The sequence below is a fragment of the Proteus sp. G3927 genome (assembly GCF_963894685.1).
GTDB classification, from domain to species: Bacteria; Pseudomonadota; Gammaproteobacteria; order Enterobacterales; family Enterobacteriaceae; genus Proteus; species Proteus mirabilis.
Genome location: NZ_CAWQGX010000012.1, coordinates 1 through 48,695, shown reverse-complemented (window position 1 = coordinate 48,695; position 48,695 = coordinate 1). Strand labels below are relative to the sequence as shown.

The following is a 48,695-nucleotide window of genomic DNA, read 5'->3' as shown; positions in this document are numbered from 1 at the left end:
AAGCCAGTCGAAGATACCAGCTGGCTGCAACTGTTTATTAAAAACACAGCACTGTGCAAACACGAAAGTGGACGTATACGGTGTGACGCCTGCCCGGTGCTGGAAGGTTAATTGATGGGGTTAGCGCAAGCGAAGCTCCTGATCGAAGCCCCAGTAAACGGCGGCCGTAACTATAACGGTCCTAAGGTAGCGAAATTCCTTGTCGGGTAAGTTCCGACCTGCACGAATGGCGTAATGATGGCCAGGCTGTCTCCACCCGAGACTCAGTGAAATTGAACTCGCTGTGAAGATGCAGTGTACCCGCGGCAAGACGGAAAGACCCCGTGAACCTTTACTATAGCTTGACACTGAACATTGAGCCTTGATGTGTAGGATAGGTGGGAGGCTTTGAAGTGTGGACGCCAGTCTGCATGGAGCCAACCTTGAAATACCACCCTTTAACGTTTGATGTTCTAACCTAGGCCCATAAACTGGGTCGGGGACCGTGTCTGGTGGGTAGTTTGACTGGGGCGGTCTCCTCCTAAAGAGTAACGGAGGAGCACGAAGGTTGGCTAAGCATGGTCGGACATCATGCGGTTAGTGCAAAGGCATAAGCCAGCTTGACTGCGAGAGTGACGGCTCGAGCAGGTACGAAAGTAGGTCTTAGTGATCCGGTGGTTCTGAATGGAAGGGCCATCGCTCAACGGATAAAAGGTACTCCGGGGATAACAGGCTGATACCGCCCAAGAGTTCATATCGACGGCGGTGTTTGGCACCTCGATGTCGGCTCATCACATCCTGGGGCTGAAGTAGGTCCCAAGGGTATGGCTGTTCGCCATTTAAAGTGGTACGCGAGCTGGGTTTAGAACGTCGTGAGACAGTTCGGTCCCTATCTGCCGTGGGCGTTGGAAGATTGAGAGGGGTTGCTCCTAGTACGAGAGGACCGGAGTGAACGCACCACTGGTGTTCGGGTTGTCATGCCAATGGCATTGCCCGGTAGCTAAGTGCGGAAGAGATAACCGCTGAAAGCATCTAAGCGGGAAACTTGCCTCGAGATGAGTCTTCCCTGTCGCTTTAAGCGACCTAAAGGAACGTTTAAGACTAAGACGTTGATAGGCTGGGTGTGTAAGCGTAGCGATACGTTGAGCTAACCAGTACTAATGAACCGTGAGGCTTAACCTGACAACACCGAAAGTGTTTTGTCAGAGAGACGAAACGATAAAGTCAGCTTGTTTAAGATTGAATTACTGGTTATAGACTGTGATAACAGAAGATAACGGGTAATTAAAACCGAATTTGCTTGGCGGCCATAGCGCGGTGGTCCCACCTGATCCCATGCCGAACTCAGAAGTGAAACGCCGTAGCGCCGATGGTAGTGTGGGGTCTCCCCATGTGAGAGTAGGGAACTGCCAAGCATTAAATAAGACGAGAAAGCCAACCCACTGGGTTGGCTTTTTTGCGTTTGAAAACTAATCCTGTAAATTTAAGCATGCTCTAGATGAGGGCAATTTTACTATCTATTTTTCGTTGATATTAACAGATGTTGTGGCGAGAAAAAGCGGCTAATACGGTTCGCTCGGATATTTCTAAATAACTTTCCATTTCGATTGCCGCTTCTTGCGCTTTCCCATTCATTAATAGCGTTAAAATATGCTCATTCTTCTCAATATAAGGAGCATGTAATAACTGGGGATCATTGAGTAAACCAAAGGCTAATCGTAATTCTGCTAAAATAAGTTGATATTGTTTAAATAACCTAGGGCTATCAGAAAGCTCGACGATAGCGGTATGGAAATGCATATTACAGGTTCCAACGCTATTCCAATCTTTTTGTTGTTGAAACATTTTTGCTTGATTAACGTTATCTTGCATGCGGGATATGGCTGGGTGCATTGGATAGGCATGTCGTAAAGCATCACATTCAATCAGCCTTCTTACGCGATAAATATCCATAATTGATGCCATATCTGGTACAGAAACAAACACACCACGATTAGGTTTATAGGTTAATAGGCCTTCTTGGGTTAATATACGAAATACTTCTCTTAATGTATTACGAGATATTTCAAGCTGCTCGCTTAAAGTAGCTTCTGAAAGCCTCTCTCCTGGAGGTAATTCGCCGATAGTAATTTTTTGGCGAATAATATCAGCGATTTTTTGGCAAAGGATCTGTGGCGATGTTTTTTTCTGCATTATCTTCTGCTATAAACGTAATAGAAGCCTCTATTCTAACAGTCAGCTATATAATATATAACCTCTAATATACAACTGTGCTAGTTTCCTCACTCTCTTTATCCTTGTTTTTATTAAAAATAGTTAACAAAATCTTTAATAAATTTTTATATTATCAACTGTATTTGATGCCAAAATGTATGCACCAATTTTGCGCATAACTCTTTTTTATGCGCTATTTTGGGGCATATCTATTTTTTATTCCTCCACTCAAATGTCAACAAAATGTTAAAAATGAGATCTTGTTGGCACTTTTATCATCGTATATTTAAATCTATTTGCTTATTTATTCATCTATTATTATTAATTGTTCAACAATCTAATATCTATTGATTAACAATTATTACTCCGTGCTCAACAATGGCATGCTAATTGCCTTACTACTTACCTAAGCAATAATAATTAAAATAATTATGATAAAAGGGGGCCAGTTATGGCTACACAAGATCCTGTGAATACAACATCACCATCATTTATAAAAAATAGGCGTTCATCATTAATTGCAGCGATTTTTTTAATGGCTACATCTGCAATTGGTCCAGGTTTTATTACGCAAACAGCTACCTTTACAGCGACGATGGGAGCAGCCTTTGCATTTGGGATATTAGCTTCTATCGTTATTGACTTTGTTGTGCAACAAAGTATTTGGCGAGTCATTACCGTGACTAACATGCGCGCTTCTGATATTGCGAATAAGGCAATTCCCGGTAGTGGATACTTATTAGCTGTATTGGTTATTTTTGGTGGTTTGGTATTCAATGTCGGTAATATTGCTGGGGCTGGTTTAGGGCTTAATGCCATGGTAGGACTGGATCCTAAATGGGGTGGGGTTTTAAGTGCTTTACTGGCGATTTATATCTTCTCTTCACGCAAAGCGAGTCATTTTATTGATCGCATGATCATTGTTCTTGGCATCGTGATGATTTTATTAACACTTTTTGTAATGTTTGCGTCTAATCCTCCTATAGGTGAAGCATTAAAACAAACAGTACTGCCTAATACGATTAATTTTGCCACTATAACAACCATCGTCGGAGGTACGGTTGGTGGTTATATTTGTTATGCAGGAGCACATCGTCTGCTCGATAAAGGTACAACAGGTATTGAAAATATCGATGCGGTATCTAGCGCGGCAACTAAAGGGATATTAGTGGTTGGATTAATGCGTTATATCCTATTTTTAGCAATTTTAGGTGTTGTCGCAAGTGGAGTGACACTAGATATTTCCAGCCATGCGGCTAATCCTGCTTCTCAAGCATTCCAACATGCAGCGGGCTTAACTGGACTACGAATTTTTGGTCTTATTTTATGGGCAGCTGCGTTGACTAGTGTGATTGGTGCTGCTTATACGTCTATGTCGTTTATAACCGTGTTTAAAAAGGGTATTACAGAGCGTCAACGCAATATTGCTACCATTATTTTTATCGCTATTTCATTGGCAATTTATATGGTTATGGGAACAGCTCCTGCTGCCTTATTAGTCTTTGCTGGTGGCTTCAACGGATTGATTTTACCTATTGGTATGACGTTATTTATTTTTGTTGCATGGCGTCGTCAAGATCTTATGAATGGCTATAAATATCCAATGTGGTTGCAATGGTCGGCAATTTTAGTCTGCGCTTTGACTTGGTATATGGGGATCATGTCTGTTGGCGCTATTTTCAATTACCTCAATATTGCTTAAGAGAATAATAACGATGATAAAAGCGGTAGATTTAAATAGTGATTTAGGTGAAAGCTTTGGTCAATGGCGTATGGGCAATGATGCTGCAGTGCTTGAAATTGTCAGCAGTGCCAATATTGCTTGTGGTTTTCATGCCGGTTCACCAGAAGGCATTTTAAAAACATTAAAAGCAGCGAAACAGCATCAAGTCGCGATAGGTGCTCATGTTGCTTATCCTGACTTAGTGGGTTTTGGGCGACGCAATATGGATATTGCCAGTGATGAATTAACCGCTGATGTCATTTATCAAATTGGCGCTTTGCAAGGTTTAGCAAAAGCTGTCGGTATGAAGGTGACTTATGTTAAACCTCATGGTGCGCTTTATAACACCATTGCTCATGATAAACGCCAAGCATTAGCGGTTATTGAAGCTATTTTAGCTATTGATCCACAACTTATATTAGTGGCTTTAGCGGGATCGCCACTGATCACACTTGCGAAAGAGAAAGGATTACATGTTGTTGCCGAAGCTTTTGCTGATAGAGCTTATCATGCTGATGGCACACTTGTTTCGCGCAAACAAGAGGGGGCTGTATTACACGATCCTCAATTGGTGGCTCAGCGTATGTTAAAGCTAGTACAAAAAGGGGGTGTTGAATCGATAGAGGGTACTTTTACTGCTATACAGGCGGATTCTATTTGTGTTCATGGTGATAGTCCTGATGCGGTTAATCTCGCAAAAAGTGTCAAAGAGATCTTAATAACACACGGTATTGCGATAAAACCTTTCACATCTGCAATAGGAATAAAGGAGGCGTAATGACTTATTTTATGCAAGCAACGCCTGATGCTATTACAGCAGCCGCCCGATCCGTTATTGGCAATAAAAGGGAGGCGTATTTTGCGCTTTTTACCTGTTAATTTATCTCACATATTAGTTGAGTTGACTTCATTAAAAGAGACATTGGCGTTTTATGAAGCAATTAAGCAAGCCAATATTGCTGAGATAGAAGATATTGTTCCAGCGGCAAAAACACTATTGATCCAATATGTACCTTGGTTAATTACGGCGAAAGAGTTAGTGGCAATATTGCGCAATATCGAGATAAAAGCGATCGCGATGCGTCAAAGTCACTTATTAACAATCCCCGTTCATTATCAAGGAGAAGATTTGCATGAGGTGGCTGAATTATTGGGGATCACTGCGACAGAGGTGATCCGCAGACACACAGAACAAACTTATCAAGTTGCTTTTACGGGGTTTGCACCGGGATTTGCTTATTTAATTGCTGATAAAACTGAGCTTTATGTTCCTCGACGTAAAACACCACGTACACGTATCCCCGCAGGCTCTGTAGGATTAGCGGGAGAATTTAGCGGTGTTTACCCACAGCAAAGCCCTGGTGGCTGGCAATTAATTGGTACTACAGAGATAAAAATGTGGGATCTCTCACGTGAACAGCCGGCATTTTTATTACCTGGTGATACTGTACAGTTTGTTGATGTACAAAAAGCGCCAGTGACGGTTTCATTACCTGAGAAAAAACAATCTATTAATGCTTTATCCTTTAACAAGGATAAAGGGCTATATGTTATTTCCGCAGGTCTACAAACCTTATTTCAAGATGAAGGGCGTTTAGGTGCTGCATCAATGGGGGTTAGTGCATCAGGAGCACTTGATAAATGTGCGTTACATGCAGCGAATCGCTTAGTGGGAAACCCGCCTTCATTAGCAGCATTAGAAATAACACAAGGTGGATTAATACTAAAAGCGCAACAAGACTGTGTCATAGCGCTGTCAGGTGCAGATTGTACGATTAGCTTAAAACAAACGACCGGAGATATAGCCTTTTTTTCTACCTATCAAACTATTGATATACGTAGTGGAGATGAAATCACAGTAGGAATACCTACAGCGGGGGTTCGTAGTTATCTGGCAGTGAGAGGGGGTTTTGAATTAAGCCCAGTGTTAGGTAGTTATGCGTTTGATACTTTAGCTCAGATTGGCCCTCGAGCCTTACAAAATGGCGATATTCTTCATCTAAACGATGATAACGCATCAACGGGCATTATTAGCCAAGAGCAACCGAGTTTCAGTTTACCAAAGCAAGAGGATATCGTTACCCTTGATATTGTGTTAGGGCCTCGTACGGATTGGTTTACAGAAGATGCGATAAAAACATTAACCTCACAATTATGGCAAGTGACACCACAATCTAACCGTATCGGATTACGTCTATTGGGGGATAAATCGCTTGAACGTCAGCAACAACAAGAGTTATCGAGTGAAGGAACTTGCATTGGCGCCATACAAGTACCGATTAATGGTCAACCGGTATTATTTCTTCATGATCATCCTCTCACTGGAGGATACCCCGTAATTGGGGCAGTTGCCGAATACCATCTGTCATTGGCGGGGCAAATCCCTATTAACGCTAAAATTCGTTTTAACCCAATTACTTTATTTCAAGAATATTGATAGGAGTATGCCACTCATGATAACAACTAACCAAAAGCAACGAGTGAAGCATCGAGTGTTGATTGCTAACAGAGGTGAAATCGCAGTTCGTATTATTCGTGCTTGTCAGGATTATGGTGCAACGTCCATTGCTATTTATGCAGATGATGATATAGATGCATTACATGTGCGTCTTGCAGATGAAGCCTATGGTTTAAAGGGTAACTCACCGAAAGAAAGTTATTTAGCGATAGATAAAATCATTGAAATTGCCCATAAAAGCAAAGCCACCATGATCCACCCTGGTTATGGCTTCCTTTCTGAGCGAGCTGATTTCGCTAAAGCGGTACAGCAAGCGGGACTCCTTTGGATTGGCCCAGATCCACAGACTATCGAAGTATTAGGGGATAAAGTTCAAGCGCGTAAAATTGCACAATCCGTAGGTGCACCATTGGTGAATGGTACTGCTGATCCGGTTAGTGATGCTAAAGAGGTTCTGGATTTTGCGAAACAGTATGGCTTGCCTATCGCCATTAAAGCGGCATTTGGTGGTGGTGGACGAGGCCTAAAAATTGCCCATCATATGGCAGAAATTGAAGAGCTTTACCATTCAGCGGTAAGAGAAGCAGTAACCGCATTTGGTCGTGGTGAATGCTATGTTGAGCAATTTCTTGATAAGCCTCGCCATATTGAGGCACAAATTATTGCTGATAAATTAGGCCATGTCGTGGTAGTTGGTACACGAGATTGTTCATTACAGCGCCGTAATCAAAAACTTATTGAAGAGGCCCCTGCCCCTTATTTAACTGATGAACAACGGCAACGTATTCATCAATCAGCAAAAGACATTTGTGCTAAAGCAGGTTATATCGGTGCGGGGACGGTAGAATTCTTATTGAGTGCGAACGGGACAATCTCTTTCCTTGAAGTGAATACACGTCTACAAGTAGAGCATCCGGTGACTGAAGAAACAGCCGGTATTGATTTAGTGATTGAACAATTGCGTATTGCTGAGGGATTACCGTTAAGTATTAATGAAACCCCTGAGCCTCGTGGTCATAGTTTTGAGTTTAGGATCAATGCAGAAGATCCGGCAAAAGGTTTTTTACCCACCCCCGGTTTAATTAGCCAATTTAGTCAACCGGCTGGGCCGGGCGTTCGTGTTGATAGTGGTGTGGCGGAAAATGACCAAGTATCACGTCAATTTGATTCAATGATGGCAAAACTTATTGTAACAGGGGCAAGTCGTGAACAAGCCATTGCGAGAGCGCGACGAGCTTTAGCTGAATTTAACATCGCAGGCGTAGCCAGTGTATTACCTTTTCATCGCGAAATGATGGAACATCCTGATTTTATTGATAACTTCAGTGTTCATACTCGTTGGATTGAAAGCGATTTTCAAGCAAAAAACAGTCATTTTCCTCGTAGTATACCAGCAGAAAATGGACCATTAGTACGTACCTTTATTGAAATAGATGGTCGTCGTCATCAATTAGCGCTACCCGCACAATTACTTTCACTCTCGGCCGTTATACCCACGGCTATTAGCGAGCACAAAGAGTGTCAGGTGCGGGAAAATGCGGTCACTGCACCGATTTCAGGGATATTACATAGTTGGTTATTATCCGATGGTGATAAAGTCAATCAAGGGGATGTTATCGCCATTATGGAGGCGATGAAAATGGAAGTACAGGTGGTTGCTACCTGTCATGGTGTATTGCAGCAAAAGGCGAAAGCCGGTGACTATTTTTCAGCAGACAGTCTATTAGCTGAGATTAACTAGCTGAGTTATCAAACAATTATCGAGTAAGCCTCTTAGCAATAAGAGGCTTTTTTATAATAACTGTCTTTATATTCTTATTTGTTATATCTAATTCCTTTTGGTTATAAGTTATTTTGCTTATAATCGAAACTGAATATGTTTTCTACAAAAGGAAATTAGATGCTGCTGGTCACTCAACTCCTTATTGGTTCTGCTATAGGTTTAGTTATCACCACAACGGGAGTTGGGGGTGGTGTTATCTTATTACCTGTGCTTATCTATTTATTTGGAATGAATGCATTAGCAGCAGTGGCGACCGCTAATTTATTATCGATGTTAATGAAAATTTCCTCTTCTTATATTCATTTTCGTTTAGGAAATATTCCATTAAAACCAGCATTATTGATTTTAGGGATCATGTTTCCGGCCACATTTTTAGCCAGCTATGGGGTAACCTGGTTGGGATCACAACCTCAATATTATCAGCAAGTTGAATTAGGCATTAATATCCTGATGATTGTGGCGATTATCTTTTCAATGTTCCTTTTTTTACAACGAATATTCAAAAAATCTACATCATCACATCCGTTATCATCATTGGCACCTAGCTCATCAATTCCTCTGAGTTCTCTTTTTGTTCCCGGTATGAGTGCCGGATTTGTCTTAGGGGCGACGGGGGTTGGTGGGGGATTGGTTGTCTTACCTGTGCTTATGCGTTTTGCACAAATGAATATTAAGGAAGCGATCGGTAGTTCTATATTTATTACTACAATCTTGTCAGGTGGCTCTGCTATTGCTTATAGTGCTGGTGGCTATACCGATGTGCATACGGCCATCATTCTTTGTTTAGGATCACTTATTTCGATTCCTTTAGCGCGCTATTTACTGGTGTATTTATCTGAGCGCTTTTTTCAATATTTAACTCTGTTATTTATTCTGATCAGCATCATTATGATGAGTTGGAAACTAATAAATTAATTTAATGTAATATCGAATAAGTCAATTTTTAATGGATAATGATTAGTTAGACTAATTTTCATCATTGAATTTAGCAGGATAATGAAAAATAAGGGTATATATGAACATTAAAGTCGGCGATGAGTTTTTGGTTTATATGGCATTGGGTGAAGAGAGCTATATGAAGGAATATTATCGTGTGTTGGAGTTAGATAGCGCATTATCACAAGTGACCGGTAAATTGCTAAGAAGGACGACGGCAGATGATAAAAATATTGGGTTAGGGCGTTGTGAATTAGAAGGTGGGATTGAACAATTTGCGTTAGAAGATATTTATCCAATAGAGAAGTGATCGAAATAACGATCACTTCTACATCACTTTATTAAGCAACAGGTACATCTTCGGGTAATGCTGATTTTGGTAAGCCAAAAATTTTGTCAAATACCCAGTTATAGACAAATGTATAGCAAGGGATGATGATAATAAGTGCAAAATCCATCACCAGTGCTTGCCATAATGAAACCCCTAGCCACCAAGCTATCAGCGGAATAAGGTAAACCACCAACGTAAGCTGAAAACCTACCGCATGAGCAAGACGGCGTCTAAAGGTGCGAATTCTCGACTTTTGTCGACTCTCCCAAAATTCAAATAAACAGTTATAAATAAAATTCCAACTTACCGCGATAGTGGTAATAATGAGTGCGAGTGGCCCCGTAACAGCGGTTGAACTATCGGCTAAAAGCGCCAGTCCTACCGATGAGATAACCCAACCAAATACTTCATAAGCGGTAACATAGACAATTTTTCGCTTAATACCTTGCATGATACTCTCTTTTTTTGTGGATCAGTGTGGTTAAGCATCGTAAGATAAATCAGTAATAGTGACAGAAAAAGTTAGCTAATATCAATTTAACTGAAACATCAGGAGTGAACATGCAGTTCTCAAGTGAACATATCGCGATATTTTTAGCCGTTATGGATAAAGGCTCTTTTTCTGCGGCTGCGCGTTCATTAAAACGTGTTCCTTCTGCGGTCAGTATGGCGATTGCTAATATGGAGGCTGAATTAGGTTATGCGCTGTTTGAGCGTTCATCAAGAGAGCCACGGCCAACAGAAAAAGCTAAAGCACTTGAACCTCACGCCAGAATGATTGCTGAGCAATTAAAGCTATTACAGGTTCATGCACAAGAGCTTTCAATGGATCTGGAAAGTATATTAAATATTGGCGTCGCGGCAGATATTAATCCCGATTATTTATTACCGGCATTATCTGAGTTAACACAGCGTTACCCCTTACTAAAAGTGAATGTAGTAACCGCGGCACAAGATGACATTATTGAGATGCTGCACGCACGTAAAATCCAATTATGTCTCGTGTATGGTGGGTTATACGTCAATGGCGATGAACAATTTCAATATTTGGGCTCTGAGTCATTAGTTGCCACAATTTCGGCAAGTCATATTGCACTTGCTCACCCTGCAGGGGTATTTATTGAAGATTTAGTGAATGTAAGACAGATAATGATAGCCAGCCATACTCAAGAGATAAGAGATGTACGCTCTTTAGTGGCGACTAATTACTGGCAAACAGATAACTTTCAAATGGCATTAGGTATGGTTGAAGCGGGGATGGGCTGGGGGAATTTACCTTATTCGCTGATTTATACGCAGTTACAAAAGGGAAAACTAAAACAACTGCAATTTAAAAATACTAAAAATGAATTGCGCTTACCGGTACATGCAATGTGGTTAAAAGGCGAGTCACTACAAAAAGGGGCAAAGGAATTGGTGGAGTTAATGAATATTCACCAACCCATTGTGCCCAATTTTGATTAATCCACACGTTGTTGATGAACCCAAACCGCGACTTCAACACGAGATTTTAATTTCATCTTTTTGAGTAGATGTTTGACATGTACTTTAACCGTACTTTCAGTAATATCGAGTTTACGTGCGATCATCTTATTGGATAGCCCTTGTGCTATCAGCTTTAAAATATCACGCTCTCGTGGGGTGAGTTGGTCGATATCCCGCTCACCTTCAGAACGATCTTCTCGCAGTGACTGCGCTAAAATGGGGGTTAATGTTGGGCTAACCACCATTTTCCCTGCGGCTGCTTGCTTTAAAGCGGCTAATAGCTCTTCTGGCTCCATGTCTTTTAAGAGATAGCCATCCGCTCCTCGTTTTAAGGCGGTGATCAGATCATCACTGTAGTTTGATACACTAAACACAACGATCCGCCCAGAGAGCGATCGTAATCGCAATTGATCGAGTGTTTCAAAACCATTCATACCCGGCATATTGAGATCGAGTAGGATTAAATCAGGATCTAATTCTTCAGCTAATTTTACCCCTTGAATACCATCGCCAGCTTCACCAACGACGGTTAATGTTGTATCAAGACTTAAAAGTTGTTTCACACCATTGCGTAACATCGGGTGATCATCAATTAATAAAATAGTCGCTTTGTCTGCGACTGCTCCCATATTATTCATTATGATTTGCTCCCTTTTCGATAGGATCTTTATGGGTAGTGATTAACGGAAATGTGACAAATACTTGCGTTCCACCTTCTTTGCGAACCCTTATACTATAAGAGCCATTCAGACTATTCGCGCGTTCACGCATAATAATCAGTCCGTAGTGATTTATCTTTTCGGGATTAGGCGTAATACCTTCACCATTATCATTAATTTGCAGTTCAACGATGCCATTATTAAGTGTTAATGCGACTTCAGCCCAGTTTGCATTCGCATGTTGCAGAATATTATTTAATGCTTCACGGACAATTTGCACCACATGAATACTTTGATGTGAATTAACACATTTTGCAGGTAACTGATAATCAAAATGGATAGCAAACCCTAAACGTTGATTAAATTCATTTATTGTATTTTCTAATGCGGCTAATAAGCCAGGTTCTGTCAATTTCAAGCGAAATGTGGTCAGTAATTCTCTTAACTGACGATAAGCCACATTTAGCTCTTCTCGCATCTCTTTTAGTAGTTTTTGACAGTTATCTGGCAAGGTTTCCGATTGCATTTGTAGATAACTGACCTGCATTTTTAAACATGATAGCGATTGAGCAATCGAATCATGTAATTCACGTGCAATCGCTGAACGCTCATCCATTAATAATAGCTGTTGTTGCTGTTCATTTTGTTGCTCCATGGCAAGCATTGCGGAAATTTGCTTAGTCAATAAGAGCATTAAATTATTCTGTTCGTCAGTAAGTACACTATTTTCCGGTAACTGCATTACGAATAAACCGTAGCGGTGGATCTGATCGGTCAATTCCCAATGTAATAAGCGATTATTTAACGGTGTAGTGATGCTGGCATCTTCATTGCAACGCTCACAGTCTGGCGTTGGACAATATTCAGGGCGTGAGGAAGGGGCTAAGCTTATCTCATTAAATAATGTATGTTGATTATCTTCATATAGACGGATCTGCAAATAGCTATCAGGAATAATATGCTGTAGCTCTGCAAGGATCTGCCTTAAGCGAGCGCAAAGTGGCGCTTGGGAATGCAGTTGTTGACTTGAGTGATAAAGATAAGAGAGAACCTTATTTTTCTGTTGTAAATCATGGGTCTTTTCAATGACTCGTTGTTCTAATTCACTGTAGAGCGTCGATAGCTCTTCTGACATGGTGTTAAGTGCAATTCCTAGTGTGGCAATTTCATCATGGTGAGGACGAGGCCGAAAACGAGTTGAAAAATCACCATGTCCAATAGAATTAGCCATGGACATCAATTGTTGCCAAGGCAGTAATAAACGACGACGAAAATGCCAAACAGAACCAAACAGCAGTAATAAGGTAAGAGCGGTAAAGATAAGTTGAGTATAAGCGACTAGGCGGATTTTTTGTTCAGTAAGTTGGTCAATACTTGATACTAATGTATCGAGTTGAGAAACAAAAAAGATAACTTCTTGTTTCGCATCATTAGGCTGTTTGGCTGCTGACAAAGTTGGTTTTAATGTCTCTTTCCAGTAATGAGTCAGTTGTACATATTGTGATTGCAGTGATGAGGTGCTTAATACTTGACGTAACTCTTTACTATCTAAATCATTTTCTAATTCTTGTAGATAGTCACGGTGCTTATCATCAAGGGGTAAGGCTGAGAGTAAACGATAGCTTTGCATGCGCAGTGAGCCGGATTTATTAATGGCGTGGGCGTTGCCTTGTACGCTTAAAATAATGTGATTAGAAATAGCCATACCTACCACACCAAATAGTGTGAAAAGCAACATTAAAATAGCGATTTGATTAATAATTGAAAAGCGATAATGCCATTGAATGTTGTGCATTTTCATGATGTATTCCCAGTTTGATCTGGTCTATCTTGCCTTAAAAAACCGCTAAATAACATATACTCCAAAGGGAGTACCTCTAAATATCTAAGTATTGTAATGTGTTTAATAAAGAGTAAGTGATTTTACCTAATTTATTGATTTACATTTAAAATAGTCACGTAACCCTATTAATACTTAGGTATAAAACATAGATTTAGATGAAAAATCAAACAAAATCTTGCTTGATGCAGATCATGACTCGTAAACCCATCTCACCGTAAAAAGAAGCCAATTTAACCGTTAACCGAGGTTGTTATGGCACTTTCTCAACATCCAGAAAAAATGAGAAAAGGGGTGATCGAAAATTGGCATCCTGAAGATAAAGCTTTTTGGGAAAAAACTGGTCAAAAAATCGCATCGCGTAATTTATGGATTTCTGTTCCTTGTCTACTGCTATCCTTCTGCGTCTGGATGCTATTTAGTGCAGTCGCTGTCAATTTAAATAAGGTTGGCTTTAATTTTACCACTGATCAGCTCTTTATGCTGACTGCTCTACCCTCTGTTTCAGGTGCGCTACTACGTGTCCCTTACTCTTTTGTTATTCCTATTTTTGGTGGTCGTCGTTGGACGGCTATTAGTACGGTATTTCTGATTATTCCTTGTCTCTGGCTAGGGTTTGCCGTGCAAGATCTCACAACATCTTATTCCACTTTTATCGTTATCTCTCTGCTGTGTGGTTTTGCTGGTGCAAACTTCGCATCGAGTATGGCAAATATCAGCTTCTTTTTTCCTAAAGCACACCAAGGCGGTGCATTAGGATTAAATGGCGGACTGGGTAACTTAGGTGTCAGCGTGATGCAATTAATCGCGCCTTTGGTTGTCAGTGTGGGCGTTTTTGCTATGTTTAGTGGCCCCGGTGTCGTTCAACCTGATGGCTCACGTTTATGGCTAGAGAATGCGGCGTGGATTTGGGTACCTTTCTTGCTTATCTTTACCTTTGCGGCTTGGTTTGGCATGAATGATCTGGCTGCTAATAAAGCTTCTTTAAGTCAACAGCTACCTGTTTTAAGACGTGGTCATCTTTGGTTACTCAGTATCCTCTATCTGTGCTCTTTTGGTTCTTTTATCGGCTTTTCTGCCGGGTTTGCAATGTTATCGAAAACCCAGTTCCCCGATATTGTCATTTTACATTATGCCTTCTTTGGTCCTTTACTTGGAGCATTAGCTCGCCCTGTGGGAGGTGCGCTATCTGATAAATTTGGTGGCATTAAAGTGACGCTTATCAACTTTATCATTATGGCTATTTTCTCAGTGCTCCTGTTCTTAACCCTACCGGAAAATGGTGCTGGTGGATCGTTTATTGCTTTCTATGGCGTGTTTATGGTGCTGTTTTTAACTGCAGGGCTAGGCAGTGGTTCAACATTCCAAATGATTGCCGTGGTATTTAGAAAAATCACCATTGATCGCATGAAGGCACAAGGGGCTTCAGATGAAGCTGCGCAAAAAGAAGCCGTAACAGAAAGTGCAGCTGCATTGGGTTTTATCTCTGCAATCGGTGCGATTGGTGGCTTCTTTATTCCTAAAGCCTTTGGTACATCCCTTGCTATGACGGGTTCACCTGCTGGGGCAATGAAAATCTTCGTTCTGTTCTATATCGCCTGCGTTCTGATCACTTGGTTGGTTTATGGACGTAAACACAATAAATAATAATGACGAATTATACGCAATGTGAGCGCGCTAATGCGCATTGGGAGAGTATCTGATGAGTAAATTTCTCGATAGATTCCGCTATTTTAAACAGCTTGGTGATACGTTTTCACAAGATCACGGGCAAGAGTTAAATGTTAATCGCGACTGGGAAAATAGTTATCGTAGCCGTTGGCAGCATGACAAAATCGTGCGTTCTACACATGGTGTTAACTGCACCGGATCATGTAGCTGGAAAATTTATGTCAAAAACGGCTTAGTAACATGGGAAACCCAGCAAACAGACTATCCACGAACTCGTCCTGATCTGCCTGATCATGAACCCCGTGGTTGTCCCCGTGGTGCGAGCTATTCATGGTATTTATATAGCGCTAACCGCGTTAAATACCCAATGGTGCGTAAACGTCTGATCAAATTATGGCGTGAAGCCAAAGCGCAACACGCTGATCCAGTTGATGCATGGGCATCGATTGTTAATGCTCCCGAAAAAACGAAAAGTTATAAACAAGCACGTGGTCGTGGTGGTTTTGTTCGCTCTTCATGGTCTGAAGTGAATGAAATTATTGCTGCCTCTAACGTCTATACCGCTAAAACTTTTGGCCCAGATCGTATTATTGGTTTCTCACCTATTCCGGCAATGTCAATGGTGTCTTACGCCGCCGGTGCCCGCTATTTATCTCTTATTGGTGGTGCTTGCTTAAGTTTTTACGATTGGTATTGTGATTTACCACCTGCCTCACCAATGACTTGGGGGGAGCAAACAGATGTGCCAGAGTCAGCTGACTGGTATAACTCTTCTTATCTGATTGCATGGGGTTCAAACGTACCTCAAACCCGTACGCCAGATGCTCACTTTTTTACCGAAGTTCGTTATAAAGGCACCAAAACGGTAGCAGTAACACCTGATTATGCTGAAATTGCTAAACTGTGTGACCAGTGGTTAAACCCAAAACAAGGTACAGATAGCGCCATGGCAATGGCGATGGGACACGTTATTCTTAACGAATTCCACGTTAAACGCCAAACTGAATACTTTAGTAACTATGTGCGCACTTACACTGACATGCCAATGTTAGTGATGTTAGATAAGCATGACTCTGGCAAGTTAGTTGCGGGTCGCATGCTACGTGCCGCTGATTTAGTGAATAATCTCGATCAGGAGAAAAATCCAGAATGGAAAACCATTGCTATTGATGAGAAAACACAGCAATTGGTCGCTCCTCAAGGTTCAATGGGTTTTCGTTGGGAAGGCGCTGCCAAATGGAATCTAGAGCCTAAAGACGGTAAGAGTGGTGAAGAAGTCACTTTACAATTGGGTCTTTTAGAAAACCATGATGATGTGGTTGACGTTGCATTTCCTTACTTTGGTGGCATCAAGAGTGAATACTTTGAAGGTGTTGCCCTGGATGATGTTCTCGTTCATAAACTGCCAGCAAAACGCATTACTCTTGCCAATGGCGAAGAAAAATATGTCACTACCGTTTATGACTTATTACTGGCTAACTATGGTGTCGATCGTGGTTTAAATGATGAAAACTGTGCGACAAACTATGATGAGATCAAAGCCTATTCACCCGCATGGGCTGAACAAGTAACAGGGGTTAGCCGTCAAGATATTATCCGCATTGCACGTGAATTTGCTGATAATGCAGAAAAAACACATGGTCGTTCAATGGTGATTGTCGGTGCGGGCATTAACCATTGGTATCACATGGATATGACCTACCGTGGCATTATCAATATGCTGATCTTCTGTGGTTGTATTGGCCAAAGTGGTGGTGGATGGGCTCACTATGTGGGACAAGAAAAACTGCGTCCACAAACAGGTTGGTTGCCATTAGCTTTTGGTCTGGATTGGCAGCGTCCACCTCGTCATATGAATAGCACGTCATTTTTCTATAATCATTCAAGTCAATGGCGCTATGAAACGGTATCACCGACAGAATTACTATCACCTTTAGCAGATAAATCACGCTTTAGCGGTAGCTTAATTGATATGAATGTGCGTTCGGAGCGTATGGGGTGGTTACCATCAGCACCGCAATTAAACGTTAACCCATTATCTATTACCAAAAAAGCTCAACAAGCTGGCGTCAGTGCAACGGATTATACCGTTAATGCTCTGAAATCAGGTGAGATCCGTTTTGCATCAGAGCAACCGGATAATCCGCAAAACTTCCCTCGTAACTTATTTATCTGGCGTTCTAATTTATTGGGATCTGCAGGTAAAGGGCATGAATATTTACTGAAATATCTATTAGGGACGGAAAATGGATTACAAGGTAAAGATTTAGGTGAACAAGGCCAAGTTAAGCCACAAGAAGTAGAATGGCAAGATAAAGGCGGTGAGGGTAAGGTCGATTTAGTGGTGACTTTAGACTTTCGTATGTCAAGTACCTGTCTGTTCTCCGATATCGTGTTACCAACCGCCACATGGTATGAAAAAGATGATATGAATACCTCGGATATGCATCCATTTATTCATCCATTAACCGCCGCGGTAGATCCCGCTTGGGAGTCTAAAACCGATTGGGAAATTTATAAAGGTATTGCTAAAACCTTCTCTAAATTGTGTGTCGGTCATTTAGGGGTTGAAACCGATTTAGTGACACAGCCAATACAACATGACTCCGCAGCTGAAATGGCACAACCATTTGATGTCAAAGATTGGAAAAAAGGTGAATGTGACCTTATCCCGGGGAAAACTGCACCGCATCTTATTCCTGTGGAGCGTGATTATCCAAACACCTATGCTCGTTTTACCTCACTTGGGCCGTTAATGGATAAATTAGGTAATGGCGGTAAAGGGATCGGTTGGAATACACAGACAGAAGTTGATTTCCTGAAAAAACTTAATCGCGTTCGTCATGAGGGTGTGGCAAAAGGGCGCCCGGCGATTGAAACCGCAATTGATGCAGCCGAAGTTATCCTCTCTTTAGCACCTGAAACGAATGGTCAAGTGGCGGTAAAAGCGTGGGATGCACTAAGTAAAGTGACAGGACGCGATCACACTCATTTAGCTAAAGTAAAAGAAGATGAGAAAATTCGTTTCCGCGATATCGTTGCTCAACCTCGTAAGATCATTTCAAGTCCTACATGGTCTGGTCTGGAAGATGAGCATGTCTCTTATAACGCTTGTTATACCAATGTTCACGAGATGATCCCTTGGCGTACTTTAAGTGGCCGTCAGCAGTTATATCAAGATCATGAGTGGATGCGTGCTTATGGCGAAAGTTTAGTGGTTTATCGTCCACCTATTGATACTAAGGCAATCGAAGCCGTGAAAGGTAAAAAACCGAACGGCTTCCCAGAAAAAGCGCTGAACTTCCTGACGCCTCACCAAAAATGGGGTATTCACTCAACGTATAGCGATAACTTACTGATGTTAACCCTCGGTCGTGGTGGCCCTGTGGTTTGGCTGAGTGAAGATGATGCTAAAGAGATGGGTATTAGTGATAACGATTGGGTTGAAGCATACAACAGTAATGGTGCGTTAACCGCAAGAGCGATTGTGAGCCAACGTATTCCTGATGGCATGATTTATATGTATCACGCACAAGAGCGCCAAATAAACCTACCAGGCTCTGAAATAACTGGAATGCGTGGCGGTATTCATAATTCCGTGACGCGTGTTTGCCCTAAACCGACCCATATGATTGGTGGATACGCTCAGTTGGCTTATAGCTTTAATTACTATGGAACTGTGGGCTCTAACCGCGATGAATTTGTTGTGGTACGTAAGATGAAACAGATTGATTGGCTTGATGGTGAAGGCGATGCTTATCAACAAACCCTGAATGGACAGGAGAAGGCATAATGAAAATTCGTTCACAAGTCGGTATGGTACTGAACCTCGACAAATGTATCGGTTGCCATACCTGTTCAGTAACCTGTAAAAATGTTTGGACCAGTCGTGAAGGTGTGGAATACGCTTGGTTTAATAATGTTGAAACTAAACCGGGTACAGGGTATCCCCAAAATTGGGAAGATCAAGAGAAGTGGAAAGGCGGCTGGATCAAAAATATTAAAGGTAAGTTAGTACCAAGAATGGGTAACCGTGTTGGGCTATTATCAAAGATTTTTGCCAACCCAGATGTGCCAGCATTAGATGATTATTATGAGCCATTTGATTATGACTATGAGCATTTAAAAAATGCACCAGAAGGCTCATTACCCACCGCACGTCCTCGTTCGTTGATAACCGGTCAGCGTATGACCAAGATCGAAAAAGGCCCAAACTGGGAAGATGATTTAGGGGGCGAATTTAGCAAACGTGCTGCGGATAAAAACTTCGCCAATATGCAAAAAGAGATGTATGGGCAGTTTGAAAATACATTTATGATGTATTTACCTCGTTTATGTGAACACTGCTTAAATCCTGCTTGTGTCGCGACCTGTCCAAGTGGTGCGATTTATAAACGTGCTGAGGATGGTATTGTGCTTATCGATCAAGATAAGTGTCGTGGTTGGCGCATGTGTTTAACAGGGTGTCCATACAAAAAAATCTACTTTAACTGGAAAAGCGGTAAGTCAGAAAAATGTATTTTCTGTTATCCGCGCATCGAATCAGGTCAACCAACTCTATGCTCAGAAACCTGTGTTGGACGTATTCGTTATCTTGGTGTGATGCTGTATGACGCAGATAAAATTTCACAAGCCGCCAGTGCTGATAATGAAAAAGACTTATACCAAAGTCAATTAGATATCTTTTTAGATCCCTTCGATCCTGAAGTTATTAAAGCTGCAGAAGAGCAAGGTATTCCATTAAGTGTGATTGATGCAGCCCAACGTTCGCCGGTTTATAAAATGGCGGTGGATTGGAAGCTAGCATTACCACTACACCCTGAATATCGTACTTTACCCATGGTGTGGTATGTGCCACCTCTGTCACCTATTCAATCTGCGGCTGATGCAGGAGTGTTGCCACATACGGGAGTATTACCGGATGTAGAAAGTTTACGTATTCCTGTCCAATATTTGGCTAATTTGCTGACCGCAGGCGATACAGCGCCAGTGTTATTAGCATTAAAAAGAATGTTGGCAATGCGCCATTATAAACGCGCAGAAACGGTAGAAGGTAAAACCGATTTGACAGCATTAGAGCAAGTGGGATTAACCGAAGCACAGGCACAAGAGATGTATCGCTATTTGGCGATTGCCAATTATGAAGATCGCTTTGTTATTCCTTCTAGCCATCGTGAGTTAGCAAGAGAAGCTTTTCCTGAGCGTAACGGCTGTGGTTTTAGTTTTGGTGATGGTTGTCATGGCAGCGAGAGTAAATTTAATCTGTTTAATAGCCATCGTATTGATGCCATCGATATCACTTCCAAAACCCCTCAAGATGAGCGCCGTTCTGAGGAGAAAATATGATGATCTCTTTGAAAGTTATTTCTCTGTTATTGGATTATCCCAGCGAAGATCTCTGGGAACATCGTAATGAGATCATTGATGCATTGCAGGAAGCTGACGAGCTTCCTGTCACGCAAGTCGCAAAATTAATGGCGTTTATTCGTGAACTCACGCAGCAAGATCTGCTGGATGCACAAGCGAATTACAGTGAGATTTTTGATCGAGGTAGAGCGAGATCGCTATTGTTATTTGAACATGTACATGGTGAATCGCGTGATCGTGGTCAGGCAATGGTTGATCTGCTTAATCAGTATCAACAAGCAGGGATCACTTTAAGTAGTCGTGAATTGCCTGATTACTTACCTACTTATCTTGAGTATTTAACGCTATTGCCTACCGATGAAAGTATTGAAGGGCTTAATAATATTGCCCCTATTTTGGCATTGCTGAGTGAGCGTTTAAAACAGCGAGGCAGTGATTATCACGCTCTTTTTGATGTATTGCTTTGTCTCTCACAAAGTGAGTTAGACGCTTCACAACTGGCGGCTCAAGTAGAAAAAGAGCCTGTAGATGATACGCCGGCTGCATTAGATGCCGTATGGGAAGAAGAGCAAGTGACGTTTCTAGGTGAAAGTGCGCAATGTGGTAGTAACAATATTAGCCAGCATCAGCGACGTTTTGCGCAAGAAACGCCTGTTCAATATCTCAACGTCGGTAATTCGCTGGATATGGGAGCACAAAAATGAATTACGTTAATATGTTGTTTTTTGATATCTACCCCTATATTGCTGGTGCTGTTTTTCTTATCGGTAGTTGGTTACGTTATGATTATGGTCAATATACATGGCGTGCAGGCTCCAGTCAGATGTTAGACAAGAAAAACATGCGACTTGCTTCGAACTTATTCCATATTGGTATTATCGGCATTTTTGCAGGCCATTTTCTGGGGATGTTAACGCCACACTGGATGTATCAATCTTTTCTACCAATTGAATATAAACAAATTATGGCGATGGTTGGTGGTGGTACTTGTGGTGTATTAATGCTGATTGGCGGCATTATGCTGTTAAAACGTCGTTTGACGAATGCACGAGTAAGAGCAACATCGTCATTTGGTGACATCATGATCTTAACCTTGCTGGTTGTCCAAGTTGCACTCGGCTTACTGACTATCCCATTCTCTGCACAGCATATGGATGGTAGTGAGATGATGAAGCTGGTGGCATGGGCGCAAGCTATTGTGACATTCCATGGCGGTGCTTCGGCAAATCTTGAAGGTGTTGCACTTATTTTTAAATTGCACATATTCCTAGGTATGACGATTTTTTTATTGTTCCCATTCTGCCGTTTAGTTCATATTTGGAGCGTGCCAATTGAGTATCTAACGCGCCGTTACCAAATTGTTCGTAATCGACACTAAAGGTATTTTTCTCCTGAGTTGATTTGAGACTTTTAATTGCGCTTATCTCACCCCCGCCCGCGGGGGTTTTTTTTAACTTAAACAAATTTTTTGAATGCTTAAAGCAATAATCTTTAGATACATTATTTCCATAGTCAGCTTATACTCGCTTTTAACGACATCAAGATTATTTTTTAAAACGTCATTATGTTATTTAAATATCATTATATTTAAATAATTATATATATTTTCCTTAATGACCTAATTTTTATTAAGTTACATTTGATTTATTTAATTATTATATATTAAAAAATCAGAACGATTATTTTAAGTTTCTATAAAAATAGAGTTTATATTTATTCTTATAATCTGAGTGTTTTTTCTTAAACTATAAATATAATCCATTAATTCCTACATAGGGGGAGATAATGAAACATACATTGTTAAAAACGACCGCAATTGCTATGGCATTAAGTGTGGGAGTTGTACAAGCAGCTGAATATAAAGCAAGTACCGCAGAAGGTCCAATCAAAATAGTTAATTTAAAAGCCATGGAAGCACAGGTAGAAGCAAATATGGATAAAGGTGCTTTCGGTTATATTCGTGGCGGGGCTGAGGATGAAAATAATTTAAGAGCAAATACTCGAGCATTTGATAAAAAATATATTATGCCCCGTTCATTACAAGGTATTGAGTTTTCAGATATTAATCTAAAAACAGAATTTTTAGGTATTAAATTAGATACGCCTATTATTCAGGCACCGATGGCAGCACAAGGGCTTGCTCATCAACAAGGCGAAGTTGCCACAGCAAAAGGTATGGCGAAAGCGGGTTCTATTTTCTCATTAAGTACTTATGGTAATAAAACTATTAAAGAAGTTGCGCAAGCACAACCGGGTTATCCGTTCTTTTTTCAGCTATATATGAGTAAAAACGACGCGTTTAATCAGTATATTTTATCGCAAGCAAAACAGTATGGCGCGAAAGGCATTATTATGACTATCGACTCCTCTGTTGGTGGTTATCGTGAAGACGATGTCAAAAACAACTTTCAATTTCCGTTAGGTTTTGCCAATTTGGAAGCATTCGCCAAAATCAGTGATGATAAATCAAAAACAGGTAAAGGTTCAGGTATTAGTGAAATCTATGCTCAAGCTAAACAAGCATTTACTCCTGCTGATATTCAATATGTGAAAAAGATGTCAGGTTTACCAGTCATTGTGAAAGGTATTGAATCACCTGAAGATGCCGATACTGCAATTAAAGCGGGTGCTGATGCGATTTGGGTGTCTAATCATGGTGGTCGTCAGTTAGATAGTGCACCAGCAACCATTGATGTATTGCCAGCTATTGCTAAAGTCGTGAACAAACGTGTTCCTATCGTTTTCGATAGTGGTGTTCGTCGTGGCTCACATGTCTTTAAAGCGTTAGCGAGTGGTGCAGATGTTGTTGCTGTGGGGCGTCCAATTCTTTATGGATTAAATTTAGGCGGTGCTGAAGGTGTTAATTCAGTTATCCAGCAATTAAATAAAGAGTTAAGAATTAATATGATGTTAGGTGGTGCAAGAAACGTCAAAGAAATTCAAGCAACGCACTTGTATACAGATGCTGACTTTAAATAAGCCATTATTTTAATCTCAGCGAGTAAAAACCCCATGCTTAATCTTAAGCATGGGGTTTTTATTGATTAGACACGAGTTACTGTGCTTCGCTAGCTATGTCACCAAAACAGAGATTATTTTGATTATTAATCCCCCCATCGGGTGATGAGTAACCTAGACAGCCTAATATCGAGTCAAAAATATTATGATGATAGAAAGTCCGGTTATTATCTTGATTTCGTTTGAGATTATCAAATAACTGTTTATTTTCAGGCTCAGCTAAATAGCTATCTGACATCCACACTAAGAAAGGCACTTTAAATTGTTCTGGTGGTGCAATTTCTTTTGGTGTTCCGTGTAAGCCACCTTTTTCTGAAATTGACTCGCCGTGATCTGAGGTATAAAACACAATGGCTTTTTTATCACGCAAGGTATTAAGTACACCATCAATAAAGTAATCAGTATAAAGAATAGAGTTATCATAAGCATTGACTAGCTGCTCTTTGGTGCACTCATCGTCAACGTTTAAGCATTCAGGTTGGTATTTTTTAAATGCGTTTGGGTAACGTTGCGAGTACATAAAGTGTGAACCTTTAGTGTGTAAAATCACTAAGTGGTTACCTTTAGAATAGTGAGCAACGGAATCTGCGACTTCGTTAATAAGCAAAGTATCATCTAATTCTTTGCCAAAATTACTATTTTTGGCGGTCATCATCTCTTTCATGGCATAGTTATCTAAATCAAGCTTATTGTAAAACCAAAGCTCACTTTGCATTGAAAAGAGTTCTGATGTCATTCCTAGCTGATGTAATACTGAGAAAATATTGTTCTCTTTTAACGTTCGCTGATCGTTATTTTCTGTACCATTTTCACGCACAAACATACATTTTAGCGAAAGTTTTGTTGCTGTATCGCAAGAGATACCTTTCAGAGCAATCAGATTTTTTTCTTGGCTTAATAGGGGATTGGTTTGTCTTTCATAACCGAATAGCCCCATATGATCCCACCTTGCTGTCTCGCCAATAATAAAGACCACATAGACATCTTCATTGGCTTTTGACGGTATATAGGTAAAGTTATCCGCGGGATCAAAGATATTCTGGCTATTAAAGTGATCGTCGTACTGTGTTATCGCATATTGAAATAAAGGAATAATCCAGTTGGTCGGTAAATAGGCGTAACTTAAACCACCACTGTAGCTTGGTAAATCTAAGTTATTCTTGATTTCATAGGCTTTTTGTTTCGAATCTAAGGTTTTTAGATAGGCAAATACCGCAAGAGCAATTACGAGCATTTTGACCGTATTTTTGATCCAGATTTTTTTCTTTTGCTGCTTAGTTATATTTTTTTCTGGTTTCTTACATAACCAAGTTAGCGCTAGGGGTAAAATAGATAACCCAATAATCCAAATAATCACATTAGGGCTAATCAGCTCTTTTGATAAATCGATATCTGTGGTGAGCGTAGAAATAATAATGCCATAGCCAATAACTACATCAAAGAAAGAGATATAGTAACTAGCACAAACACTAATGAGCAGAATAAAAGAAGCGACTATTTTAAAAAATAGTGTGCCACAAAAAGAAATAAGTCGTAATAAGAAGAAAGTAAAGGCAATGTTTACTGCAACTTCACCCAGTATATATAAACTTTCAATGAGGGAGTTGTGAGAATTCTGTGTGCCATAACGGCCAATGTAAACGGAAAGATTAAGAAATAAACCAATATAGACAGCTAAAAAAAGAGAAACTTTTTCTTTTGAAAATCGTAAAAACTTTAATTTTTGCATGTTGAGCTATTATCAAATTTTTGGGGTGTAGAGGTCTTTAAGACCGCATTGTTGTTTTCAGGTTCAGTATTATGGGCTTTTTTTTTATTGTTTTTCACCTTTTTTCTTGCGAATAAATTGTTATTCAAAATATTAATTCTTAAAAATTTACCTAAATAAGAATATAGCAAGTTAAATTATCATATTGTCATCAAATAATGATGTGTTTAGTTGTTAAATAAAAATAACTAATTGTATTTATTGAAAAATAATAATTTTATTGATGAGGGGAATACATAGAGAAAATCGTGTTAATTAGACCGATTAATCTTTGCTATTACTGCTTGCTCATCGTCGACAGAAAAATCGTCATTAGTGTCGATAATTGTTTCCTTTTTGTCTCTTACTCATCTTATTACTGATAACTGTCTGTTATTTTTCTTTGTTTTTCATCTAATTATAAAATATTTAAAATAATGGCTTATTTGGCACAGTCTCTGCATAGATAAAGGAGAGAATCGGGTATTAACCTGAAAGTTGATGAACACAGGAGCAATGTTGATGAAAAAAGTCATCACGGTCTGTCCGTATTGCGCCTCAGGATGCAAAATCTACCTGAAGGTGGAAAACGGTAAAATCATTGGCGCTGAAGGAGCCAATGGTTTAACAAACCAAGGTGAGCTGTGTCTGAAAGGGTATTATGGATGGGATTTTATCCATGATACTAAGATACTGACTCCACGCCTTAAAACACCTATGATCCGCCGTGAAAGAGGTGGAAAATTAGAAGCGGTTTCTTGGGATGAAGCTATTGAGTTTGCGAGTAGCAAACTACTTGCTATCAAAGAGAAATATGGCGCTAAAGCTATTATGACAACCGGTTCATCACGAGGACCTGGTAATGAAGCTAACTTCGTTATGCAGAAATTTGCTCGTGCGGTTATCGGAAATAATAATATAGACTGCTGTGCTCGTGTCTGACACGGCCCTTCGGTTGCAGGTCTGCAGCGTTCGGTCGGTAATGGTGCTATGAGCAACTCAATCGTTGAGATTGAGGATACCAAATGTCTATTTGTCTTCGGTTATAATGCCGCAGACTCGCATCCTATTGTCGCTCGCCGTATTGTGAAGGCGAAAGAAAAGGGTGCCAAAATTATTGTATGTGATCCACGCTATATCGAAACAGCTCGCTTGGCTGATTTACACTTAGCATTGAAAAATGGTTCTAATATTGCACTGCTAAATGCTATTGCCAATGTGATCATAGAGGAAAAATTATACGATAAATCCTTTATTGAAAATCATACCGAGCAATTTGATGAGTATTGCCAATTAGTCGCAAGTTACACCCCTGAGTCGGTAGAAAAAACAACGGGGTTAAGTGCACAAATTATCCGTGAAGCAGCGCGTATGTATGCCAAAGCGGAAACGGCGACAATCTTGTGGGGAATGGGTGTAACACAGTTCTATCAAGGGGTTGAAACCGTTCGTTCACTCACTAGCTTAGCATTATTAACCGGTAATCTTGGTAAGAAATATGTTGGGGTTGGTCCTGTTCGTGGTCAAAATAACGTACAGGGTGCTTGCGATATGGGAGCACTACCTAATACGCTACCGGGCTATCAGTATGTTACTGATGCGAAAGCGCGTGAAAAATTTGCCAAAGCTTGGGGCATTGAATCGATGCCTGAAGAAGTAGGCTATGCGCTTAGTGAAGTCCCTCATAATATCGACCATGGTTTAATTAAAGCACACTATGTGATGGGGGAAGATCCACTACAAACTGAGCCAGATTTAGCCACTATTCGTAGAACCTTTGAAAAACTCGATTTACTGATAGTACAAGATATCTTTATGACCAAAACAGCATCGATTGCTGATGTTGTTTTCCCTGCCACATCATGGGGTGAACATGAAGGGGTGTACACATCAGCAGACCGTGGATTCCAGCGTTTCTATAAAGCGGTAGAGCCTGTTGGTGATGTTAAAACAGACTGGCAAATAATCAGCTTAATGGCAACAGCAATGGGTTATCCAATGCATTACAACAACACCAAAGAAATTTGGGATGAGTTGCGTGAGTTATGTCCGATTTATTATGGTGCAACTTACGAAAAAATGGCTGATTTGGCGTATATTCAATGGCCTTGCCCAACAGAAGATAGCCCTGGTACACAATATCTTTATGAAGGCGGTAAGTTCGATACCCCTAATGGTAAAGGTCAATTCTATACTTGTGAGTGGGCGCCACCTATTGATCAACTCTCTGATGAGTTCCCAATGGTATTGGCAACGGTTCGTGAAGTTGGACATTACTCTTGTCGTTCAATGACGGGTAACTGTAAAGCATTAGCTGCATTGGCTGATGAACCCGGTTATGTTCAATTAAACACTGAAGATGCCAAACAGTTAGGAATTAAAGATCAAGAGTTGGTTTGGATACGCTCTCGACAAGGTAAGGTTATTACTCGTGCTGCGGTCAGTGATAGACCAAATAAAGGTGCGGTATATATGACTTACCAATGGTGGATTGGGGCTTGTAACGAACTAGTTGCAGAAAACTTAAGTCCAATAACCAAAACACCTGAGTATAAATATTGTGCGGTTTGTGTTGAGTCAATTAAAGATCAAGCTCAAGCTGAGCACTATGTAAAAACAGAATATAACAATATTAAACGTCGTTTAAGAGAAGCCGCTGAAGGCTAACTTTGCTGATTAATATTTATTTTCTGTCCGAAAACCGAGCATAACTGATCTAGATATCAGTAAGCTCGGTTTTTTTATCGCTTTATGCTTAGGCTACTTGCTTATTTAAATGTAACGTTAGTGGTAAATCGGGATGTAATTGGGTTGAATCAAACTGATGTGATGGATGAGTGTTTACGGTTGGATAACGGGATAATAACACAATAAAATCCTGATAAGCAGAGTGGTGATTGTCATGCGTAAAAATAGGTGTACCACTATGATTTAACTCATTATCCGCAATTAACAATATATCCAGATATTGGGCATTATTATGCTCATAGAGAACATTATTAGGATTAATATCTTGCCAAGGTGTACCTATTGCTTCTTGAGGAGAATGAACACGTAATGCGCCGGAATTATTTTTTACATTATTTTTATTCATCATGACAATCATTGTGTGATCAACACCATCTTTATGCACCCCTTCAATAGAAAGCTCACTTAACGAATTAGGTTCAGCAATGAGTCTTAAATGAAATACCGTTGAAATTGATTTAGGGGATTGTTGATCGGTTAAGCGGCGTGGTGTAAATCGATTTCCTTCAATCAGGAGCATTTTTAATTTCAATAATGCTTGGTAAGCGGTATTGCTTTGCCAGCGATCGTCAATTGCTCGAAAGTGTCTTTGTGCACCGCTATCTTCACGAATAAAGCCATCTTCTTCAGTGAGGACAAAAGGTTGATACTCTAGTCGTGAAATGGTTTTAGCCTCATTATCGAAAAGGTAGCGTCCGGTGCGAGAGTGACGAAACGACAATGTAGGATCTTGCGCGAGATAATCACCATATTCTATGAGTGTATCTATATCTTTCTCTGTTGCACCTAATTGTTTTATTAAATCAATAACTATTTTTTGTGGAATAAAAACATATTTATTATTTTTATATTCTTCTTTTATTTTATTAATTTTATTCGTAAGCAGGTCATTCATAGGTAATATGCTCCATGGATTATTTATATTCTTATAATAAGTTAGCGTTAATTAACTAGTGATAATAATTAAAAAAATATAACCACTAAAATTATAGATAGGGATAAAAAAGTTGCCAATGGACAGAAAAAAACGAGTGTAACAAATTAATTACACTCGTTTTACAATATCGGCTGTAGTGGTCGTAAAACTAAAGAATTTCAGGAATGGAAATACCTAAGCGTTGCATACGTGATAATAAGGTGGTTCTTTTTAATCCTAATTTTAATGCCGCACCTCTGGCACCAGCCACTACACCGTTAGTTTCTCTAAGGGCTTGTATTATCCGCTCACGCTCTTCATCATCACTTTCAGGTGCGCTAGTTTGCATCTTTTTTTCTATGGCTGATGGTTGCGAAAGCACTTGTTTTAAACGAGATGGTTTATTGATATTTAACTCTTTTAGTTGCAAATTTAGCGTAGAGCCTCGAGTTAAAATAACCGCGCGCTCAATAATATTTTCAAGCTCTCGTACATTTCCCGGCCAAGGATAATGGGTTAATTGCTCCAAAGCATGTGTTGGAATACAGTCTATTTTTCTATCCATGCGGCGGGCAATTTTTTGCGTAAAATATTTTGCCAATAAGGGGATATCTTCAGGTCGCTCCCGTAATGGCGGGATAATAATAGGAAAAACATTCAGACGATAATAGAGATCTTCTCGAAATTCCCCTTCATCCGTCAGTTCACATAAATCTTTATTGGTCGCTGCAATTAAGCGTACATCCACAGGAATAACTTTATTACCACCTAATCTTTCAATTTCGCGCTCTTGGAGAACCCGTAATAGTTTTGGCTGTAATTCAATGGGCATATCGCCAATTTCATCGAGAAAAAGCGTACTTTTATCTGCCATTTCAAATCGACCCACATGGGCATGTGTTGCACCCGTAAAAGCGCCTTTATCATGTCCAAAAAGATCACTTTCTAACAGACCGGAAGGTACTGCTGCACAATTCATTTTTATCATCGTCTTATTTTTACGGTGACTTAAACGATGGATCGCTCGTGCAATTAACTCTTTACCAGTACCTGTTTCGCCTAAGATAAGTACAGTACTGTCACTTTGAGCGACTAACTCAATTTGTTCTAGTACATTATGCATGGCATCGCTTTGATAAATAATCTCGCTAAAACTACCATTTCTATTTATTTGTTCATTAAGCCAAATATTTTCGTTCTTAAGGCTATCTTTAAGGTGAGTTATCTCTTCATAAGCGGCGGCATTTTCAATTGCAATCCCGATTCGCGCGGCAATTTGTTGCAATAATTGACAAGTTTCTTCAGTAAAAACACTACTTATTTCATGCGCTAGGATTAATAAACCTAGCGGTTTACGGTTAAAAGCCAGTGGCAATAACAAAGCCGTCTGCATATTTTGTTTTACGAGACGTTTAATCAAAACATCGTCTTGATCTTCTTTATTGATATCGATTAAAACGGGTTTGTTTTGATGAATAATTTCTTCGGCTTTGTTATTGGCGCTACTGAACTTACGTTGTTGACGAATGACAGATTTTCCTGTCTGATAACGACTAGAATAAAGAATACCTTCATGACTATTTTGTGATGAAGTACGACATAACATCAGACTAATATGATTAAGTCCGAAAAAACGATGTATTTCTTTAGATACTTCAGAAATGAGGCCATCCATGTCTAGATGCGCTAATACAGAATTTGTAATATCGACAAGTATACGATATTGATTCCGCTCACTGCGAAGGCTCTCCATAGTTTCAGCATTGTTACTGCTTAATTTCATGACACCACCGATTGCCCTAAAAAATTAACTATATTGTAATCGCTTTATTATAAATTTATATCAATGACTGAGTCATTTTTGATCCAAACCGCTATTTTCTTATTTAACGGGAAAGTAAAAAATATAAATTTAACAAATCGATATATATTTATTTATATATCGATTGATTAGATCGTCAAAAATGTCGAATAAATTGACGAAATATAATTTTCCTAATTAATAATCATTTTTATTTGCAAATTATTTAATTGAAAAATAAGGATTAGTTAATTTAAAAATAGATTGGCATGAACCATGCTATATCTAATATATAGATACCTAATTGTTATTCTAAATTAGATAATTAATTGCGTTTATCGCCAATATAACGGCTATATATAACAAACAGCAGGAGAATATGATGAACCGTTTCATCATTGCAGACCCTAAAAAGTGTATTGGTTGCCATACCTGTGAAGTAGCATGTGTTGTTTCACATCAGCAAGCTTCCCAAGATAATTTAGCAATCGACCAAATTAGTGAGCAAAATTTCCAACCACGCATTCATGTGGTGAAAGGCTTTTCAATTAGTACCGCAGTTGTCTGCCATCAATGTGAAGATGCTCCTTGTGCCAATGTCTGTCCTAATGGTGCCATTATTCATAATAAAGATTATTACTATGTCGATCAGGATAAATGCATTGGTTGTAAAACCTGTGTCTTGGCTTGTCCTTATGGCACTATGGAAGTGGTTTCTCGTCCGGTTATGCGTAAATTAACCGCTCTCAATACGATTGAAGCATTTAAAGCTGAAGCCAATAAATGTGATTTATGTCATCACCGTGCTGAAGGTCCTGCTTGTGTTGAGGTCTGCCCAACGCAGGCATTAGTCTGTATTGATAGAGATGCACTTGAAGATATGGTTAAAGAGCGTCGTCGTAAAGCGGCTTTTGAAACAGGCGCTGATTTATTGTTCTAAGATCAAGAATAAAGCAACTATGTCCTGATACTATAGTTGCTATTATTTATCCTGCTTCAAGTAAGGTATAGACATGCATGAAATCACGCTTTGCCAGAGCGCATTTGAGATAATTGACTCACAAGCTAAATTAAATAATGCGCAAAAAGTAAAAAGCGTTTGGATGGAGATCAGCGCACTATCTTGTGTTGAAGTCTCTGCACTTGAGTTTTGCTTTGATATTGTTTGTCGAGATACTATCGCACAAGGTTGCCAGCTACATATTGAGGTTATCCCAGCTAAAGCATGGTGTTGGGATTGCCATCAAGTGGTGACTGTTTCGACTTTTAATGCAGGTTGTCCTGTTTGTGGTAGTCAAAATTTGCGGGTTGAGAATGACGATGCAATGCGCATAAAACAAATAGAGATCGAATAGGGGTTGTTATGTGCCTTGGTATTCCAGGTCAAGTTGTTGAAGTGGGAAAAACCATCACTGAAAATGCATTGGTCGATGTTTGTGGTGTTAAGCGTGAAGTGAATATCGCATTAGTTTGTGAAGGCGAGCCTGATACGATGATTGGCAAGTGGGTATTAGTGCATGTGGGTTTTGCCATGAGTATCGTTAACGAACAAGAAGCACAAGAAACCCTTAACGCATTGATGGCGATGGGGGAAGTCGAAGACGATGTGAGTGCTTTTCTCTATGGTGAGGAAAGTACAGCTAAACGTGCTTGAGCAAATTTAATACTATTTGCATGGTTGCTGACTTTTTCTTATACTCTATTTTCACTTTTCAAAGGCTGGGACGACCCAGCTTTTTAATCTGTATATTCAGGGGACGACCCCAATTATCAATAGGGGTAGTTTATGTCTTGGATAATTCTCTTTGTCGCTGGCCTATTAGAAATTGTGTGGGCGGTTGGTCTTAAATACACTCATGGTTTTACCCGTTTAACACCAAGTATTATTACGATCAGTGCGATGATCGTGAGTATGGGGATGTTATCGTATGCGATGAAAGGCTTACCTGCGGGTACGGCTTACGCCATTTGGACCGGTATTGGTGCCGTTGGTACGGCTATCTTTGGTATTATCGTTTTTGGTGAATCCGCCAATATTTATCGTTTATTGAGTTTAGCGATGATTGTTTTCGGTATTATTGGTTTGAAATTGGCGAGCTAATTTTTATATTCACGCAGTTTAGCGATAAAAAAAGCCACTCAATGAGTGGCTTTAATTTTATTTATCAAGCGATTATAGTGTAAAAACACCAATAATTGCGATAACACTAATAATTGCTGCAGCACCATAAAATACCCAATTACTAGCAGGTACATGCACTTTAAAATCGTGCAACGTATGGTGAATGCGGTGTAATGCACACCAAACAGGCAGAATAATCATTAGCAGTAAGAAAATACGACCAATAAAACCTTGGCTAAATGCCATGATACGATCGTAAGTAAATGCTTCTGGCGCAATACCCATCGGGATTAGAATACCGAGCAGGATAATAATTGCTGGAGAGACAATCGCACTCCACATACCACCTGCACCAAATAATCCCCAGAAAATAGGTTCATCAGAGCGCTTAGGAAGTTGATTCTGATTCATTATTTCCTCCTGGGTTAAACAATTAGCGCCACTGCCAGAATAACGACAGTCACGACGATGGTTAGACCCCATAAACCACGAACGATAGGCTCTTGTGGTAATTTTTCATCTTTAACGACGATATTAACGGCTTTCGGTGCAAGCTTAAACCAAGTGGCCGTATGGAATACCGTTGCGATAAGGGTCACAATATTAATCAGCATCACTATTGGGTTACTTAGGAATCCAACGAATCCCGCCCAACTTTCTGGTCCATTTTTCAGTGCAAATACACCGAACAGTACAACCAGACTGAACCAAAGTTGTGGTAGACAAGTTCCTTCACGGGTGATGTAGAAACGATAGAAACCGAGTTTCGTCCACCAGTTTGGCTGCATACCACGAACATAAGGCTTACGTTTTGTTGTCATGTCTTGTTTCCTCCTTAACGTGGTTTCAGCATGGCAATGACAAAGTCTTGCGCACTGGCTGCTTTACCCTGCTGAATAGCCGCAGCAGGATCCACATGTTTTGGACAGACTTCAGAGCAGTAGCCCACGAAAGTACAAGACCAGACGCCATTTTCACCATTTAATTGAGGCATACGCTCTTTAGCCCCGTGGTCACGGCTATCGGTATTGTAACGTTGTGCTAACGTAATCGCTGCAGGACCAATAAACTCAGGATTTAAACCAAACTGAGGACATGCTGCATAGCATAAACCACAGTTGATACAACCAGAGAATTGGTGGTATTTCGCCATTTGAGCAGGAGTCTGTTTATTTGGACCTTCTGAAGGCTTGCGATCATTTCCTAAGATGTAAGGTTTAATCGCTTCTAAGCTTTCAATAAAGTGAGTCATATCGACGACAAGGTCGCGCTCGACAGGGAAGTTACCTAACGCTTCTATTCTCACCCCATTTGGGTAATCACGCATAAAGGTTTTACAAGCCAGTTTTGGGACTCGGTTAACCATCATGCCGCAAGAGCCACAAATTGCCATACGGCAAGACCAACGGTAAGACAGATCTGGCGCTAAGTTATCTTTAATATAACCCAATGCATCCAATAATGAGGTTTGCTCATCGTAAGGCACATCATAAGTGACGAAATGAGGCGCATCATCCGTTTCGGGGTTATAGCGCATGACTTCCATCTTAACGTGCTTCATGTCATCAGCCATTCGCTTTCTCCTTATTCTGCTTGTCTTGTGCAGTCGCTTCACCACCATAGACACGTTTAGCAGGAGCAGATTTGGTGATCTTCACATCGCTATATTCTAAACGCGGTGCACCTTCTGGGTTATAGAATGCCAGAGTGTGTTTAAGGAAGTTCACGTCATCACGCTCAGTACAACCTTCGTCAAGACGTTGGTGTGCACCACGAGACTCTTTACGATTGATTGCAGAATGCGCCATACATTCAGCGACATCTAAACCAAAGCCAAGCTCAATTTTATACAGTAAATCAGTATTAAAGACGCTACTGGTATCTTTAATTTCTACGTGTTTAAAACGTTCTTTTAGTTCAGTCAGTTTATCAATGGTTTTTTGCATTAATTCAGGTGTACGATAGATACCGCAACCTTCTTCCATGGCTTCACCCATTTCATCGCGGATCTGAGCCCAATTTTCAGAACCTTTTTGGTTCATCAGTTTTTTCAGATTGTCTTCGATGTCACGAGTTTGTGCATCTAATGCTGATGCGTTAGCAGGGGTTGCTTCTTGGGCACGACGAACAGCTTCTTCCCCAGCAAGACGACCAAATACTACAAGTTCAGCCAGTGAGTTAGAACCTAAACGGTTAGCGCCATGTAAGCCGACAGATGAACACTCACCCACCGCAAACAGACCTTGAATACGTGTTTCTGTGCGCTGATTAGTCTCGATACCACCCATGGTGTAGTGTGCAGTTGGACGAACTGGAATAGGTTCATTAACAGGATCAACACCCACATACGCTTTTGCCAGTTCACAAATGAATGGTAAACGTTCATGAAGTTTTTTCGCACCCAGATGACGTAAATCAAGATGCACGACATCACCACGGTGAGTTTTTATGGTACGACCCGCGCGCCACTCATGCCAGAATGCTTGAGAAACTTTATCGCGAGGACCTAATTCCATATATTTATTTTCGGGTTTACCTAATGGTGTTTCTGGTCCTAGGCCATAATCTTGTAGATAACGGTAACCATCTTTATTGACCAGAATACCCCCTTCACCACGGCAACCTTCGGTCATCAGAATACCTGAGCCCGGTAAACCAGTTGGGTGATATTGCACAAATTCCATATCACGCAGTGGCACGCCATGACGTAAGGCTATCCCCATACCATCACCTGTAACGATACCGCCATTAGTATTAAAGCGATAAACGCGACCTGCGCCACCTGTTGCCATAATGACAGCATTAGCACGAATTTGAACTTTCGTCCCTTCCATCATATTAATAGCAACAACACCACGAGCGTGGCCTTCATCAACAAGGATATCGAGAACGAAATGTTCATCGAAACGTTGAATTTGTGGGTATTTTAAAGAGGTTTGGAACAGGGTGTGTAACATGTGGAAGCCGGTTTTATCGGCGGCGAACCAAGTCCGTTCGATTTTCATCCCACCAAAACGTCGGACGTTGACTGACCCGTCTTCTTTACGGCTCCAAGGACAGCCCCAGAGTTCTAGTTGAGTCATCTCTGTTGGACAATGCTCAACGAAGTAATCAACGACATCCTGCTCACACAACCAGTCACCGCCAGAAACGGTATCATTGAAGTGAAAGTCGTAGGAGTCGTGAGCCTGAGTCACTGCTGCTGATCCGCCTTCTGCTGCCACAGTGTGGCTACGCATAGGGTAAACTTTTGAGATCAGAGCAATTTTCAGTTGAGGATTTGCTTCCGCTGCAGCAATTGCTGCTCGTAAGCCTGCGCCCCCGGCTCCGATTATCGCTATATCGGCATTAAAGGTTTGCACTGCGCTTCTCCATTGTTCAAGTGAAAATTGGAATAATTGTCTAGAATTCAATTCACTGACATTATTAATTTAGTAATGCTATTTTTTTAAGCTATCCGTAACGAAAATGTTTCACTGCCTTGTGACTACGCTTGATAACATCGTTATTATCATTGACTGTAATTTTAGTATAACGAAATGTAAGGTACGGAAATTTGATATGAATGATGGTTTTCCCGTATTTCACAAAAAAAGTGTGATCTACACCAAGAATTCTCGGTTTTACTAATAATTAACCAGATAAACTTGAGCATAAAATAAAATATTTAATTCTAAAATAAAAATAAAGTTAGCAATGAATAATTCGTTTTTAAAGTATAGATAATTTGAATTACAAAGAACAATGGTTTTTTGTTATTGACTGATTTTTAAGGTAAAATAAATTATCTTTAAGCTGTTTTAATATAATTTAATAAAAATATAAACAAATAGTTAAAATAAACTTTTACTATTTATCTAAAACAAATCGATTTGTCTTATTAATTGTTAATAAAATATTAATAAAATCTCTTAAAGATTATAATAGCCATCAAACTTAACGGCGCTAAATATTAAATAGTGCTTAAAATTGATAAAAAATAGACTTATTTTATATAAGAAAAATATGAGTTTATTGTTGAACTTAATTGAGAAAGAGAATTATTCTAATTTTTATTTTTGATACACCGCTGCGCTATTAGTGGCATAAAAAGTTGTTATCGTTATTGGCTTGGGATAGACGTGCTATTGCTAGTGACGAAAAAACGCAAAAAAGTAGATGATTTGTAGAATTGTATTGATTGTATTTATATGTTTGTCGATATTTAATCAATATAATTGGTGGGAATGAAAATATGGTACATCTTTTCTGGAAGAAATTTGTCTGTTGAAGAGGATGCGAGTAAACTGCACGCTTTGTTTTCTGTTGGAGTTTTTCGTTCATGAGTGAAATCGCGGATTGGCAGCCAAGCGCCTCAATCGCCAACTTACTGAAAAAGGCGAAAATTGTCAGTAATATTAGGCGTTTTTTCGCTGATCGTGGTGTTTTAGAAGTTGAAACACCGATGATGAGTCAGGCTACCGTTACCGATATTCATCTATGCCCATTTGAAACCCAATTTGTGGGGCCTGGTGCTTCTCAAGGGCTAAAGTTATATTTAATGACCAGTCCTGAATACCATATGAAGCGTCTATTAGCGGCGAACAGTGGGCCAATTTATCAAATGGGGCGTTGCTTCCGTAACGAGGAAGCCGGTAGATATCATAATCCGGAATTTACGATGCTTGAATGGTATCGACCTTGTTTTGATATGTACCGGTTGATGAATGAAGTCGATGATTTATTACAAGAAGTGCTTGATTGTGAAGCGTCTGAATCGCTCTCATATCAACAAGCCTTTTTGCGCTATCTCGATATCGACCCTTTATCTGCAGATAAAGAAAAGCTACGTGAGGTTGCGGCAAAGCTTGATTTATCAAATATTGCTGACACAGAAGAAAATAGAGATACGCTACTGCAATTACTTTTTGTGTCAGGTGTAGAGCCTCATATTGGTCTTGAAAAACCAACCTTTATCTATCATTTTCCTGCTTCACAAGCTTCCCTTGCTGAAATCAGCTCAGAAGATCATCGTGTTGCAGAGCGATTTGAGGTCTATTTTAAAGGTGTTGAGTTAGCAAATGGTTTTCGTGAATTAACGGATGCTAAAGAGCAACGTCTTCGTTTTGAACGTGATAATCGTCAACGTGTTGCCATGGGATTACCTGAACAGCCTATTGATGAGCGTTTTTTAGCTGCGCTTGAAGCTGGATTACCTGAATGTTCTGGGGTTGCTTTAGGCGTTGATCGCCTGATTATGCTCGCACTCGGTGTTGAGCGCATTAGTGATGTGATTGCCTTCCCTGTTTATAGAGCATAATTTATTTGCTAATCAGATTAAAAAGAGAGTTTAGGCTCTCTTTTTTAATATGAATAATATGGAAAAATACGAAAAATTGGTAAACGAGCATTTAAACGAGCATAAAATTAGCCTAAAACACAATATACTGTGATAACAAACGAGTAAAGCGTATGGATAATCGGAGCGATTTTCACTATGAGACACGGTGAGAGTAGCAGAGCAACTCAAGGGAAATTATCCTGCCCTTTATTGATAAGAGCAGGATAACAGAAATAAAGGTTATTTAGCTTGTTTTTGTAAGAACTTAACCCCTAAATCAGGGAAATCAGTAAATACCCCTTCGGCACCCGCTTGGTTATAAATAATGTCATAAAGCTGATCGCCATCTTTGGCATATTTAGGTAGTTTATCCACTCGTACCGTAAATGGATGAATGGTTAACTTGTTGGCATGAGCATCGGCGGCCATACCGGTTAAGGTGATTTTATCTGGTGTTGAGTCTTCTTCTACTAACATATGATAATCAGGGCCAATGCCATCAGCATAAGTCGCAATTTCTTTCATGGCGCCAGGTTTAAACATCCAGTCATAACTGTAGTTTGTCCATGTACCATCTGGTTGTTTTTCATATGTCTCATTCCAATCGGTATAAGCGATTAACTGAACCAGTTTTAAATCCATCCCCATTTGTGGCATCAATTCTGTTTTAATGCGTTTTAGATCGTTAGGATCAAAGGATTGTAGATAAACATTATCGCTCTTTTGGGTATAGCCATACTGTTTTAAGACTTCGAGAACTTTTTTAGTAATGTCTTTCCCTTCTTGTTCATGAAACCAAGGTGCTTTGATCTCAGGATAAATACCAATATCTTGTCCTGTTGATTTGTTTAAGCCTTGGATAAACTCAATCTCTTCTTGGAAAGTGTGGATACGAAAATCGGATTTTCCCATTGGGAAACGATTTGGATAACTTTGGACTTTTTTACCGTTAACAATATCGAAACCTTCGGTAAATTTCAGCCCTTTGATCTCATCAAGAGTAAAATCGATAGCATAGTAACGGCCATCTTTTCTTGCTCTGTCTGGATAGCGTTCAGCAACATCGGTGACACGATCGAGATAGTGATCATGCAAGACAACCAGTTGGTTATCTTTTGTCATCACCAGATCTTGTTCTAGATAATCGGCACCTTGTGCATAGGCGAGTGCTTTGGCAGGTAAGGTGTGTTCAGGTAAATAACCGCTGGCACCACGATGGGCAATCACTACTTTATCGCTTGCTGCTTGTGCGATTGTACTTAAAGATAGAGTTAAAAGAACGCCCGCCACTAACGGTTTCAGTTTGAAAGGTGTACTCATAAAGTTGCTCCATTTTCATTTTCGTACAATAAAGCTATGTACAGTTGGCAATAAAAAAGCCACATCAGAAAGTTGATGTGGCTTGATTTTTAGAGATGAGATTTAATCAATTTCATAAATAATCAGTTAATGATTATTCATACTTCTGTGACATTTCACGTTTGTGTTTGGTTTCATTTATCATCACGATAAGTAATAACACAACAGATAATGCACTACCGCCGATCATGACCATAAAGCCACCGTCCCAACCGAAGTAGTCAACGGTGTAACCTACGATAGCACTTGCCGCAACAGAACCCCCTAAGTAACCGAATAGACCGGTGAAGCCCGCAGCGGTACCCGCAGCTTTTTTCGGTGCTAATTCAAGGGCGTGCAGACCAATTAGCATAACAGGACCGTAGATTAAGAAACCAATGATTAACATACATGCCATATCAACATTCGGGTTACCTGCTGGGTTCATCCAGAATACGATAGTGGCAATGGTTACTAAGGTCATAAAGAATACCCCAGTTGCACCACGGTTACCTTTGAACACTTTGTCTGACATCCAACCACACAGCAGTGTGCCCGGAATACCTGCGTATTCATATAAGAAGTATGCCCATGAGGATTTATCCATAGCGAAATCTTTGACTTCGCGAAGATAAGTCGGAGACCAGTCCAATACGCCGTAACGAAGTAAGTAAACAAATACGTTAGCAATTGCAATCATCCACAGAAGTTTGTTAGGGAAAACATACTTCATAAAGATTTCTTTTGCTGTCAGTTCTTGTTCGTCTGTTTCTTTATAATCAGGTGGATAATCGTTTTTATATTCTTCGATAGGAGGTAGACCACAAGATTGTGGTGTATCGCGCATTAATGCAAACGCAATCATCGCTACTAAAATAGCCGCGAATGCTGGCATATATAATGCTGCTTTCCAGTCGTTAAACCATGCCATACCTAATAGGAACAGCAATGGCGGTAAACCACCACCGACGTTATGAGCACAGTTCCAAATAGAGACGATACCGCCACGCTCTTTTTGTGACCACCAGTGAACCATGGTACGTCCACAAGGAGGCCAACCCATACCTTGGAACCAACCACACAGGAACAACAACACGAACATGATCATAATGCTCGAAGTTGCCCATGGCACAAAGCCCATAATTAACATCACAATGGATGCAAGAATAAGACCTGCGGGTAAGAAGTAACGCGGGTTAGCACGGTCAGAGAATGACCCCATGATAAACTTAGAGAAACCGTAAGCAATCGAGATCCCTGATAAAGCAAAACCCAGATCCCCTTTAGAGAATCCCTCTTCTACGAGGTAAGGCATTGCTAAAGCGAAGTTTTTCCTTACTAAATAATAAGCAGCGTAACCAAAGAAAATCCCCATAAAGATTTGCCAACGTAAACGGCGATAGACAGGATCTATCTGTTCCTTTGGCAGACGCGCTTTATGCGGCGCAGGTCTAAACAGACTTAACATATTAGCCTCCGATGGCTTTTATTTTAATATGTTGATATTAAACAATGACAAAACGAACAACAAAGTAATCAAAAAATTTTCTTTAACGAACGTAATAGTAAACTTGTTGAAGCAAATTTACTGTGAAGTAATACTCAGTTGTCGAATAATTTTTCAAGATGTGTAATTTTGAGTGATATGTTAACTTTATGAAACACTTTCTGGTAAATAATTTGTGATTAGTATCACATATGTCGTTTTAATTTTTCACTCATGAGCGTTTCTCTTTCGTTTTTGCTCATTATCAAACATTAACCACATTTTTTGTGTATCTTATACACTATAATTAACGTTAAAGAATAATTAAGCGTTTGCTGAATGTAATGTGAGAGGGCATCTCTATGATGAGCGGTTCACCAGTGACAGAAACAGATGTCATTATTATCGGCGGTGGAGCTACGGGGGCAGGCATGGCAAGAGACTGTGCTCGTCGTGGATTACGCTGTATCCTACTGGAAAGACACGATATCGCAACCGGTGCAACCGGTCGAAACCATGGTTTATTACATAGTGGCGCACGCTATGCAGTGACCGATCCGGAATCAGCGCGTGAGTGTATAGAAGAAAACATGATCTTAAAACGGGTCGCTCGTCATTGTGTTGAAAAAACGGATGGCCTTTTTATTACTCTCCCTGAAGATTCGTTAGAATTCCAACAAACCTTTATTCAATCTTGCCAAGCGGCAGGTATTGATGCTCAAGCCATTTCACCTGAAGAAGCTATTCGCTTAGAGCCTTCGGTGAATCCTAATCTTATTGGTGCGGTTAAAGTACCTGATGGTACGGTTGATCCTTTCCGCTTAACGGCGGCCAATATGTTAGATGCACGTGAACATGGCGCGCAAGTACTCACTTATCATGAAGTGATGGGCTTGATCCGTGAAGGCGACCGTGTGAAAGGTGTACGTGTTTATGATCATCAATCTAAAAATATGTATGAGATCCGCGCACAAATAGTGGCCAATGCGGGAGGAATATGGGGACAAAAAATTGCAGAATATGGTGATTTAAAAGTCCGCATGTTCCCAGCAAAAGGGGCATTACTGATTTTAGGACACCGTATTAATAATATGGTGATCAACCGCTGTCGTAAGCCTGCGGATGCCGATATTTTAGTGCCTGGCGATACCATCTCATTAATAGGAACCACCTCAACTCGCGTTCCTTATGATGAAATCGACAATATGTATGTCACCCCTGAAGAGGTTGATATCCTGATCCGCGAAGGTTCAATGCTGGCACCTAAACTGGCTCAAACTCGTATTTTACGTGCTTATGCCGGTGTACGTCCTTTAGTGGCTAGCGACGATGATCCTTCTGGTCGTAATGTGAGCCGCGGTATTGTATTACTTGACCACGCACAACGGGATGGACTCGAGGGCTTTATCACCATAACCGGTGGTAAATTAATGACTTACCGATTAATGGCTGAATGGGCCACAAACAAGATCTGTGAGAAATTAAATATTTCAGCAAAATGTACCACGGCTGAAGAGCCACTACCTGGCTCTCGCCAATCGGCAGAGCAAGCATTGCGTAGTGTGGTGTCGTTACCGGCGCCAATTCGAGGCTCAGCGGTTTATCGCCATGGCGATTTAGCCAATAAACTATTGAGTAATGAGCGTATTGATAAAAGCTTAGTGTGTGAATGTGAAGCGGTCACGGCCGGTGAAGTTCGTTATGCAGTGAATTCTTTAACCGTGAATAATTTGCTTGATTTACGCCGTCGTACTCGTGTGGGAATGGGAACTTGCCAAGGTGAGTTATGTGCTTGTCGCGCAGCAGGATTATTAAATCGTTTACAAGTCACAACGCCTCATGGCTCCGAACAACAACTTGCCCATTTTCTAAATGAACGTTGGAAAGGTATTCGTCCTATCGCATGGGGTAATGCGTTACGTGAAAGTGAGTTTACCAGTTGGGTGTACCAAGGTTTATGTGGCTTAGATGCCGATATGATTGATAAAACAGCTTCAGTGGAGGCCGATGATGAAATTTGACGTTATCATTATAGGAAGCGGATTAGCGGGACTGACTGCGGGGATCCGCCTTGCTGAAGCGGGCAAATCTTGCGCCATTATCAGTAATGGACAAAGTGCGTTACATTTTTCATCTGGATCACTGGATTTATTAACGCATCTTCCTGATGGCACGCCAGTTTCTCATCCGAAACAAGCATTATCAACACTGGCACAACAAGCACCAGAGCACCCATATAGTCGTATTGGTGAAGCAAATGTCACTCAATTGATAGAGCAAGCGCAAACGCTGTTATCAACAACGAGAAATTTAGACTATAAAGGTAACGGTGATGAAAACCATTACCGTATTACCCCGGTTGGACGTTCTCGCATGAGTTGGATGAGCCCACAGCGCGTGCCGACTTATAGCGTTAATCAACCATTCCCATGGAAAAAAATAGCGGTGGTGGGGATTGAGGGATTCTTGGATTTTCAACCTCAGTTTGCAAGTAGTACTTTAAATGAACAAGGTATTGAGGCCATTCCTTATCACATTCATTTACCTTTATTGGATAGACTACGTGATAATCCAAGTGAGTTTAGAGCAATTAATATTGCGCGCTATTTAGATAAGCCTGAAAACACGCAAGCATTAGCAGAAGAATTAATTAAACACATAGATAATAGTGTTGAGGCGATTGTACTACCTGCATGTATCGGGCTAGATGAAGAAGCGCCAGTTAATTTATTACAAGAGTGTGTGGGTAAACCAATTTGTCTATTACCGACATTACCGCCTTCATTATTAGGTATTCGCCTACATCAGGCACTAAAACTGCGTTTTCAACAAGCAGGTGGTTTGATCATGCCGGGTGATCGCGCAGAAGAAGCTGATTTAGTCGGTAATAAGGTTGTCGGTATTCATACCCGTAATCATACTGATATCCCTATCCGTAGCGAGCATGTCGTATTAGCCACAGGCAGTTTTTTCAATAATGGCTTAATTGCGGAATTTGATCGTATTTACGAGCCATTAATGGAATTAGATTTATTAGAAAGTTTACCGCGTAATGAGTGGACACAAGTCAATGTGTTTGCCAAACAGCCTTATATGCGATTTGGTGTTAATACAGATAGTCAATTAAGACCGTTAAAATATGGTGAAGCGTTAGACAATGTCTATGCGGTGGGGGCGCTTTTAGGTGGTTTTGATCCTCTAAACGAAGGCTGTGGTGCAGGTGTCTCCATGATAAGTGCACTCTATGCAGCTCAACAAATATTACAGAGTGATAAATCGCAGCACACCACATCTGCGGCTGTGGAGGCAATACTATGAGTTTACAAGATACCAGTTTTGAAAGTTGCATTAAATGTACAGTTTGTACAACCTATTGTCCTGTGGCAAAGGTCAATCCACTCTATCCTGGGCCTAAACAAGCAGGCCCTGATGGTGAGCGTTTACGCTTAAAAGATCCCATGCTTTATGATGAAGCACTGAAATACTGTACTAACTGTAAACGTTGTGAAGTGGCATGTCCTTCAGATGTAAAAATAGGGGATATCATTTCCCGTGCTAAACTTAACTACAATCCTAAAACACCTAAAATTCGTGATGCTATTTTAAGTCATACTGATTTAATGGGAACGCTCTCTACGCCAATGGCGCCGATTGTTAACACTATTACCGGATTAAAACCAGTACGTAAAATCTTGGATAAAGCGCTTAAAATCGACCATCGTCGTGAATTACCCAAATACTCTTTTGGTACATTTAGAACATGGATGAAAAAACAGGTTGAAGAGCAAGCACGCTTTAAAGATCAAGTTGCGTTTTTCCACGGTTGCTATGCTAACTACAATCACCCTCAATTAGGGAAAGATTTAGTTAAAGTATTCAATAAAATGGATATTGGTGTTCAACTATTAAAACGTGAAAAATGTTGTGGTGTTGCATTAATTGCCAACGGCTTTGTGAAACAAGCGAAAAAACAAGCCACCGTAAACCTTGAATCTCTGACAGAAAAAATTGTGGAGAACAACATTCCGGTTGTTGCTACATCTTCTACTTGTACTTTCACTATTCGTGATGAATATGAACATATTCTAGATATCGATACCTCAAAAGTACGGGAAAATATAGAATTAGCAACACGTTATATTTATCGGTTATTGGAAGAAGGGCGTGAATTACCATTAAAACATACCCCATTAAAAGTGGTTTATCATACCCCTTGCCATATGGAAAAAATGGGGTGGGCGGCTTACTCCATTGATTTAATCAAACGTATTCCTGGGGTAGAAGTGATTGTATTAGATTCACAATGTTGTGGTATTGCCGGTACTTATGGCTTTAAATCGGAAAACTACGATGTTGCGCAAGGCATTGGGGCGGGATTATTCCGTCAAATTGAAGAGAGTGGTTGTGATTTAGTTATTACAGATTGCGAAACCTGTAAATGGCAAATAGAAATGTCAACAACCAAAAAATGTGAACACCCAATTAGCTTATTAGCTCGGGCATTGTAGAAAAAATTAATGAGATAACAATAACGTAGTCACTGATCACAATAACAAGCAATTTGGGAATAAAAGTCGACCTTTTATTCCCTTTTTTATTACTTTACATCACATCGTGAGTCAACAGGGTACAGAGCACCCTGTTGGCGCCATTAATATTAATCCTTAATATAACCACTCACGCCCTAATTGGTCTGCTGCCATAATCGCCGCAAACACTTTATCGGAATCAACATCAAATGGCATATTGTAAATTGTTTCACCTTCTGCACAGCTTAATTCTGCGACAGCCATGATTTTTTCATTTAATTCATCACCTGTAGCATGTACGCCTAATTCTTCTAAGGTAACAGGTAAGCCAACTTGAACACAGAAATCGAGTACTTCTTCGATCTCTTCTAACGGGCTATTTTCTAGCACTAGTTGAACTAGAGTACCAAAGGCGACTTTTTCACCGTGATACATTGCATGGCACTCTTCTAATGCAGTGAAACCATTATGTATTGCATGTGCGGCGGCTAATCCGGCACTTTCAAAACCAATACCGCTTAAAAAGGTATTTGCTTCGATAATATTTTCAACCGCAGTAGTACACACACTACGGCTGACGGCCAGTTTGGCTTTATAGCCATCTTCAAGTAGGGTGTGATAACAAAGCTCTGCTAATGCCAGTGCTGCAAGGGTGGTTTTACCTCCAGCCATTGTTTGCTTTTGTGCTCGACTACAGGCTCTTGCTTCAAAATAGGTCGCTAAGGCATCTCCCATCCCTGCCACTAATAAACGTGGTGGTGCTGAGGCAATTACATTGGTATCCATAACAACGATATCAGGATTTTTCGGGTAGAAAAGATAGCTATCAAATGCGCCTAGTTCTGTATAAATAACAGAAAGTGCGCTAGTAGGGGCATCGGTTGATGCGATAGTCGGAGAGATCACCACAGGCAACTGGCATTTATAGGCGACGGCTTTGGCGGTATCAAGGGTTTTTCCTCCCCCAACACCAATGATAACAAGAGCGGCTTGTTGTTTGGCTATCTCAACTAAGCGGTCAATCTCTTTATGTGTACATTCACCGTGAAACTGTTCAAAGTGTCCATTGACTTCATACTGTGTCATGCTGTCTTTGACGATACTGCCAGCCAGATCCATGACAAACTTATCAGCGATAATCAATGCTCTCTCACCCAAAGGTTTTGTATATTTCCCAATATGATATAACGCATCAGGCCCTTGGATATACTTCGTTGGGGATTGAATAACTTTTAACATAATAGACTCCTACTATCTTCAAAAGAGTAAAAAATCTTTATGGCGGGGAATATCATCTTAACCGAGATGGAAAAAAGCTGAGATGATCCAGAATACTTTAATAGTTTAATTGATAATAAAAATATTATATTGAAACGGGTTAATTTTTGTATTGCTAGGCAATAAAAGTCTTACTCTTTATCATTCATCAATAGTAGTGCGGTGTCTTCACTTATTATGCTAAATAATGGTATTTATTGCCGGTAGATCAAGGTATTGGTAAAAGTAAGCTAAGGCTTTATTGTGCAAAGAATAAAGCCTTATTGGGGGAGTCAATCAGCTAAGGACGGATTTGAGCATAGCTTTGTTGTTGATTTTCTTGTGCAAAAAAGTAGCGCAAAATAAAGTTCAATAATACGCCATAGGCCGGTAAGAAAAACAGCATACAAATCGTCAATTTAAAAGTGTAATCCACAAGCGCTATTTCGACCCAATTTGCCGCCATAAACGCATCTGTACTGCGATAAAAGGCAATAAAAAAGAAGGCAACAGTATCTAAGAAATTACCAAAAAACATCGCTGCACTTGGTGCAACCCACCATTTTTGTTGTTGTCTTAAACGATTAAAGACAGAAACATCCATAATTTGCCCTAACACATACGCCATAAAGCTTGCTGTCGCTATTCTTGCCACCATGATATTAAAATCATTGAGTGAGGCAAAACCTTGCCAACTTCCTTGGAAAAAGAGTGTTGATATTAGGTAGGAAATAGCTAATGCCGGTATCATAACGGCAGTAATAATGCGTCTTGCCAGAGGGGCTCCATAGATACGAACAGTTAAATCTGTCGCTAAGAAAATAAATGGAAAAGTAAATGCACCCCATGTGGTATGGAAGCCAAAAATAGAAATAGGCAATTGAACAAGATAGTTACTAGAAGTAATTATCAATATATGAAATAACGAAAGCCATAATAGCGCCGCCGCTTTTTGGCGGGAGGTAAACCTATACATAAATTGTACCTTTTTAGTGATTGGGGTGAGGGAACCCAATAAAACGTATGATTTTCTCTCATCAGGAGAGGATGCGCATCATACTCTTGTTGCGCAACAAAAGCAAAGATCGGCGATAACTCAACGTGAAGTTGATGAATGTGCCGTGATGTGCGAGGCAAAGCGAGATATAATAGTGCTATCTGTTAGTGCGAAAAAATGGTTAATACAATGAATGCCCAATTTGATGATGCGACAAAAACATTAGATACCTTAGGACTACGTTGTCCTGAGCCTGTTATGTTAGTGCGTAAAACCATAAGAAATATGGCTCAGGGGGAAACACTGTTGGTGATTGCTGATGATCCGGCGACAGTGCGTGATATTCCCGGTTTTTGTCGTTTTATGGAACATGACCTATTACAGCAAGAGACGCAAGCAACACCTTATCGTTATTTGATCCGCAAAAAAGAGGGTCAGCTGTAAATCAGCTTATCCAAAGCACCGTAAAACCCCGTCCTTCTGGTCGGGGATATAAGGCGCGGTTTTTTAACTAACTCGGTGTTTCCTGTTGCTCAATGTACTGGTGGATAATGGATATTGGTGCGCCACCACAACTCCCCGCGAAATAACTCGGCGACCAAAGAACCCCCTTGTAGTAATAACGTTGGGCAATATCAGGACGATCACGTCGAAGTAATCGACTCGATACCCCTTTAAGGCTGTTAACCAGATTAGATATCGCCAGTTTTGACGGGTAATTAATCAGTCAATGAACGTGATCCCGTTCCCCATCCATTTCAACCAGTTCAACATCAAAGTCAGCACAAACACTGGCAAAGTAGCCTCGCAATTTTTCAATGGCATCCTGATCAAATATTTTTCGCCGGTATTTTGTGACAAAGACCAAATGGACGTGTATCATGAATACACAATGTCTGCCACGGCGAATATTAGTTTCATTTTTCATAGACCAAAGTATAATAGGTAATATGAAACGTCTACAAGCCTT

Annotated in this window: 38 protein-coding genes, 2 rRNA genes and 1 pseudogene; 25 read left to right on the top strand and 16 right to left on the bottom strand. The window is 40.2% G+C overall.

Annotated elements, in window-relative coordinates:
* Positions 1–1,161: ribosomal RNA gene (locus AACV00_RS04435) — 23S ribosomal RNA — on the top strand; the annotation flags it as partial.
* 117 nt (positions 1,162–1,278) lie between these two features.
* A 5S ribosomal RNA gene (gene rrf / locus AACV00_RS04430) occupies positions 1,279–1,394 on the top strand.
* A 118-nt stretch (positions 1,395–1,512) separates the two neighbouring features.
* Here the strand turns inward: rrf and AACV00_RS04425 are convergent.
* The gene (locus tag AACV00_RS04425) at positions 1,513–2,172 is read right to left on the bottom strand and encodes a GntR family transcriptional regulator (protein ID WP_004245441.1); all 660 of its coding nucleotides are present in this window, start codon (positions 2,170–2,172) and stop codon (positions 1,513–1,515) included.
* A gap of 472 nt (positions 2,173–2,644) precedes the next feature.
* Here AACV00_RS04425 and AACV00_RS04420 point away from each other — a divergent pair, with 472 nt between their 5' ends.
* From AACV00_RS04420 to AACV00_RS04395, 6 genes are all read left to right on the top strand, one after another.
* Positions 2,645–3,895, top strand: coding sequence for an NRAMP family divalent metal transporter (locus tag AACV00_RS04420; RefSeq protein ID WP_004245440.1), 1,251 nt, complete (start codon positions 2,645–2,647; stop codon positions 3,893–3,895).
* A 13-nt stretch (positions 3,896–3,908) separates the two neighbouring features.
* Complete coding sequence (locus tag AACV00_RS04415) at positions 3,909–4,694, top strand: LamB/YcsF family protein (RefSeq protein ID WP_004248853.1); 786 nt, start codon at positions 3,909–3,911, stop codon at positions 4,692–4,694.
* Between the two features lie 81 nt (positions 4,695–4,775).
* Entirely contained in the window at positions 4,776–6,353 is a 1,578-nt protein-coding gene (locus AACV00_RS04410; RefSeq protein WP_004252802.1) for a 5-oxoprolinase subunit B/C family protein, read from the top strand.
* 16 nt (positions 6,354–6,369) lie between these two features.
* Positions 6,370–8,115, top strand: a complete 1,746-nt coding sequence (locus tag AACV00_RS04405; protein WP_036908428.1) for an acetyl/propionyl/methylcrotonyl-CoA carboxylase subunit alpha — start codon at positions 6,370–6,372, stop codon at positions 8,113–8,115.
* A 159-nt stretch (positions 8,116–8,274) separates the two neighbouring features.
* Positions 8,275–9,072, top strand: a complete 798-nt coding sequence (locus AACV00_RS04400; RefSeq protein WP_036894122.1) for a sulfite exporter TauE/SafE family protein — start codon at positions 8,275–8,277, stop codon at positions 9,070–9,072.
* Positions 9,073–9,172: 100 nt separating this feature from the next.
* The gene (locus AACV00_RS04395; protein WP_004245434.1) at positions 9,173–9,403 is read left to right on the top strand and encodes a hypothetical protein; all 231 of its coding nucleotides are present in this window, start codon (positions 9,173–9,175) and stop codon (positions 9,401–9,403) included.
* A 31-nt stretch (positions 9,404–9,434) separates the two neighbouring features.
* Here AACV00_RS04395 and AACV00_RS04390 read toward each other — a convergent pair whose 3' ends face one another.
* Positions 9,435–9,875 carry a PACE efflux transporter gene (locus tag AACV00_RS04390; protein WP_004245432.1) on the bottom strand — a complete coding sequence of 147 codons (441 nt, stop codon included), beginning with the start codon at positions 9,873–9,875 and terminating at the stop codon, positions 9,435–9,437.
* Positions 9,876–9,985: 110 nt separating this feature from the next.
* Here AACV00_RS04390 and AACV00_RS04385 point away from each other — a divergent pair, with 110 nt between their 5' ends.
* Complete coding sequence (locus AACV00_RS04385) at positions 9,986–10,888, top strand: LysR family transcriptional regulator (RefSeq protein ID WP_004245431.1); 903 nt, start codon at positions 9,986–9,988, stop codon at positions 10,886–10,888.
* Here the strand turns inward: AACV00_RS04385 and narL are convergent.
* Positions 10,885–11,538, bottom strand: a complete 654-nt coding sequence (gene narL, locus AACV00_RS04380; protein ID WP_369744359.1) for a two-component system response regulator NarL — start codon at positions 11,536–11,538, stop codon at positions 10,885–10,887. The genes AACV00_RS04385 and narL overlap by 4 nt on opposite strands.
* 1 nt (position 11,539) lies before the next feature.
* Entirely contained in the window at positions 11,540–13,369 is a 1,830-nt protein-coding gene (narX, locus tag AACV00_RS04375; protein WP_004248859.1) for a nitrate/nitrite two-component system sensor histidine kinase NarX, read from the bottom strand.
* A 294-nt stretch (positions 13,370–13,663) separates the two neighbouring features.
* Between narX and AACV00_RS04370 the strand changes: the two genes are divergently transcribed.
* The 6 genes from AACV00_RS04370 (at position 13,664) to AACV00_RS04345 (ending at position 23,425) form a co-directional block, all read left to right on the top strand.
* Positions 13,664–15,055 (top strand): NarK family nitrate/nitrite MFS transporter, encoded by a 1,392-nt coding sequence (locus AACV00_RS04370; protein ID WP_161679864.1) that lies wholly within the window; start codon positions 13,664–13,666, stop codon positions 15,053–15,055.
* A gap of 55 nt (positions 15,056–15,110) precedes the next feature.
* The gene (locus tag AACV00_RS04365) at positions 15,111–18,872 is read left to right on the top strand and encodes a nitrate reductase subunit alpha (RefSeq protein WP_004248860.1); all 3,762 of its coding nucleotides are present in this window, start codon (positions 15,111–15,113) and stop codon (positions 18,870–18,872) included.
* Positions 18,872–20,425, top strand: coding sequence for a nitrate reductase subunit beta (gene narH / locus AACV00_RS04360; RefSeq protein ID WP_004245426.1), 1,554 nt, complete (start codon positions 18,872–18,874; stop codon positions 20,423–20,425). Before AACV00_RS04365 ends, narH begins: the two co-directional genes overlap by 1 nt.
* The gene (narJ, locus tag AACV00_RS04355; protein ID WP_012368809.1) at positions 20,425–21,150 is read left to right on the top strand and encodes a nitrate reductase molybdenum cofactor assembly chaperone; all 726 of its coding nucleotides are present in this window, start codon (positions 20,425–20,427) and stop codon (positions 21,148–21,150) included. Before narH ends, narJ begins: the two co-directional genes overlap by 1 nt.
* Positions 21,147–21,824, top strand: coding sequence for a respiratory nitrate reductase subunit gamma (gene narI / locus AACV00_RS04350; protein WP_004245424.1), 678 nt, complete (start codon positions 21,147–21,149; stop codon positions 21,822–21,824). The genes narJ and narI overlap by 4 nt, the downstream gene beginning before the upstream one ends.
* Before the next feature lie 407 nt (positions 21,825–22,231).
* Positions 22,232–23,425, top strand: a complete 1,194-nt coding sequence (locus tag AACV00_RS04345) for a lactate oxidase (protein ID WP_020945115.1) — start codon at positions 22,232–22,234, stop codon at positions 23,423–23,425.
* A 76-nt stretch (positions 23,426–23,501) separates the two neighbouring features.
* On the opposite strand, the gene eptB is transcribed toward AACV00_RS04345, so the two are convergent.
* Positions 23,502–25,193, bottom strand: coding sequence for a kdo(2)-lipid A phosphoethanolamine 7''-transferase (gene eptB / locus AACV00_RS04340; protein ID WP_046335124.1), 1,692 nt, complete (start codon positions 25,191–25,193; stop codon positions 23,502–23,504).
* A gap of 540 nt (positions 25,194–25,733) precedes the next feature.
* Here eptB and fdhF point away from each other — a divergent pair.
* Complete coding sequence (fdhF, locus tag AACV00_RS04335; protein WP_080544259.1) at positions 25,734–27,878, top strand: formate dehydrogenase subunit alpha; 2,145 nt, start codon at positions 25,734–25,736, stop codon at positions 27,876–27,878.
* Between the two features lie 88 nt (positions 27,879–27,966).
* Here the strand turns inward: fdhF and AACV00_RS04330 are convergent, their stop codons facing one another.
* On the bottom strand, positions 27,967–28,854 hold the full coding sequence (locus tag AACV00_RS04330; protein ID WP_020945118.1) for a 2OG-Fe dioxygenase family protein: 888 nt from the start codon (positions 28,852–28,854) through the stop codon (positions 27,967–27,969).
* Positions 28,855–29,044: 190 nt separating this feature from the next.
* Positions 29,045–30,658, bottom strand: coding sequence for a sigma 54-interacting transcriptional regulator (locus tag AACV00_RS04325; RefSeq protein WP_004245418.1), 1,614 nt, complete (start codon positions 30,656–30,658; stop codon positions 29,045–29,047).
* A gap of 400 nt (positions 30,659–31,058) precedes the next feature.
* On the opposite strand from AACV00_RS04325, the gene hydN reads away from it, so the two are divergent.
* From hydN to sugE, 4 genes are all read left to right on the top strand, one after another.
* Positions 31,059–31,616 carry an electron transport protein HydN gene (gene hydN / locus AACV00_RS04320; protein ID WP_004248867.1) on the top strand — a complete coding sequence of 186 codons (558 nt, stop codon included), beginning with the start codon at positions 31,059–31,061 and terminating at the stop codon, positions 31,614–31,616.
* A gap of 73 nt (positions 31,617–31,689) precedes the next feature.
* A complete protein-coding gene (hypA, locus tag AACV00_RS04315; RefSeq protein ID WP_161679862.1) occupies positions 31,690–32,031 on the top strand; it encodes a hydrogenase maturation nickel metallochaperone HypA in 342 nt (113 codons plus the stop codon).
* 8 nt (positions 32,032–32,039) lie between these two features.
* A complete protein-coding gene (hybG, locus tag AACV00_RS04310; protein WP_004245414.1) occupies positions 32,040–32,330 on the top strand; it encodes a hydrogenase maturation factor HybG in 291 nt (96 codons plus the stop codon).
* Positions 32,331–32,462: 132 nt separating this feature from the next.
* Positions 32,463–32,777, top strand: a complete 315-nt coding sequence (gene sugE, locus AACV00_RS04305; RefSeq protein ID WP_004245413.1) for a quaternary ammonium compound efflux SMR transporter SugE — start codon at positions 32,463–32,465, stop codon at positions 32,775–32,777.
* A gap of 72 nt (positions 32,778–32,849) precedes the next feature.
* Here the strand turns inward: sugE and frdD are convergent, their stop codons facing one another.
* From frdD to frdA, 4 genes are read right to left on the bottom strand one after another with little or no spacing between them, the layout of a single operon-like run.
* Entirely contained in the window at positions 32,850–33,209 is a 360-nt protein-coding gene (gene frdD, locus AACV00_RS04300; protein ID WP_004245412.1) for a fumarate reductase subunit FrdD, read from the bottom strand.
* A 14-nt stretch (positions 33,210–33,223) separates the two neighbouring features.
* Positions 33,224–33,619, bottom strand: a complete 396-nt coding sequence (frdC, locus tag AACV00_RS04295) for a fumarate reductase subunit FrdC (protein WP_004245411.1) — start codon at positions 33,617–33,619, stop codon at positions 33,224–33,226.
* Between the two features lie 14 nt (positions 33,620–33,633).
* Entirely contained in the window at positions 33,634–34,371 is a 738-nt protein-coding gene (locus AACV00_RS04290; RefSeq protein WP_004248868.1) for a succinate dehydrogenase/fumarate reductase iron-sulfur subunit, read from the bottom strand.
* A complete protein-coding gene (gene frdA, locus AACV00_RS04285) occupies positions 34,364–36,160 on the bottom strand; it encodes a fumarate reductase (quinol) flavoprotein subunit (RefSeq protein ID WP_161679860.1) in 1,797 nt (598 codons plus the stop codon). The genes AACV00_RS04290 and frdA overlap by 8 nt, the downstream gene beginning before the upstream one ends.
* A gap of 959 nt (positions 36,161–37,119) precedes the next feature.
* Between frdA and epmA the strand changes: the two genes are divergently transcribed.
* On the top strand, positions 37,120–38,097 hold the full coding sequence (epmA, locus tag AACV00_RS04280) for an elongation factor P--(R)-beta-lysine ligase (protein ID WP_004245408.1): 978 nt from the start codon (positions 37,120–37,122) through the stop codon (positions 38,095–38,097).
* Between the two features lie 261 nt (positions 38,098–38,358).
* Here epmA and glpQ read toward each other — a convergent pair whose 3' ends face one another.
* Both glpQ and glpT read right to left on the bottom strand, forming a co-directional pair.
* Complete coding sequence (glpQ, locus tag AACV00_RS04275) at positions 38,359–39,438, bottom strand: glycerophosphodiester phosphodiesterase (RefSeq protein WP_004245407.1); 1,080 nt, start codon at positions 39,436–39,438, stop codon at positions 38,359–38,361.
* A gap of 133 nt (positions 39,439–39,571) precedes the next feature.
* Positions 39,572–40,924 carry a glycerol-3-phosphate transporter gene (gene glpT, locus AACV00_RS04270; RefSeq protein WP_004252777.1) on the bottom strand — a complete coding sequence of 451 codons (1,353 nt, stop codon included), beginning with the start codon at positions 40,922–40,924 and terminating at the stop codon, positions 39,572–39,574.
* 380 nt (positions 40,925–41,304) lie between these two features.
* Between glpT and glpA the strand changes: the two genes are divergently transcribed.
* The 3 genes from glpA to glpC are packed head-to-tail and all read left to right on the top strand — an operon-like array spanning position 41,305 to position 45,450.
* A complete protein-coding gene (gene glpA / locus AACV00_RS04265; protein WP_004245405.1) occupies positions 41,305–42,963 on the top strand; it encodes an anaerobic glycerol-3-phosphate dehydrogenase subunit A in 1,659 nt (552 codons plus the stop codon).
* Complete coding sequence (gene glpB, locus AACV00_RS04260) at positions 42,953–44,260, top strand: glycerol-3-phosphate dehydrogenase subunit GlpB (protein WP_017827251.1); 1,308 nt, start codon at positions 42,953–42,955, stop codon at positions 44,258–44,260. The genes glpA and glpB overlap by 11 nt, the downstream gene beginning before the upstream one ends.
* Positions 44,257–45,450: an anaerobic glycerol-3-phosphate dehydrogenase subunit GlpC gene (gene glpC / locus AACV00_RS04255; RefSeq protein WP_004245402.1), complete on the top strand. Its 1,194-nt coding sequence runs from the start codon at positions 44,257–44,259 to the stop codon at positions 45,448–45,450. The genes glpB and glpC overlap by 4 nt, the downstream gene beginning before the upstream one ends.
* 156 nt (positions 45,451–45,606) lie before the next feature.
* On the opposite strand, the gene AACV00_RS04250 is transcribed toward glpC, so the two are convergent.
* On the bottom strand, positions 45,607–46,710 hold the full coding sequence (locus AACV00_RS04250; RefSeq protein WP_020945121.1) for a glycerol dehydrogenase: 1,104 nt from the start codon (positions 46,708–46,710) through the stop codon (positions 45,607–45,609).
* A gap of 319 nt (positions 46,711–47,029) precedes the next feature.
* The gene (locus AACV00_RS04245; RefSeq protein ID WP_004245400.1) at positions 47,030–47,704 is read right to left on the bottom strand and encodes a 7-cyano-7-deazaguanine/7-aminomethyl-7-deazaguanine transporter; all 675 of its coding nucleotides are present in this window, start codon (positions 47,702–47,704) and stop codon (positions 47,030–47,032) included.
* A gap of 210 nt (positions 47,705–47,914) precedes the next feature.
* Between AACV00_RS04245 and tusA the strand changes: the two genes are divergently transcribed.
* Complete coding sequence (tusA, locus tag AACV00_RS04240) at positions 47,915–48,169, top strand: sulfurtransferase TusA (protein WP_004245397.1); 255 nt, start codon at positions 47,915–47,917, stop codon at positions 48,167–48,169.
* A gap of 67 nt (positions 48,170–48,236) precedes the next feature.
* On the opposite strand, the pseudogene tnpA reads toward tusA, so the two are convergent.
* A pseudogene (gene tnpA, locus AACV00_RS04235) lies at positions 48,237–48,653 on the bottom strand (IS200/IS605 family transposase).
* Positions 48,654–48,695 lie beyond the last annotated feature (42 nt).

Excerpts from the sequence above, each read along its gene's own strand:
- AACV00_RS04420 (WP_004245440.1), top strand. The coding sequence starts at position 2,645 with ATGGCTACACAAGATCCTGTGAATACAACATCACCATCATTTATAAAA.
- hybG (WP_004245414.1), top strand. The coding sequence starts at position 32,040 with ATGTGCCTTGGTATTCCAGGTCAAGTTGTTGAAGTGGGAAAAACCATC.
- glpA (WP_004245405.1), top strand. The coding sequence starts at position 41,305 with ATGATGAGCGGTTCACCAGTGACAGAAACAGATGTCATTATTATCGGC.
- narJ (WP_012368809.1), top strand. The coding sequence starts at position 20,425 with ATGATCTCTTTGAAAGTTATTTCTCTGTTATTGGATTATCCCAGCGAA.
- AACV00_RS04415 (WP_004248853.1), top strand. The coding sequence starts at position 3,909 with ATGATAAAAGCGGTAGATTTAAATAGTGATTTAGGTGAAAGCTTTGGT.
- narX (WP_004248859.1), bottom strand. The coding sequence starts at position 13,369 with ATGAAAATGCACAACATTCAATGGCATTATCGCTTTTCAATTATTAAT.
- AACV00_RS04330 (WP_020945118.1), bottom strand. The coding sequence starts at position 28,854 with ATGAATGACCTGCTTACGAATAAAATTAATAAAATAAAAGAAGAATAT.
- glpB (WP_017827251.1), top strand. The coding sequence starts at position 42,953 with ATGAAATTTGACGTTATCATTATAGGAAGCGGATTAGCGGGACTGACT.
- AACV00_RS04400 (WP_036894122.1), top strand. The coding sequence starts at position 8,275 with ATGCTGCTGGTCACTCAACTCCTTATTGGTTCTGCTATAGGTTTAGTT.
- AACV00_RS04425 (WP_004245441.1), bottom strand. The coding sequence starts at position 2,172 with ATGCAGAAAAAAACATCGCCACAGATCCTTTGCCAAAAAATCGCTGAT.
- frdD (WP_004245412.1), bottom strand. The coding sequence starts at position 33,209 with ATGAATCAGAATCAACTTCCTAAGCGCTCTGATGAACCTATTTTCTGG.
- AACV00_RS04390 (WP_004245432.1), bottom strand. The coding sequence starts at position 9,875 with ATGCAAGGTATTAAGCGAAAAATTGTCTATGTTACCGCTTATGAAGTA.
- narH (WP_004245426.1), top strand. The coding sequence starts at position 18,872 with ATGAAAATTCGTTCACAAGTCGGTATGGTACTGAACCTCGACAAATGT.
- frdC (WP_004245411.1), bottom strand. The coding sequence starts at position 33,619 with ATGACAACAAAACGTAAGCCTTATGTTCGTGGTATGCAGCCAAACTGG.
- AACV00_RS04385 (WP_004245431.1), top strand. The coding sequence starts at position 9,986 with ATGCAGTTCTCAAGTGAACATATCGCGATATTTTTAGCCGTTATGGAT.
- AACV00_RS04250 (WP_020945121.1), bottom strand. The coding sequence starts at position 46,710 with ATGTTAAAAGTTATTCAATCCCCAACGAAGTATATCCAAGGGCCTGAT.
- tusA (WP_004245397.1), top strand. The coding sequence starts at position 47,915 with ATGAATGCCCAATTTGATGATGCGACAAAAACATTAGATACCTTAGGA.
- eptB (WP_046335124.1), bottom strand. The coding sequence starts at position 25,193 with ATGCAAAAATTAAAGTTTTTACGATTTTCAAAAGAAAAAGTTTCTCTT.
- hypA (WP_161679862.1), top strand. The coding sequence starts at position 31,690 with ATGCATGAAATCACGCTTTGCCAGAGCGCATTTGAGATAATTGACTCA.
- glpC (WP_004245402.1), top strand. The coding sequence starts at position 44,257 with ATGAGTTTACAAGATACCAGTTTTGAAAGTTGCATTAAATGTACAGTT.
- AACV00_RS04365 (WP_004248860.1), top strand. The coding sequence starts at position 15,111 with ATGAGTAAATTTCTCGATAGATTCCGCTATTTTAAACAGCTTGGTGAT.
- AACV00_RS04405 (WP_036908428.1), top strand. The coding sequence starts at position 6,370 with ATGATAACAACTAACCAAAAGCAACGAGTGAAGCATCGAGTGTTGATT.
- epmA (WP_004245408.1), top strand. The coding sequence starts at position 37,120 with ATGAGTGAAATCGCGGATTGGCAGCCAAGCGCCTCAATCGCCAACTTA.
- AACV00_RS04345 (WP_020945115.1), top strand. The coding sequence starts at position 22,232 with ATGAAACATACATTGTTAAAAACGACCGCAATTGCTATGGCATTAAGT.
- sugE (WP_004245413.1), top strand. The coding sequence starts at position 32,463 with ATGTCTTGGATAATTCTCTTTGTCGCTGGCCTATTAGAAATTGTGTGG.
- AACV00_RS04370 (WP_161679864.1), top strand. The coding sequence starts at position 13,664 with ATGGCACTTTCTCAACATCCAGAAAAAATGAGAAAAGGGGTGATCGAA.
- AACV00_RS04290 (WP_004248868.1), bottom strand. The coding sequence starts at position 34,371 with ATGGCTGATGACATGAAGCACGTTAAGATGGAAGTCATGCGCTATAAC.
- AACV00_RS04395 (WP_004245434.1), top strand. The coding sequence starts at position 9,173 with ATGAACATTAAAGTCGGCGATGAGTTTTTGGTTTATATGGCATTGGGT.
- hydN (WP_004248867.1), top strand. The coding sequence starts at position 31,059 with ATGAACCGTTTCATCATTGCAGACCCTAAAAAGTGTATTGGTTGCCAT.
- glpT (WP_004252777.1), bottom strand. The coding sequence starts at position 40,924 with ATGTTAAGTCTGTTTAGACCTGCGCCGCATAAAGCGCGTCTGCCAAAG.
- narI (WP_004245424.1), top strand. The coding sequence starts at position 21,147 with ATGAATTACGTTAATATGTTGTTTTTTGATATCTACCCCTATATTGCT.
- glpQ (WP_004245407.1), bottom strand. The coding sequence starts at position 39,438 with ATGAGTACACCTTTCAAACTGAAACCGTTAGTGGCGGGCGTTCTTTTA.
- AACV00_RS04245 (WP_004245400.1), bottom strand. The coding sequence starts at position 47,704 with ATGTATAGGTTTACCTCCCGCCAAAAAGCGGCGGCGCTATTATGGCTT.
- narL (WP_369744359.1), bottom strand. The coding sequence starts at position 11,538 with ATGGGAGCAGTCGCAGACAAAGCGACTATTTTATTAATTGATGATCAC.
- AACV00_RS04325 (WP_004245418.1), bottom strand. The coding sequence starts at position 30,658 with ATGAAATTAAGCAGTAACAATGCTGAAACTATGGAGAGCCTTCGCAGT.